Source organism: Massilia sp. 2TAF26 (genome assembly GCF_052115005.1).
Lineage (GTDB): Bacteria > Pseudomonadota > Gammaproteobacteria > Burkholderiales > Burkholderiaceae_D > Telluria.
The window spans coordinates 1-54,102 of record NZ_JBFRFV010000006.1 but is presented as its reverse complement, the minus strand read 5'-3'; the positions used below and the strand labels follow the sequence as shown (position 1 = coordinate 54,102).

Genomic DNA, 54,102 nt, shown 5'->3' with positions numbered 1-54,102 from the left:
CAACGGCGGCTACGGCGGCGACAGCGGCAACGGTGGCCGCGCTTCGGGCGGCAACGGCGGCTATGCCGGCGGCAACTCGGGCGGTAACGGCGGCTATGCCGGTGGCGCCTGGGCCGGCGACGGCGGCAACGGCGGCCGTACCGGCATGGCGACCGGCGGTTCGGGCGGCGACGGCGGTCGCGGCGCGGCAGGCGGCAATGGCGGTACCGGAGGTGGAGGTGGCAACGGCGGCTACGCAGGTGCCGGCGGCAACGCAGGCAATGCAGGCTCGTCGACTGGCGACAATAGCGCCTCGACCGGCGCAACCCGGTCGGCCGGCGGCTGGGCCAGGACCGGCGCCGGCGGCGCTGCGGGCGGCACCGACATGAATCCGGGCACCGGTGGTGCCAGCGGCAACGCCACCGGCGGCGCCAGCACCGCCAACGGCGGTACTGCGACTTCGGGCGCCAACACCTCCACTGCCGGCACCACCACTGGCGGCGCGGCCGGCACCGGCGGCGCTGGCGGCGCGGGTGCAGCCGGCGGTGCCGGCGCAGCAGGCGGCGCAGGTGCAGCAGGCGGCGCAGGCTCCTCGGCCACCAACACCGCAGGCGCCGGCGCAGCGGGCGGCAACGCTACCGCAGGCACCGGCGGCGCCGGTGCGGGCCACACCAGCACCGGCGGCGCCGGTGCCGGCAACACTGCGGGCGCTTCGGGTGCAGGCGGAGCCGGCGCAAGCGGCACCTCGACTGCCGGTGCGGGCGGCGCGGGTGCGGCAGGTGCCGCAGGTGCGGCAGGCGGCAACGGTGCAGCCAGCGGTTCGGCTTCGAACACCGCAGGTGCAGGCGGCGCAGGCGGCTCCTCGGCCTCCGGTGCGGCAACCGGCGGCGCAGCCACCAACGGCGGCTCGACCGGCGGCGCTGGCGGCGCAGGCGGTGCTGGCGGCACCAGCACCGGCGGCCGTGGCGGCGACCTGGCTGCCATCACCACCGGCTATGGCGCCAACGGTGCGGGCGGCGCGGGTGCAGGCGGCAACGGCGGCTCGAACAGCGTCAATGCCGGCACCTTCAACATGTCGAACAACATGAGCGGCGCCGGCCAGAATGCGGCGGGCATCATGGTCATCAGCCAGAACACCGGCATCTCCTCTCTGGTCCAGCAAAGCGTCAACGTCCAGAGCAACATGAAGGTCGGCGGCCAGTAATCGGGGCCTCGGCGAAGCGGCTGCCGCGCCTTCGGGCGCGGCGGTTGCCTAGCCAGGAGCAGAGCAAACGGGGGTACAGAATGCAGCAATCATTCAAGCAGGGAGTCGTCCGGCGCATGTGCAGCATCGTTGCGCTCACGCTGCTGGCGTCTCCGGCCTGGGCCGGCGAGCCCCAGGCCGGCCAGGACGGGGTAGCCCAGCCGCCGGCCAGGCAGGAGGCCAGGCCCGAAGCGGCAGCCCCGGCCCGGTCCGGCCTGAGCCTCGATTTCGGCCCGGCGGCCGACCTCGGCAAGCTCGAGCAGTCGCGCGGCGGTGCGGAAACCAAGAACGACGTGAAGCTCGATGGTGTCGTGACGGGCAACAGCGCCATCAACGTCTCGACCGGAGGCAACGTGATCGATTCCGGGGCGTTCTCGAACATGTCCGGCATCCCGGTCGTGATCCAGAACAGCGGAGCCAACGTGCTGATCCAGAGTTCCACCGTCATCAATGTGCACTTCAAATGAAGCGTAGCGCCCCGCATCTGCTAAATGCGCTGCTGTGCGCACTGATGGGCGTCACCTGCGTGAACGCGGCCGAGCTGCCGATCGCGGGTGGCGTCCGTTTTAACATTCCCGTGCACAGCCTGAAGGAACTGAAGTTCATCTCCACCACCCGCCAGCAGTACGATTTCAGCTGCGGCTCGGCCGCGCTGGCCACGCTGCTGACCCACCATTACGGCTACCCGATCAGCGAGACCACGGCCTTTCAGGCCATGTGGGAGCAAGGCGACCAGCAGAAGATCCGGCGCGAAGGCTTTTCGCTGCTCGACATGCAGCGCTACCTGGCCTCGATCGGCTTCAAGGCGGACGGCTTCCGCCAGCCGATCGACAAGCTGATCCAGGCCAAGGTGCCGGCCATCGTGCTGATCTCCGAGCGGGGCTACAACCACTTCGTCGTCGTCAAGGGCGCCGAGGATGGACGCATCCTGCTGGGTGATCCGTCCAGCGGCACCCGCGCGATCACGCGCGAGCATTTCGAATCCATCTGGCCGAGCCGGCTGCTGTTCGTGATCCACGACGCGCCGTCCCGGCCCCAATTCAATCTCACCGCCGACTGGCGTGCCGCACCACGCGCGCCGCTGAGCGACGCGGTGAACCGGACCGGCATCGATAACTTGAGTCTGCCGAAGTTCGGCCCGACCGATTTTTAAGAGGAGATACCATGCGCCTCACCGTCAAGATCTGCCTGCTGCTGGCCAGCGCCGCAAGCGCCGGCCAGGGCCTGGCGGGCGCACCGGAGCCTGCCTTCGACCCCGCGCAGGCGGTCGACCCGGCCGCTCTCGACGACCTGCGCGGCGGCTTCGAGATGCCTGGCGGCCTCATCGTCTCGCTGGGCATCGAACGCATCGTCACCATCAACGGCAACGTCGCCCAACGCAGCCAGCTCAACCTGGGCGACCTCGGCACCCTGACCAGCGGCATGTCGAGGGTCTCGGCCGAGACCGCCGGCCAGGTCAACCTGATCCAGAACGGCGTCGGCACCGCCAACCTCCAGCTCGGGAAGGACGTGCTGGGCGCAACCTTCATCCAGAACAACCTGAACAACCAGCTGATCAACAGCCAGACCATCATCAACGCCAGCGTCGACGCGCGCGGACTACTGCAAACCATGAATTTCCAGTCCACGCTCGCGAACGCCTTAAACACCGCTGTCACAGGAAGGTGACGGTACAACACGGAGAAGAAAAATATGCAAAAGCTTCCAGCGCTGTCCACTGCGATTGGGGTCAGTCTCATCCTTGCGGCCTTCCCTGCAGGCGCTCAATCGCCTGATCTATTGGAACAGCTGAAGATCATGCGGCAACAGCTGGAAGACCAACGCGCCCGGGTGGACGAGCTGGAGCGTCAACTGCGCGCGAGCGGGGTCGCTCAGCCGACCCAGCTCGACAAGCTGCGCGGCACCGGCAACCCGCAGCAGGCGCCGCAAGCCACGGTGCTGATGCCGTCGCCGCTGTCGGCGCCCGTCAACGGACAGGCGCCGGATCCGGCCGCCGCGCCGCGCACCTCGCTGGACGGCCTGCGCGGCACCGGCGCGGCCGCGGTCGCCGACACCGGCCAGCAGACAGACAACGGCGGCGCGCCGCCGCCTTCGCCGCAGCCGGTCAACGGCGGCAACGCGGTCGGCCGTCCGCCGAGCGAGGCCGCGCGCGCACCGCAGGTGGCGCCGATCTTCGAAAGCCCGGGCGTGCTGACGCCGCGCGGCAAGATGGTGTTCGAGCCCTCGGTGCAGTACGGCTATTCGTCCAGCAACCGCGTGGCCCTGGTCGGCTACACGGTGATTCCCGCGCTCCTGATCGGCCTGCTGGACGTGCGTGAAGTCAAGCGCAACACCACGACCGCGGCCGCCACCTTCCGCTACGGCTTCGACAACCGCCTCGAGCTGGAAGCCAAGATTCCCTACGTCTACCGCAGCGATGCCACCGTCAGCCGCGAACTGTTCACCGGCACCGCGGCCGAACGCGCCTTCGAAACCAGCGGCAAGGCGATCGGCGACATCGAGCTGGGCTGGCGCTACCAGCTGAACGAAGGCGGCGTCGAGAAGCCGTATTACATCGCCGGCCTGCGCTTCAAGACCCGCACCGGCCGCGATCCCTTCCAGGTCGTGACCGACTGCCAGACCCGCTGCGTGGGTGACAACGTCACCGGCACCGGCCTGCCGCTCGACCTGCCGACCGGCTCCGGCTTCTATTCGCTGCAGCCAAGCGTGACGTGGCTGATGCCGTCCGACCCGGCCATCTTTTTCGGCAGCTTCAGCTACACCCATAACTTCAGGCGCGGCAACGTCTACCGCACCGTCCAGAACGGCGCGAAGGAATTCCTGGGCGACGTGAAACCGGGCGATGTGTTCGGCTTCAACTTCGGCATGGGCCTGGCGCTCAACGAAAAGGCCTCGTTCAGCATCGGCTATGACCACAATTCCGTGGCGCGCACCCGCCAGGGTGGCCAGGTGGTGCCGGGTTCGGTGCGCATCCAGCTCGGCACGCTGCTGCTGGGCTACTCGTATCGCCTCAGCGACAAACGCACCCTCAACGTCTCGGTCGGCGCCGGCCTGACCCGCGACACGCCGGACGTTACCCTGATGGTCAGGGTTCCATTTTCGTTCTGAAGCGCTCCATGAACGGCAACGGCGCGCCGCCCTCGCGGGCTGGCGCGCCGTTTTTTATGAAGAGCAAGAATCAGATGTAGTAGATCAGCGCAGCCAGGCCGACGATCAGCAGCACCTTGGTGGCCTTGTACGCGTTCTTGTTCCAGGCCTTGTAGCGGCGGCGGTACTGGCCCATCACGTGGGAGATGCGGAACAGCTTGCTCACCAGGCCGGTCTGGTCGCCGCTTTCGTTGGGCGAGGCGGCGGCCGTCATCATGGTGCGGCCCAGCCAGCGGTTGACCGCCTGTGCCCAGCGGAAGCGCAGCGGGCGCTCGACGTCGCAGAACAGGATCACGCGGTCCTGGCCGCTGGTGTTCTCGGCCCAGTGGATGAAGGTTTCGTCGAAGATCACGCCCTGGCCGTCGCGCCAGCTGTAGCGCTGGCCGTCGACTTCGATGAAGCAGCGGTCGTCGTTCGGCGTGGCCAGGCCCAGGTGGTAGCGCATCGAGCCAGCGAAGGGGTCGCGGTGCGGGTTCAGTTTCGCGCCGGGCGGCAGTTCGGCGAACATGGCCGCCTTCACCGACGGGATCCCCTGCAGCAGCGCATAAGTCTTCGGGCACAGGCGCTGGGCCGACGGATGGCTGGCGTCGTACCACTTCAGGTAGAAGCGCTTCCAGCCCGTCTTGAAGAAGGAATTGAAGCCGGCGTCGTTGTTCTCTTCGGAGGCCTTGATCTTCTGCAGCGCCACCAGGTTCAGCGCCTCTTCGCGGATCACCTGCCAGTTCCGCTGCAGGACCTCGAGTTCGGGGAATTCGCGCACCGGAATGTAGGGCGTGCTGGGCACGCGCGAAAACAGGTGCATGAAGATATTGATCGGTGCCATGAACGACGAATGGTCGAACAGCTGGCGGCCGAACGGGAGGCGGACCTTACCGCGGAAATGAATATGCAGCACGGAAAGGATGAGAAAACCCACGACTGCCCACTTCATTACGCCTCCACTTGCACCTGTCTGAACGGAGCGCAAGGATACCATATGCGACGCGCAGCCGCCCGCCGGCCCTCCCCGTATGCGGCGGAGATGCCGGCGTCAGGCTGCGACTTGTCGTGGACCGGCTACAGGGTCAGTGCATGACTGAGGTGACAGCGTAACCTTTCTCGGCCAGCTGGCCGGAGAGGTTCTGGATATCGTAGTCGTCGATCTGCTGGGCGTCGTCGTCCACCTCGACCGCACGGGCTTCGACTTCCCAGTCTGTATTCGTGGCTTCCTCGGGGATGTTGCGGGTTTCGGGCACCGCCAGGTACGAGAACTTGCCGTCCTGTTCGGCTCTGCGGTAAATATCCAGGCGCATAGTCGTTTCCTTTCAAAGCATGGCTGATGGACTCAAGCCATCAGTATGCCCACGATAGGCGAAGGGCGGAGCACAGTCTGTTAATCGACGCACACTGGCTTTAAGACAAGAAACTTTTTGGCGCTCAACGGCCCGGCGACGCCCCCAGCACCCGCGCCGGCAGCATCACGATGGCGCGCAGCAGCTCGAACACGGCTTCCACGCCGATCCCCACCAGGCGGAAGGGCAGCAGGATCAGCCAGACCAGCGGATACAGGAACAGTGCCAGCAGGGCCACGGGCCAGCACAGGAACAGCAGCAGCAACCAGGCGAGAAATCCGAGCATTGTTCGCTCCTTCGGTGAGAAGTGACGTCGATGCTGTGACTGTAATGACAAGACGGCGCGGGGGCAATCCCGATGCGATGAAAAGCAGCCAGCGGGGATAAACGGAAGAAAAGCGGGGGTAAATGGAAAACGGCCCCAGGCGGGGCCGTTTTCCATGGTGCCGGACCGGACGCCCCGGCGGCGGCTCAGGCGTACGCTGCCGCGCCGGCCTGCTCGCGCACGCTTTCCTCTTCAAACCGCGCCACCAGCTCGGCCCGGATCGACGCTTCCAGCGACGGGATCGAGCCGCCACAGCGGTAGGCAAAGCTGACTTGCACCACGTCGCCCGCGCGCACATCCAGCGGCCGCGCCAGCGGCAGCATCATGTAATGGTTCAGCCAGTCGACCGTGGTTCCCTGCTCTTCGATGATGTACAACACGTTCTTGGTGATGAAGCGCAGCGCGTTCAGGCGACCGGCCTTTTCGACCTGGAAACGGCCTTCCCAGGCGATCAGGGAGTCGACCGGCTGCTTGAAATCGAGGATGCTGTAGACGGCCGGCTGGGCCAGCTCCACCGTGCCCGGATAGACCGCATTGGTCGCCTGGAATTGCACGATCGGCGCCTGGAAGCCTTCGAAGTCGTATTCCTGCTGCAGGGGCTGGACCGCCATGATGACGGCTTCCGGCAGGAACACCGGCAGCGGGCCGCCGAAGCGCGCCAGGTAGCGGCGCTTGAAGGATTCGATCACCTCGACCAGCTTCTCGCGCACCATGCCGACATGGATCATCTCGCAGATCACGACATCGACCGGCTCGGGCGGCAGGTACTCGGAGGCGTCGGCGTGGATCACCTCGACCTTGTGGCCGTTCTCGTTCATCGCCAGGAATTTGCGCGCCTCACGCACCATGTCCGGGTTGAACTCGACGCAGTACACCTTGCTGGCGGCCTGCGCGGCAAAAAAGGACAACACGCCGGTGCCGCCACCCAGTTCCAGGACCTTGGCGCCCGGCTTGACGGCGTGGAAAATCGCCGACTTGAAGCCGTGCATGCGATTCTGGTCCATCAGCATATTGTGGTGGTAATGGACCGGAATGAATTGTCCCAGGTAGCAGCTCTCGATTTCGCGTTCGTTCAGCATGTTGTTCCTTGTTGTCAGCTCCGCGGTCCCGCCGGCGCCATGGTTAGTCTACGGCTGAATTATCTTCAAGAAACAGTTTGTGTGATGCCTCGAGATGACGGCGGTTTCCGGTCCAGTTTGGCAGTTTGGGCGCCGCCTTCTTCATTCAAGGAGAATTGTTTTGCAGCCGCAAATGGCAGTGCTAGTATGAAGGCGTCAGCGGCCCCGGGCACAATGCCCTATCGATCATGTCCTGCACCATCGGTATGCTGTCGGCGAACGTCGCCGACCTTCTCCTCGATGTCGTCTTCCTTGTCGACGAGACCGGAAGGCTGGTTGATGTGAGCGCCGGATGCGAGCGACTGCTGGGCTACCGTCCGGACGAAATGATCGGCCGGAAGCTCTTCGATTTCCTTGCGCCGCAGGATCTCGCCCGTACCCGCGAGGAAGCGGCGCGCATACAGTCCGGAGACGAGCGGATCGGCTTCGAAAACCGCTACCGCCGCAAGGATGGCAGCCTGGTCGACATCATGTGGTCCGCACGGCGAATCGATGCGCTGAACCTGCGCATCGGCGTTGCGCGCGACATCACCGCCCGCAAGCAGGCCGAGCGCCGGCAGGCCGCGCTGTATGCGATTTCCGAGGCTGCCCATCAGGCGCCCGACCTGGCGAGCCTGTGCGGGGAGATCCACGCGGTGCTCGACAAGCTGGTTGGCGTCATCGGGATGGCAGTCGTCACCGAAGACGTCTGTGGCGGATGCAGGACGATCTACCTGAAGAACCCGGAGGGCGATCCGCCCGGCTCACATCACTTCGAGCAATGGCGCGGCATGCCGCCGCCGGGCTGGCTGGCGCTGGAGCTGCGCGGCAGGGGCGGCGCCATCGGCGGTCTGCTGTTGCGCCCCCGCGGCGAGGCCGCCTATCCGGCGCAAGACCGCGAACTGCTGGGTTTCACCGCGGGTCAGATCGGCATGGCCCTCGAGCGCAAACGCCTGCACGACGATTTGCTGCGCCACGCCTGCCATGACGAACTGACCGGCCTGCCGAACCGCTACCTGTTCTTCGACCGCATCGGCACCGCACTGGCGCGCGCACGCCGCACAGGCTCAAGGATGGGCTTGCTATACGTGGACGTCGACGACTTCAAGCAGGTCAACGACGTCCATGGTCACGCAGCCGGCGACGAGCTGTTGCGCGGTGTCGCCGCCCGCCTGGCGAATTGCGCGCGCGATTCGGATACCGTTGCGCGCATCGGTGGCGACGAATTCGTGCTGATCCTGGAAGACCTCAACGCGGCGGATGACGCCAGCCGTATCGCCCAGCAGATCGGCGCAGCGATGGAAATCCCGATCCGGATCGAGAGCGTCGAGCTGCGTGTCGGGGCCAGTATTGGCTGCGCGGTATTCCCGGACCACGGTCAAGGGATCGAGGAGCTGCTGAAACATGCCGACACCTGCATGTATCGCCAAAAAAAGGCCAGGAAGGCACATCCTGCCAAGGCCGCCTGTTGAGAGGCCGGTGCCCTGCCCTCAGCGGGCGCCGGCCGCCCGTTCCGCGAGCTGGGCCGCGGTCAAGCCTTCGCTGTTGCGGAGAGCGGGATTCGCGCCCTGTCTGGCCAGGAAGTCCACCATGTCCGGATGCCCTTCGCGCGCCGCCATCATCAGCGGGGTATAGCTGCCGCTGGCCGGCGGAGAGACGGCGTCGACCCTGGCGCCGCGCTTGATCAGCAGGCGGGCGATGTCCTCGTCGCCGCTGGCGGCCGCGTAATGCAGCGGCGTCCAGCCCGGACGGTTGATGGTGGCGCCGCGTGCGACCAGGGCCTCGGCAGCCGGCCGGTTGCGCCTGAAGGCCGCCATCATGAGGGCCGTGTTGCCGTTCAGGGCGGACGCGTCCAGCTGGATGCCGGGCTGGTCGAGCAGCGCCTGGAACACCCGCATCGAGCCTTCGCGCACCGCCAGCACCAGCGGCGGCTCGCCGCCCAGCGGATTCTGCCGGTTCGGATCGACGCCCGCGGCCAGCAGGGATTTGACGGTCTTGACGTCATCCATTTGCACGGCGCGGTAGAAGTCGGCCGTCTGGTCGGCGGTGACGGCGAAGACTGCCGTTCCGGGGAAGGCGGCCATGAAGACGGCCGCAAGAACAGTCCTGCCGGTCAGGCGAAGAAAACCGCGACGCTGCATCATGGCGCACTCCCTCCTTAATTGTTTGGAACCTTGAAGAGTTTATAGAAATTCTCGGTCGTGCGCTCCGCCACCTCCCGCAGCGGCACGTCCTTGAGCGTGGCGATGAACTCGGCCACATGCGGCACGAAGCCCGGCTCGTTCACTTTCCCACGGTAGGGCACGGGCGCCAGATAAGGCGAATCCGTTTCGATCAGGATACGGTCCAGCGGCAGCGCCTTGGCCACGGCCTGCAGGTCTTTCGCGCTCTTGAAGGTGACGATGCCGGAAAAGGAGATGTAGAAACCCATCTCGATCGCCGCCTGCGCCACTTCCAGGGTCTCGGTAAAGCAGTGCATGACGCCGGCCACGCCGCCCTTGTCCACCGCCGCGCCCTCTTCCTGCAGGATGCGGATGGTGTCGGCACTGGCCGACCGGGTATGGATGATCAGCGGCTTGCGCGTCTCGCGCGAAGCGCGGATATGGGTGCGGAAGCGCTCGCGCTGCCATTCCAGGTCGCCCTCCAGGCGGTAGTAGTCGAGGCCGGTCTCGCCGATCGCGACGATCTTCGGATGGTCGGCCAGGCGCACCAGCTCGTCGACGCTGGGCTCGGGCGTGTCCTCGTAATCGGGATGGACGCCGACCGAAGCGTAGATATGCGGATATTGCTCGGCCAGCGCGAGCACGCTCGGGAATTCCGGCAGGTTGACGGACACGCACAGCGCCTTGTCGACCTTGTTCTCGGCCATCCTGGCGAGGATCTCGGGCATGCGGGCGGCCAGTTCCGGGAAATTGATGTGGCAGTGTGAATCGATGTACATCCCGTCATTGTACGCGAGAGCCGCCGTCAGGATACATGTGAACCCAGTAAGGCACTCTCCAGACGCTGCTCCGGCAGTGTCGTTCGGACCGAATTATGTCGGCCATTTTTACATCATTCGAAACACGGAGCGTGTAACTCCTTGTTTTTCTTGCATGGCAACTGTCGGCATACTTTCTGCTTATGTATTTACGCCCGAGATATTTTCCTCCTGTTTCGAGTGCTTCAAATCGAAATAAAATTTCCGAATTCAAATGTCAATCTTAGGGGAAATTCGATGAGAATCTTACGCAATCTTATTGGCAAAATCGCAACTGTATCTGCTCTTGCTCTACTCCCTGCATCGGGAATGGCGGCAATAATTACGTTCACCCAATCGAATACGAGCGGCAACCATTGGATCAACCATTACACCGTAAAGGCGGGCGCGACAGATACTCTCATCGAGGAATTCACTCTGTATTTCGAGGATGTCCTATACAAGAATCTTGCTGTCGTCGACTCGCCAAGCGGGTGGGATTCACTGGTAATCCAACCCGATTCCGCTATCCCCGCGGATGGCTTTTTCGACTCGCTGGCAATGAACCTCGGCATTGGTCAATCCGAAGCACTGGGCAGATTTTCGGTCGCATTCGATTTTCTTGGTGTCGGCGCCCCGGGCCGTCAACGCTTCGATATTGTCGCCCCCCTTAGTTTCGCCGTCTTAAGCACGGGATTGACTTCGAAGGAAACGGATGGGCCACCGCCTGACGACGTGCCTGAACCGGACAATTTGGCACTAATCTGTGTTGGGCTCGCGATCCTCTTCACCACGCTCCGGCGTCACTTTTCGTCTCCTCAATAATAGTTGAATTCGGAAATGCATCACTACATCCATGAGGTGAAAAAATGCAAGGTATCCAGATGTGGCTGCTACTGCAGAGATGGGCGCGCGGCGCCGCCGCCCTAGTTATTTCGATTTCTCTGGCAGCGTGCGGTGCCGGGTCGCCCAATGAAGTAAGCCATCAGCAAGCCACGAGGACTCAAATAGCGGCCGTTATTTCGCCCCAAATTACGGTTATCGGGATTACAAAGATAAAGGAGACACGGGTCAACAGGACGGTGTACGACTATGAATTTGAAGTCACCATTAGAAATAGCGGCGCAACTGCTGAGACGGGAATTACCGCAACCTTAACAAATACCGGACCTGGAGCAATAATTATCGATGGGACCGTACAAATTGCTACGCTCGCCGCTGGCGCTACCGTAACCGCTCGGGACACCGTCACGCTTCGACTCGATCGAAGCCTTCCATTCGACCAGAACGCGCTGGTATGGCGAATCGATACCCAAACGGGTCCCCCTCCGTTGCCGGGCATCCTGCTGCCCGGCGCAGATTCCGCAAACGCAGTCTCGGCGATCGTCGATTACGAAGCCGTGTTATCGGAATCCGATCTCGAAATCGAGACATCCTCAGGGGAGGCCACGAACTATCGTTATCAACTATCAGGTGTCATTTCCCCTACTGCTACCGTTGGGATGGTAAACGCGGCATTGAACTCCGTCGGAGCCAGAATTGTAGGCCTAACTGCCGGCAGCCCTGTCGTTTTCCTTCAGGCTCCGCCTCCTGGAGGGATGGATGCGCTTGTTAGCGCAGGGGCGAAACTCGTCACCAGCGGCGCTTTCGAGGCAGCCGGGCCGGAAATGGTCGATGAAGCGATGTCGCTTCCGCCTGACATTGACCTTGCGACTGCGATCAAACCTTCCAGCAAAACATCGTATAGCCCGATTGTTCACCATGTGGCCGCCGGGTTCCCCCAGGCATGGAATGCAGTAAATACAAGTATTACCGGAAACGTTGACCTAATCATTGTCGACTCCTTCGGAAATGGGGCGCTACCAAACACACTGCTGTCGGGCACGGCAAACGGCATGACCACCGGCTTCAGCAACGGTTGCAAGACATCCCCTTGCTCTCATGGCTATCACGTGCTCGGAATTGCCACAGGCAGCTTCGGCGGCACAGGGGATATGGGGAAAGTGACTGGGTCGATGCCGTTAAACACAACGATTTACATCGTGGACACTGCCAAGCCGGTAGCTAAGGTGAAGAGAAAATACTACTTAGATGAAATACGGAGAATCCTGGAGTCGGCCCCCGCAGGCAAGCGCTTTGTCCTGAACTTCAGTTTCGGTTATGCCTACGAAGCCATACGCAAGGGCATTCCTGCAGCAGTGATTACCAAAGATGCCCTGTTATGGAGAAAATTCGTCGCTTCGCTTCGCGGATTCGACTACTCGACACGGGCCGTCCAAGTCTCTGCGGCCGGTAACAGTGGGCCACAGTCGCTCGCAAAGGACACAAGCATGTTTAATGCAGCGGTGCTGTTACCGACGATCGTTGAGAATGGCAAAAGCTATCCAGCTCTAAAGAATGGCCTTGTCGTTGAAAACCGCACAGTCGACTTTACCAATCCCGACCAACCTGTTCCCGGCTGTCTTGGGCCGAAAAGCACAATCGGCGGCAACATCAGTGCAATCGGTACGGATGTGCGCTCGTTCATTAGCCCGACGTCGACAGATGTGATGAGCGGAACATCGATGGCGAGTCCGCAAGTGGCGGGATTGGTCGCAATGATGCTGGCGGTCCGCAAGGATTTTGACGTATCGACGATAGCATCCTGGCTCAGCCTGACCGCCATGCTCCCCGACAGCTGCAAGAACGCCGCGCCGATGATCCACGCGGGTGACGCATTGTTGAGTCTCGACCGCACGTTAAGTGATGCGCCGATTCGGCTTGCAATGCTGCAAGCTTCCGGCGACTTGAAACTCGATTTCGACGATACTGATACCAAGCTGTTCCTGGACGCTTTGTTCCCCGAAACGCCAAATCCCAAACCCGACTTCTCGAGATTTGACCTCAACGGTGACGGCTTCACCGGCGGAGCCGGCCGCCGCCGGCCCTTCGATCTCAAGTTCGCGAGCGGACTAGGAAACTACTCCGTCGTTGAGACGATAGACCGCTACCCCTCTGGTACGCCGATAACCGCCATCAGCGAGTCCGGCTTGACGGACTTTGAAATTCTTTGCTATTACGTCAACAGTTCAATGTTTAATGCATCCCGACGAAACGCATTCGAAGCCCAGCTGGCGGCGGTTTCCCAGCGAATCAAGAGGACAGTATCCTGCTCGAGTCCCGCCGCCATCGAGCTCAGTGTAACCGGTACACCGCCAGACGGCTGGACACTGCCAAACGCGCCGATTCGTCTTGTACCTGCGAATCCTGCGGGGGCAAATCTCTACTTGGGTAGCAACCTGAATCTCACCGCATGTCAGTTCGGCGAACGCGGCGGACCGGTATGGTCTAGCAGCGTTGAGGCTAGCGCACGCTATTTCACGGTAAATTCCGCAAATAACCTTCCTTACAGCTCAAATGCGGGCGGCCCCCCCAACGCACGTGGATGTTCTTCGTTCTACGCATCGAAGAGTGCCACAGGCGGGAACAAGATCTGGGCAACTGCAAGCGCTCGAGTACAAGGTGTGTCCGGAGATGCAGCGATCGATAGGGAGTATCAAGTACGCTACTATTCTGGCGATCCCGGCAACAATAAAGCCGGCTACACCTGTAACGTCGGTTACGTTCCAAACGCTTTTGGACCTTTCGTCTTCCAATTTGGCGTGACCTGTACGCACAGCACCGTTTTTTCCATTGTTGAATAGATCGTATGAGGTAAGTCGATCTTCAGAATGAAAGGATCGGTGCAAAAGCATAGTTAGGTGAAAGACAGGACGGCTTGCCGTCCTGTCTTATAAGCTCACTCGCGAACGTACGCCACCAAAAACGCCTCTGTGCCAAACTCGCTCGCAAGAACTTTCAGCACGGAGCCCTATCATGAGCAACGAACACCAGAAGCAAAACGAGGAACCGGCCTCGCCCGGCAACCAGCAGACCGCCCAGCAGTCCGGCCAATCGCAGCAGCAAGCGCAACCCGACAAGCACCCGGACTACGACGCCCTGGCGAACAAGAAGCCAGAAGAACTGACGCCGGAAGAGCTGCGCCTGATGGCGGACACCATGCCCGGCGAGGGACCAGGCGATTGAAGCCGCGGGCAATGCTGAACAAGGTGGGGCCGGCCGCAAGCGTTGACCCCGCAGCCTGTTGCTGCCTATAATTCAGCCTCCTCAGGAGGACGACCTCCCCCGGCAACCCCGGGCATCTGATTCGGGACGACCCGCTCTATCCAAGGAGTGAGTCATGGCCTGGATTATGCTTGTGATCGCCGGCGTCCTCGAAGTTGCATGGGCCTATTCGATGAAGTTGTCGGATGGCTTTTCCCGACCTCTTCCCGCAGTTCTCACGGTCGTGTTGATGACGGCCAGCTTTGGCCTGTTGTCCTTCTCGATGCGCACCATTCCGCTCGGCACCGCCTACACCATCTGGACCGGCATCGGCGCCGTCGGCGCGTTTGTCCTCGGCATTGCCGTGCTTGGCGAACAATTTACCGTCCAGCGCGCGATCGCGGCCGCCCTCATCGTCAGCGGGCTGGTGCTGATGAAACTCTCGGCGCCGTCGTGACGCTGAACGGCAGCTCAGGCCACCCGCTTGCCGAGGATGATCAGATCGCGCTCGATCCCATCCAGATTCGCCACGCGCGGGAAATTGGCCCAGGTCTCGAAACCGTATTTGCGGAACAGGGCCAGGCTTGGCGCGTTGTGGCCGAAGATGAAGCCCAGCAGCGTATGCACCTCGATGTTCGGCGCAAAGGCCATCGCCTGCTCCAGGCAATAGCGGCCGATGCCCTTGCCGCGCCATGCCTCGGCAATATAGATCGACACCTCGGCGGTGCCGGAATACGCCGGACGGCCGTAGAAGTTCGAGTAGGAACACCAGCCGATCACTTCCGGGTTCTCCGACTTGTCGTCGGCGTCGTGGACGACCCACAGCGGACGGCGTTCCGGCGTGTGGTCGGCGAACCATTGTTCGCGCGACTGGACCGTGATCGGTTCGGTGTCGGCGGTCACTTCGCGCGAGGCGATGGTGGAATTGTAGATATCGACGATGACGGGCAGGTCTTCGATGCGGGCGAGGCGGTGTACGTACGGCGGCATAGTGGCGTTACAGGGAAACGGTGATTACAGGGTGTGCGTGGCGCGCGACGATCGCAGCGCCGCGCCGAGGAGCTCTTCGATGCGCAGCTTGGCGCGCTGGCCGGTTTCGTCGGCCGGGAAGTGGACGCCGATGCCTTGCGCCTTGTTATTGTTGGCGCCGGCCGGGGTGATCCAGGCCACCTTGCCGGCGATCGGGTATTTGTTCGGGTCGTCCATCAGCGACAGGATCAGGTAGATCTCGTCGCCGATCTTGTAGGGCTTGTTGGTCGGCACGAACATGCCGCCATTCTTCAGGAAGGGCATGTAGGCCGCGTACAGCGCGGCTTTTTCCTTGATGGCGAGCGAGAGCACGGACGGCCGCGGCGCCTGCGGAGCCGTCGGCAAGCCCGGCGGAGCATTCGGATCGGTGGGCAAGCCGTTCATCGGAATCCTTTTTCGTAATCGAGCAACATGTCCTCGACAAACAATTTCGGCGACAAGGGATGGTCCGCCACCGCGCGCCGCTCATTGGTCGCCTTGATCGCCTGCATCAGCCTGGCCGTATGCACGCGCCCGGCCAGGTTGGCAAGCTGCTGGCGGTAACGCGGATAATAGCGGATCGTGCCGGAGAGCTTGTACGAAAATACGTCATACAGCCATCGTTGCTGCCATGCGACGAGGGATGCGAGCGGCGCCTTGCTCAATTTGTCGGCCGCGCGCAACGCGGCGTCGACGCTGGGCTGGGCCAGGATTTGCAGCAGGGCATCGAGTTCCTCGCGGCTGCCGGTTTCGGCCTGGTTGAGGGCCGCCAGCGGCGCCCCGCCCTGCTCGCGCAGCCAGCCGTCGGCGTCCTGCACGCCCTGGGCTTCGAGCCAGGCCAGGGCCTGGGCGTGGTCCGGCATCGGCAGCGCGAACTTGCGGCAGCGCGACAGGATGGTCGGCAGCAGCCGGTCCAGGCCGTTCGATGCCAGCAGGAACACGGTGCCCGGCGGCGGTTCTTCGAGCGTCTTCAACAGTGCGTTCGACGCCGGCATGTTCAGGGCCTCGGCCGGGTACAGCACCACCACCCGCAAGCCCTGGCGGTGGGTCGAGATGTTCATGAAGTCGGCCAGCGCGCGCACCTGCTCGATCTTGATGTCCTTCGAGGCGGTCTTGGATTTGCCTTTCTTGTCGGCGTCGCCCGCTTCCTCGCCCTCGGCCGGCGGCGCTTCGTCTTCCAGCGCTTCCGGACGCACGCGGCGGTAGTCCGGATGGTTGCCCTGGGCGAACCAGCCGCAGGACGCGCACTCGCCGCAGGCATGGCCATCGGGGCGCACGTTTTCGCACAGCAGCGCCTGGGCAAAGGCTTCGATGAAGTCGGCCTTGCCGATGCCGGCCGGGCCGTAGAACAGGATTGCATGCGGCAGGCGCACGCGCATCTGCTGCAGCTGCGTCCAGGCCTGCTCCTGCCAGGGGTAGATCGGGGCGATGCGCGTCACAACAACTTCTCCAATGCCGCACGCAGCGCGATGCGGACTTCATCGATCGAACGGGTCGAATCGATCACCACGATGCGTCCGGGATTTTCCGTGGCGCGTCGCAGATATTCATTACGGCAGCGCTCGAAGAACGCCGCCTCCTCGGACTCGAACTTGTCGAGATTACGGGTGGCATCGAGCCGCTCGCGCGCCACTTCCAGCGGCACGTCGAACAGCAGGGTCAGGTCCGGCTGCAGGTCGGGATGGACCCAGTGCTCCAGCCGGCCCAGTTTCTCGATCGGCAGACCGCGCCCGCCGCCCTGGTAGGCAAAGCTGGCATCCGTGAAGCGATCGGACAGCACCCAGTCGCCGCGCGCCAGCGCCGGCTCGATCACCTGGGCGATGTGTTCGCGGCGGCTGGCGAACATCAGCAGGGCCTCGGTTTCGAGGTCCATCTTTTCGTGCAGCAGCAGCTCGCGCAGTTTTTCGCCGAGCTTTGTTCCGCCCGGTTCGCGGGTCGAAACCACGGACTTGCCGGCGTCCTCCAGGAGTCCGGTGACGAAGCCGATGTGGGTGGACTTGCCGGCACCGTCGATGCCTTCGAAGGTGATGAAACGGCCCCGGTTCGACGATTCGACCATTATTTCGCCCCCTGGCGCTGGTACTGGTTGACCGCCTTGTTATGCTCGTTCAGGTTGACCGAGAAGTGGCTGGTGCCGTCGCCGCGCGAGACGAAGTACAGGGCCTCGGTCCTGGCCGGCGCCAGGGCGGCGGCCAGCGACTCCACGCCCGGCAGCGCGATCGGCGTCGGCGGCAGGCCGGCGCGCGTGTAGGTGTTGTACGGGGTGTCGGTCTCGAGGTCCTTCTTGCGGATCTTGCCGTCGTACTTGTCGCCCATGCCATAGATGACGGTGGGGTCGGTCTGCAGCAGCATGCCGGTCTTGAGGCGGTTCACGAACACGCCGGCGATCATCGCGCGCTCGCTCTTCTGGCCGGTTTCCTTTTCCACCAGCGAGGCCATGATCAGGGCCTGGTAGGGGTCGGTGTAAGGCAGGTTCGGATCGCGTTTCTCCCAGGCCGCCTTGAGGCGCTTCATCATCATCTCGTGCGCCTGCTTGTAGATCTGCAGGTCGCTCGAATTCTTCGCGAACAGATAGGTGTCCGGGAAGAACAGGCCTTCCGGGGCCTTGTATTTATCTTCCGCGACCACCTTGGCCAGCAATTCCTTGTCCGACAGCCTGGCCGTCTCGTGCTTCAGGTTCGGGGCGGCGTCGACCGCCTGGCGCATCTGGCGGAAGGTCCAGCCTTCGATGATGGTCAGCGATTCCTGGGCGAACTCGCCGCGCACCAGCTGGGTGAGCAGGCGCCGCGGCGTGGTGGACGGCTTGAGCTCGTAGCTGCCGGCCTTGATCTGCCCGGCCTTGCCGCTCACCCGGGCCAGCACGCCGAACAGGAAGCCGTTGACCGGCACGCCGGCGGTGGCCATCTGCTGGGTAGCACCGGCGACGCCGCTGCCCTGGGCGATTGCGAAAGGAATGATGGGGCTGTCCGCTGCGGTAATCGGGCGTCCCGCCCACCACTGGAAGCCGCCGACGGCCGCGACTGACACGATCACGCCGGTGACGATGAGTTTTCTTATAAATGCCATATGTACTGGTTTTGCGCCGCGCCCGGCGCGATTTTGTCGACAACCCTATAATGAGGCCGTAATGATAAAGCCTAAACGAGATTTAAATCGAATTTGATACGTGGATTGTATGAATAACTGGATCGAACACCTCGCCTCGCTGGGCGCCCGCTTCCATCAGGATGAAGCCGCGCAGATCGAAGACTTCGGAAAGACCCTCTCGGCCGCCGACCTGGCGGGCGGCGTGGTGGCGCCGGTCACCGACCTCGGACTCATCGCCGTCAGCGGAGACGACGCCGCCAGTTTCCTGCACAACCAGCTCACCAACGACGTCGAACACCTCGGCACCGGTGAAGCCCGCCTGGCTGCCTATTGCACGCCGAAAGGCCGCATGCAGGCCAGCCTGCTGATGTGGCGCGGCGCCCAGGACATCTACCTGCAACTGCCGCGCACCATCCAGGCCCCGCTGCAGAAGCGCCTGACCATGTTCGTGCTGCGCGCCAAGGCCAAGCTGCGCGACGCCACCGAAGAAGCCGCGACCACCGCGGTCCTCGGCCTGGCCGGCGCCAAGGCACAGGAAGCGCTGGCCCGCCATGCGGGCCCCCTGCCGCAGGCACCGTATGCAAAAACCGAGGGCGAGGCCGGCACCGTGATCCGCCTGGCCGACGCCTTCGATGCGCCGCGCTACCTGTGGATCACGAACGCCTGCACCGCCATCGCCGCCCTGCCGCAGCTGCGCGAGACGCTGGCGCTGGGCGGCAACGTCGCCTGGCACCTGGCCGAGATCCACGCCGGCGTGCCGCAGGTGACCCAGCCGACCCAGGAACAGTTCGTGCCGCAGATGATCAACTTCGAACTGATCGGCGGCGTGAACTTCAAGAAGGGCTGCTATCCGGGCCAGGAGATCGTCGCCCGCAGCCAGTACCTCGGCAAGCTGAAACGCCGCATGGTGCTGGCCACGCTGGCCAATGCGGCCGCGCGCGCCGGCGATGAAGTGTTCGCCAGCGACGACCCCGACCAGCCTTGCGGCATGATCGTCAACGCGGCCCCGAACGGCCAGGGCGGCGCCGATGCGCTGGTCGAGATCAAGCTGGCCGCGCTGGACCAGGAAGTGCGCCACGGCGCGGCCGGCGGCACGCCGCTGTCCTTCCTGCCGCTGCCCTATGCCATCGACACCCCGGCCGACTGACGTCCCGCGCCCATGATCGACCTGTACGTCTATTACAAGGTGCGCGAGGCGGACGCCGCCGCGCTGGCGCCGCGCGTACGCGCGATGCAGGCGGCGCTGGCGGCGAGCCACGGCGTCGCCGTCCAGCTCAAGCGCCGGCCCGACAGCAAGGACGGCCTGCAGACCTGGATGGAAGTCTATCCGGGCGCCGCCGATACCTTTGCCGACACCGTCGACGGCGCCGCCGCAGGCGCCGGCCTCGGTGCCTTGATCAGCGGCCCGCGCCGCGCCGAGGTATTCGTCGACCTGACTCCGGAGCTGAACCCATGTGCCTGATCGTATTTGCCTGGCGTGTGATTCCCGGCGTGCCGGTGATCGCCTGTGCCAACCGCGACGAATTCTACGACCGTCCCGCCACCCCGGCCGGCCCCTGGCCGGAAAACCCGGACATCATCGCCGGCCGCGACCTGCAGGGCGGCGGCAGCTGGATGGGCGTGACGCGCACGGGCCCGAACGGCCCGAAGTTCGCCGCGCTGACGAACATCCGCGCTCCCGGCGAGCGGCGCAGCGACGCCCCCACGCGCGGCGCCCTGGTGGCCGACTTCCTCAAGGGCGACCTCGACGCCCCGGCCTACCTGGACCACATCGCAGCCGGCGCCGGCGAGTACAACGGCTTCAACCTGATCCTCGGCGACCGCGAAGGCCTGTACTGGTTCTCGAATCGCGCCGGCGGCGACCCGCGCAACGGCAAGGCCCTCGACCCGGGCATCTACGGCGTCTCGAACGGCCTGCTGGACGCGCCCTGGCCGAAGGTCCTGCGCACCAAGGCCAGCTTCGCCAGCCTGCTGCTGCAGGGCGCCCCCGAGGAAGCCTATTTCGAAATGCTGGCCGATACCACCCGCGCGCCCGACCTGCGCCTGCCGGACACCGGCGTGCCGATCGAAGTGGAGCGCCAGTTGTCCGCGGTCTGCATCGAGATCCCGGGCTACGGCACCCGTACCTCGACCGTGGTCAGGCTCTACCAGGACGGCGAGCCGGAACTGCACGAGCGCGTGCTGCAGCCTTGTCCGGAAGCGGAAGCTTCATAAAACCTTCACGTCGTTCCCGCGGAGGCGGGAACCCAGGTTTTGCTTGAGCAGGCGGAACGCGTGCAAACCTGGATTCCCGCCTGCACGGAGCCGACGTTTATTCGTAACGAGTCCTTGCCTTCTACGACTCCCGCCGCATGAACGGCGACTCGAACTGCTGCCGCCGCTCCACCGGCCGGGTCAACACCCGCAAGGCCACGTCCATCGCCACGCCGATCTCGGCGAGCCGGCGCGCCGCCGCCGGCATGCCGGTGGCGCTCGCCTCATGAATCACGGCTTCGATCAGCAGGGCGGTCTTGTAGTCGGTGCGTCGTTCCATCGGCCGATGCTACCACGACCGCGATTCACCCCGGACGCCGCACGACGTCGAGGTAGACGCCGGGATCCGCCGAGAGTCCGCGCTTGACGTCCTGCGACAGCTCGTCGATCAGCACTTCCTGCGCGCCTGCCTCGAGTGCCGCGTACGCGCGGGCGACCACGTCCGCCGGCGCCAGTTTCGGCAGATCGATCCCGCGCGTCAGCTCGGTGTCGACGAAGCCGACGTGCAGGCCCAGCACCTGGGTACCCTGCTCCTTCAGCGCGATCCGCAAGCCGTTGTTCACGCTCCAGGCGGCCGACTTGGTGGCGGCGTAGGCGGCCAGGCCCGGCGTGCTGATCCAGCTCGCCACCGACAGCACGTTCAGGAAGGCGCCGCCATGGTGCTTCGCCAGCACCGGCGCGAAGGCCTGGCTGACGCGCAGCATGCCGTAGACGTTGGTCTCCATCATGCGCTGCAAGGCGGCGACGCTGTCGTCGTCGAGCAGGCTGCCGGGACTGGCGATGCCGGCATTGTTGACGACCAGCGTGACGTCGCCGCAGGCCGCGGCCGCTTCCTTCACCTGGGCCGGATCGTTGACGTCCAGCCGTACCGGCACCACGCCCGGCAGGCGGACCGCGCCGGGATCGCGCGCGGCCGCGTAGACCTTGCGCGCGCCGAGGGCAAGGGCCTGGCGGGCGAACTCCTCGCCCAGACCGCGGTTGGCGCCGGTAACGAAGACGATGGCGTTATCGAGTTTCATGGCATTCCTTTATATGACAGCCGTCATATTCAAGTTTCAAAAAAAGCCGAACCCATCGGCACGGCATCCTCCACCTCAGACGATCGAGTCCTGGCGGACGTACTGCAACAGCACTGTCTCGCGGCAGGCCTGCAAGACCTCGTTTCCTCCACCATCGGGCCCCAGCACCCGGGCCAGCTGGATCGCGCCCACCAGGGTCGCGGCAAGCGCCCAGGCACTGCCGGGTGGCGCATCGCCTGGCAGCGTATCGGCAACCAGGGCGGCCAGGCCACGGACCCGGCTTTGTGCGACCCCACGCAGTGCTTCATGGGCGCGCTGCATGTCCGAGCCCACGGCCGCGACCGGGCAGCCGAGTTCCAGCGCCTCCATGTGCGCGCCGGACAGGTATTCGTTCACCAGGGCCGAGAGCGGACTTTCGCCGGCGTCCGTGCGAGTGCGCATGCGTTCACGGACCCGGGCGTTGCTCTGCCTGCCTGCGTGCTCCAGCGCTTCGGCCAGCAGCGCATCGCGCGATGCGAAATGGGCATAAAAGCCGCCGTGGGTCAGGCCAGCCTCCTTCATCACCTCCGCGACACCGACCCCGGCGACCCCGGCGCGGCGTACGGCGCGCGCAGCGGCGTCGAGGATGCGCTCGTGCGACTGCTGATGGCGGGAGGATCGGGTGCTGGACATGGCGGCGACTCCAATATGATGCATATCATATTAGGTCGCGGGAGGCGCCTGGTCAAGGAAGAAGTAAAAATACCGCGGACGGCGCCGCGGTATGCTTGACGGCCGTTCAGGTAGCCGCCTCAGCGGTCGGGGTCGTTGCCGGTCGTCCCGGGGGCCGAGGTGCCGCCCGAGCCGCCCAGCCTGCCCTCGTCCGGGGTACCGGCTGCCGAGTCGCCGCCTCCGGGCCGGCCGGGCTTGTCGGCCTGCGCATGCCCTGCCGGGAAGACGTTCGCTTCCGGAGAGCTGTGCAGGAAACCGCTTTGCTGGCTGCCGTCGGCGCCGCCCTGTGCGTTCTGTCCGCCGCCCTGGGCGGGCAGGTCTTGTTTGCCTTGCCGGGCCTTGTCTTTGTTGTTCGCCATCATGTCCTCCTGGTGCGATTACCGATGAAACTATCCTAGCGCCCCCGGGCGCCGGGCGAATAGGATGACTTCCCGGACCATTGTAGGACGATCACTAGCACGCATCCCAGGCCGAGCAGGACAGCAGCCAGGCCGAAGCAGGACCGGAAACCGGCCACGACCGCCGCCTGACCACCGTCCGCCGCCGTGTTCATGAAGACGGCGCTCATGCCGGCGGCGCCGCCGATCAGGCCGAGATTGCGCGACAGGCTCAGCAGTCCGGAAACCAGTCCGCGCTGCTCCTCCGCGGCAGCCGACATCACCGCCGTATTGTTCGCGGCCTGGAACAGCGCGTAGCCGGCGGTGAGCACGGCAATCGACGCCACATAGGCGGCCGCGGTCGACGGCGGCAGGAGCCACAACAGGCAGGCGCCGGTGAGCATCCCGGCCAGGCCGGCCAGTGCGCTCCAGCGCGCACCCAGCCGGTCCACGGCACGCCCGGCCGGCAGACCCGCAAGCGCCGCGGCGACCGGCCCGGCCGCCATCACGAGCCCCATCCGCCCGGCTTCCAGGCCCAGGACGCCGGTCAGATAGAAGGGGCCCACTACCAGCGTGGCCATCACCACCGCCGTCGCCAGCATGCTCGTGAGGACGCCGGCGGCAAGCACGGGGTCGCGGAACAGGGCCGGTTCCACCAGGGGCGCGGCGCTATGCCGCTCGGCGTGGACGAACAGGATCGCAGCGCCGGCGGCAAGCGCCACAAGCGGGCCGCGCGGCGCGGCAGCGACCGTCGTTGCCAGGGCAAAGGCGGTCAATGCGAGCGCGAGCAGCAGCGTGCCCACATGATCGAAGCGCGGCCTGGCGCGCGGGGAGAGATCGGCGGGCAGGAAGCGCGCCGCGCAGGCGAACGCCGCCAGGCCGCAAGCACCCTGCAGCAGGAACACGGCCGGCCAGCCAAAGCCGGCGACCAGCATGCCGCCGAGCGAAGGCCCGAGGGCGGTGCCGGCCGCCGATACCGTGCCCAGCATCCCCATCGCGCGCCCGGTCTCCGCCGCGGGCAGCGTATCCTTGACCGCCGCCACGGTCAGCGCCATCATCGCCGCCGCGCCGGCGCCCTGCAGCAGGCGCGCAGCGACCAGCAGCGCCAGCGACGGCGCCGCGGCGCACAGCCCGGCCCCAAGGCTGAACATGGCGATGCCTGCCAAGAGCAGCCGTTTTCTCCCGACCAGGTCGCCGAGCCGGCCGGCCACCACCACCAGCCCCGATACACCGAGCAGATAGGCGAGCACGACCCATTGCACGGCGGGCAGCGGCGCCTGGAAAGCCCGTGCCAGCGCTGGGAGGGCCACGTTGGCGATGCTGGTCCCGAGCGAGGACAGCAGCGCGCTCAGCGAGAGGCTGGCGAGGATGGCGGAATGCGTTTTCATGTCCATGGCTCCCTTCAAGGTCGATACCGGGAGCCTAGTCGCAGCGCATGCATGGCGGAAGACGCAGCATTTGCACTCGATCAGTGCATGGAACGCCATATCCCGAGCCAGCGTGCTATCTTGGCGCGATGTCGACGCCCGATCTGAATCTCCTCGTCACCCTCGACGTCCTGCTCGCCGAGGGCAATGTCGCGCGGGCCGCCCGCCGGCTGGGCCTGAGCGCGTCCGCCATGAGCCGCGCGCTGGCACGCCTGCGCGAGACCACCGGCGATCCGCTGCTGGTCCGCGCCGGCCGCGGCCTGGTGCCGACGCCGCGGGCGCTCGAGCTGCGCAACCGTATCGGTCCGCTGGTCGAAGAAGCGAAGGCCGCGCTGCGCCCCGCCGTGCCGCTCGACCTGGGCCGGCTCGATCGCAGCTTCACGCTGCGCACCAGCGACGGCTTCGTCGAGAACTTCGGGCCGCTGCTCGTCGCGCGCGCCGCCGCCTCGGCGCCTGGCGTGCACCTGCGCTTCGTGCAGAAGACGGACAAGGACAGCGCCCCGCTCCGCGACGGCAGCGTCGACCTGGAAACCGGCGTGGTGGGCGGCGCCGCCAGCCCCGAACTGCGCACCCGCATCCTGTTCGAGGACCGCTTCGTCGGCGTGGTGCGTGAGGATCATCCGCTGGCCGGCACGGCGATCACGCCGGCGGCCTATGCGGCGGCCAGGCATGTGCTGGTGAGCAGGCGCGGACGCGAACGGAGCAGCGTCGACGATGCCCTCGATGCACTCGGCCTGCAGCGCCGCATCGCCGCCTCGGTCGGCGGCTTCGCGGCCGCGCTCGCGCTCGCGCGCGGATCGGACCTGGTGGCCACCGTCCCCGAGCGTCATACCAGTCGGCTGCGCGAAGGCATGGCCAGCTTCGCGCTTCCTTTCGTCGTGCCCGGAATATCGGTCTCGATGCTGTGGCATCCACGCATGGACGCCGACCAGGCCCACCGCTGGCTGCGTGGCTTGCTGCTCGAGACCAGTGCCCCGGCAGCTAGCGCTTCAGCTGCGACTGCAGCATCTGGGTGAGCTGGGGCGTCGCCGCATAGGCGTCCGCCGGCGGCTTGCCGTGGACGATGGCATCCATGCGTTCAGCCACCGCGCCCAGCGCCTGCGGATGCGAATAGATATAGAACCGCCCTTCGCGGATCGCGTCGAAGGTGATGGCCGCGACGTCAGCCGCCGTCACCTTGCCGGCCTCCACCGCCTTGTTGATCAGGGCCAGGGCCGCCTGCTGGCTGGCCGTCGGCGCGGCATCGTTCTGCAGCCCGTGCGGACGGTGGGCTTCCGAATGTCCGATCCCGGTCGGCACGAAGTATGGGCACAGGACCGAGGCCTGGACCGGGGCATCGACCAGGCGCAGGTCGTGGTAAAGGGTTTCGCTCAGCGACACCACGGCGTGCTTGGAGACGTTGTAGACGCCCATCGCCGGCGGATTCAGCAGTCCGGCCATCGAGGCCGTGTTGACGATGTGCCCTTCGTAAGCGGGATCGCGGCGGGCGCATTCCAGCATGATCGGCGTGAACACGCGCACGCCGTGGATCACGCCCCACAGGTTCACGCCCAGCACCCATTCCCAGTCGGCCTGGCTGTTTTCCCAGATGAGGCCGCCCGCGCCGACCCCGGCATTGTTGAACACCAGGTGCACGCCGTGGAAGCGGATCATCGCGGCATCCGCCAGCTCCTCGACATGCTCACCCTTGCCGACGTCGACCACCATGGAGAGCAGCTCGGCGCCGCCGGCCTGCAACTCGTCGGTGGCACGCTCCAGCGCTTCCTTGTCGATGTCGGCCAGCACCAGTTTCATGCCCAGCCCCGCCGCCGTGTTGGCGAATTCACGGCCCAGGCCGCTACCCGCGCCGGTGATGACGGCTACCCGTCCTGCGAACTGCTTCATTGCTTTTCTCCCTGCGCCGCGCGGATCAGACCGCAGACACGCCGCCGTCGACGGCCAGCACCTGCCCCGTGATGTGCTTGCCCGCATCGGACGCGAACAGGACCACCGCGCCCTTCAGGTCTTCGTCGTCGCCGAGCCGGCCCAGCGGTGCCTGCTGCGCCAGCCTGTCGGCACCCACCGCCGCCAGTATGCCCCGGGTCATCTTCGAGGGGAAGAAGCCCGGCGCGATCGCGTTCACCGTGATGCCGTAGCGGCCCCATTCGCCGGCCAGGGTGCGGGTGAAGTTGATCACCGCCGCCTTCGAGCTGTTGTAGGCGATCGTCTGCATGGTGCCCGGCGGATTGCCGCCCAATCCGGCGATCGAGGCGATGTTGACGATGCGTCCCCGGCCGCGCGGAATCATCGACAGCCGCCCGAAGGCCTGGCACAGCAGGAAGACGCTGCGCACGTTCAGGTTCATGACCTTGTCCCAGGCCTCGACCGGAAACTCCTCGGCCGGGGCGCCCCAGGTCGCGCCCGCATTGTTGACCAGGATGTCGACCTGGCCCAGGCGCCGCAGTGCCTCCTCGGCAAAGCCGCCGATCGCCGCTTCGTCGGACAGGTCGGCGGCGATGCTGCACGCCTCGATGCCGCGTGCCGCCAGGTGGGCGCAGGCTTCGTCGAGCTCGGCCTGCTTGCGCGCCGCGACCAGCACGCGCGCGCCCTGCTCGCCCAGCGCTTCGGCCATCTGCAGGCCCAGGCCGCGCGAGCCGCCAGTCACCACGGCGGTCTTGCCTTCCAGCGAAAACAGTTCCCTTACGGTGCGCATGGCGGCCTCCCGCTCAGACTTCGTAGTCCATGCACTGGCGCGCTTCGCGGATCGCGCCGATGAAGGGCACCAGGGCCTGGTGAGTCGGGTGCTTGGCATAGGCTTCGAGCGCGCCCTTGTCCGCGAACTCCGAGTACAGCACCACGTCATAGGTCGCTTCCAGGCCCGGCTGGGCCAGGGTCACTTCGAACTTGTGGATGCCGGGGACGATATCGGCGCACTCGTCCAGGCGGCGCTTCATTTCGCGGGCATTGGCCGCGCGGTCGGCGCCTTCGGCGTGTTCTTTCAGTTTCCACATGACGATGTGCTTCAGCATGAGTTTTCTTCCTTGTTTCAAATGTGATTGAGCGGATAGCGAGAAGCATAACGCTTGGGCGCCTGGATGGCGAGCGCAGTGGATTTGCCTGCCCTGTCGTGCTGGTGGCTGGGTTTTGGCTTGTTGTGATCCGCCTGTCGGTTAGTTGCAAAAAGACTTGACCGGCCGCTCCCGCTGCCACCGCCGCGTGCGCACGCCTTCCATTTGCATACGCTCTCGGTTAGTTGCAGAATACGGCATGGACCACCTCGCCGCCTGGGATGCCGATCCCGTCAAACGCTTCGCCGCCTTCGTCGCTTCGCCCGACTTCGTGCTGACCTCGAGCCGCCAGCGCGAGGACAATCCGAAGCCGGTGTCGCCGGAGTCCGCCGCCATCTATAAATTCATGTTCGGGAAGTTCGCCGCCTGGATGCTGGAGGAGCGCCTGAAGATCTCGACCGTGACGGCGCGCGACCTCCACCGCTTCGTGCAACTGGCCCACGACGGCCACCGCGACCTGAACAGCAAGATCGCCTACCGCTACCTGCGCCTGCTGGAGCGCTGCTACGAATACCTGCAGAGTGCGCCGAACCCGGCGCGCGAAGCCATCGTCGGCATCGACCGCGCCCAGATCACCCGCGACGCCCCGATGAGCGCCCTCAACGCGGACGAGCTGGAGCGCTTCCTGGCCGCCCTGCCCGGCCACCGTGCCGACGACCAGGGCAAGGCCTCGGGCTGGAAGCGGCGCCGCGACCGCGCGATGCAGGTGACGATGGCGCTGGCCGGCCTGCGGGTCGCCGAGGCGATCGGTTTGCTGGTGGACGAGATCGGCCGCCAGCCCGACGTCGAAGGCGGCCTGCGGCTCGACATCACGCCCGCGCACAAGCACCGCACCAGCTATGAGCACGCCACCACCTTGCCGAAGGAAGGCGTCGCCGAACTGCTGGCCTGGCTGGACGAGCGGCAGGCGCTCGAGATTCCGGGCGAACTGGTGTTTCCCGCCAACCTGGAGGGCGAAGCGCTGCACAAGGCCACCGTCTACCGCCAGGTCAAGGCGAGCTTCGAACGCGCGGGATTGGCCGTCCCGCGCGCCGGCGGCCGCACCCTGCGCAATACCTTCGCCTCGCTGCAATTGCGCCAGGGCACGCCCCAAAGCGAGCTGACCACCGCGCTGGGCCTCGCGCTCGAACGATCCGCGGAGGCTTATAAGTACGCCAAAGTTAATCCGGAAACCCAGGCGCCGGAACCCGGTCCAAAGGACAAGGACGCCTGATTCCATCCAGTGCGCATGAGGAGGCAGCCGAACGGCTCATCTGTAAGTTTCGTGTAAGTTTGGAGCAAGCATCGCGTAAGTTTCGCGGCGCAGAGTCGCTGCCGTAGCTGGCGTAAATATCGGCTACCCATTGACAATACAACTCATTACGGAGACTACAATGGCTATCACCCCCGGCATGACAGCCGGCGGAAAGGCAGCGCCTTCCGCCGGCGGACTCACCCGGGAAGAACGCAAGGTCATCTTTGCGTCTTCCCTCGGCACGGTTTTCGAATGGTATGACTTCTACCTCTACGGCTCTCTCGCCGCAGTGATCGCCAAGCAGTTCTTCGTCGGCGACCCCACCACCACCTTCATCTTCGCCCTGCTGGCCTTCGCCGCGGGCTTCATCGTGCGCCCCTTCGGCGCGCTGGTGTTCGGACGCCTCGGCGACATGATCGGCCGCAAGTACACCTTCCTGGTCACCATCCTCATCATGGGCGGCTCGACCTTCATCGTCGGCCTGCTGCCCGGCTACGCCTCGATCGGCATCGCCGCGCCCATCATCCTGGTCTCGCTGCGCATCCTGCAGGGCCTGGCCCTGGGCGGAGAGTATGGCGGCGCCGCCACCTATGTGGCCGAGCATGCGCCGGAAGGCCGTCGCGGCTACTTCACCTCCTGGATCCAGACCACCGCCACGCTCGGCCTCTTCCTGTCGCTGCTGGTGATCCTGGGCGTGCGCACCTCGATGGACACCAAGGCCTTCGACGCCTGGGGCTGGCGCATTCCCTTCCTGGTGTCGGTGCTGCTGCTGGGCATTTCGGTATGGATCCGGATGTCGATGAGCGAGTCGCCTGCCTTCGCCAAGATGAAAGCCGAGGGCAAGACTTCGAAGGCGCCGCTGTCCGAAGCCTTCCTCACCTGGGGTAACGCCAAGATCGCCCTGCTGGCCCTGGTGGGCGTGGTGATGGGCCAGGCCGTGGTCTGGTACACCGGCCAGTTCTATGCGCTGTTCTTCCTGACCCAGACCCTGAAGATCGAACCCGCCGCCGCCAACATCATGATCGCGGTCGCACTGGCGCTGGCCACGCCTTTCTTCGTGATCTTCGGCTCGCTGTCCGACCGCATCGGCCGCAAGCCCATCATCATGGCCGGCTGCCTGATCGCGGCCCTGACCTACTTCCCGATCTTCAAGGGCCTGACCAGCTACGGCAACCCGGCCCTGGCCACCGCCCTGCAGAACTCGCCGGTGGTGGTGGTGGCCGACCCGGCCGACTGCCACTTCCAGTTCAAGGCGACCGGCAAGGAAATCTACTCCTCGTCCTGCGACATCGCGACCGCCCAGCTGACCGCCGCCTCGGTCAGCTACACCCGCCAGGATGCGCCGGCCGGCACCGTCGCCAGCGTCCACATCGGCGACAAGGTCTACCCGTCCTTCGCCGCCGCCAAGACGCCGGACGGGCTCGACCTCGACAAGGCCAGCAAGGCCCGCGAAGCCGCACTGAAATCCGACCTGGGCGCCTCCCTGAAGGCCGCCGGTTACCCGTCCAAGGCCGATCCGGCCACGATCAACAAGCCGATGGTAGTGGGGCTGCTGTTCGTGCTGGTGCTGTACGTGACCATGGTCTACGGCCCGGTGGCGGCGATGCTGGTCGAGATGTTCCCGACCCGAATCCGCTACACCTCGATGTCCCTCCCCTACCACATCGGTAACGGCTGGTTCGGCGGCCTGCTGCCGACCTTCGCCTTCGCGATGGTGGCGGCGAAAGGCGACATCTACTATGGCCTGTGGTATCCGATCGTCATCGCGGCGATCACCTTCGTGATCGGCATGCTGTTCGTGCGCGAGACGAAGAACAACAATATCTACGCGGCCGATTAACACCGCGTTCTGGTGGGCACCCTCGTGCCCACCTTTCTTGTGCGCGCCAACGAGGGCGCGTGACGATGTCTACTAGCGGCATCTCCACCATTCTTCCACTGGAACCCGAGCACGTATCCCAATCTCGGCCGTCCCACACCTTTGATTCACATCAAACTTCACTCGCTCCGTATACCTACGCTTGCACAGGCGGGTACCTTGCCTCGCCACTGGCGTTTCTCTCGCCTGACTTCCTATTCCAATTAGTTGCGTACCCGTTGTCCTGACTCACTCGATCATCGATCTATCCTGTTCTGAAGGGGGAAATGGAAATGCCGCAACAACTCAATCCAAGGATTTCAAAAAGAACTCCATTGCCTAGGCGAATTCCCGACACTCTCAACCAAGTGGTCATGCACGATGGGGGAGTCAATGCGTGGATGGATGACCCTGAAAATGGAACCCCGATCCAGCGTCCGGCACCGTCGCTGGACAATGGCAAACTGTCTTACCAAATCCAGGACGACGCGGTTCCTCTCGGGTTCTACTCCGTAGGTACCCCCAGTTTCCGCTATTGGAACGCCGCGGAATCCTTGCGGCGCGGAGCCGATTTCTGGCAGGCGCGGATCCCTGAGCTGACGTGGTTTGAAGACATCGGTCCAGAGATGCAAATCTTCCTTGACGAAGGGGAAGACTTCAATGCGTTCTACGATCGGACCGGGCTGAAATTCTTCCACGGCAATATCCCCGGAGGTGGCACGGTGTTTTCTGGCGAAAGCCCCGACATCCTCTGTCACGAGATGGGCCACGCCATCCTGGATGCGATCAGGCCGGATTTGTGGAATATCGCCGCCATGGAGGTGGGCGCCTTCCATGAATCGTTCGGGGACATGAGCTCGATCCTGTCGGCATTGCAGTTGCCCCTGATGCGTACTGCCGTCATGTCGGAAACCGGCGGCTACCTCAACCGGAGTTCGCGGCTGTCACGGCTGGCGGAACAACTCGGCCACGCCATACGCGAAATCTCCCCTAACGCTGTAGACCCGGACTGCCTGCGCAATGCGTCGAACCGCTTCATGTACGTGCCTCCGCTATCCCTCCCGTCGTCCGGCCCGGCATCGGCCCTTTCGGCGGAGCCGCACTCCTTCTCGCGCGTCTTCACGGGCGCCTTCCTGGATGCCTTGGCCGGCATGCTGCTGGCGGCTGCCCGTGATCCGGCGGCTCCGACGGAAGACGAGCTACTGAAAGTCAGTGAGCAGATGGGCGACATCCTGGTCGCCGGTGTGCGCAGCGCCGCTGCCGCTTCCGATTTCTACAGCCAAGTGGCCGGCGGCATGGTGCAGGCAGGGGGCCAGATCGATCCCGCATTCTCACGTCCGCTGAAGGCGGCGTTCGTCAAGCGCGGCATCCTGTCCGTGACCTCGGCGGCTTCTGTCCGGACTCTGGTCGAGGCGGCAAAGACCCTGTCGCGCCGGGCGGCGGGAGCAGCGGCGCCGGTTTCCCATGCCCCTACGCATCTCGCCCTCGACGGTAAGCAATACGGACTCGGCGACCAGGCGCTGCTCGTGGAAGCGCCTTCGCAACCGCGCCAATTCGCAGCCCACGCATCCCTCACCGACGTCGTCCCGGTCCAGGTGCCTAGTTCCGAAGTTGCGGCGCGCGGCTTCGTGGAGCAACTATTCAAGCAAGGGCGAGTCGATCTCAGCGGGGCGGTCGGCGACGCCGACCGTATCGATCCCTTGTCGGGATTGAAGACCCACAGGCTGGTGAAAGCCAACGGCGCCTTGCAGCTCAAGCGCGTGTTGTGCGATTGCGGCCTGAAACACGACTGACGGAGGCGCTGACGGAAATGAACGAGCGAGAGCGAAACCCGGGTAACAGCATCGTCCCCGACACCGTGGAGTCGCAGGCCTATGTCCGCGGCATCGTGGAGCGTGGCGAGGCTGCGCTGCCGGACAAGGATGGCAAGCTGCCGCGTGGCGTGACGCACGAGATTATCGGGCGCCACGACGCCAGCGGCTTGCCGATTCTGGTGCGCAGAAAGATGTACTAGCAAGTAGCCCGCGCCGGTGCATGGCCGGCTGGTGCGGGGCGCGGGGCGCGGCGACGCGGCTATTGGAGCGCCGGCGCCCTGCTCCACGCCCTCATCCGCATTGCGGCCCAGGCCGTCAGCATCGCCCCCGCCACCAGTACCAGCCGCGTATCGAACAGCGTCAGCACCGCACCGGCCGCCGCCATCAGGATGTTCGCCAGGCAGAAGGTCGTCGACAGCAGGCCCATCACGGCGCCCTGGCCGTGGCCGCCGAAACGGTCCGCCGCCCACACCTGGATCACCGCGTTGTAGCAGGCATGCGGCAGGCCGAACAGCATGATGCCGGCCAGGCCGATCCACAGCTGGCCGGTGCCCAGCGAGGCGATCGCCAGTGCCACCGCCACCGCCAGGAAGGCGGCGCGGCGCAGGGGATCGTCACGATTTTGCCGTCCGGCAAAAACAGCCGTGAAACTCATCAGCGCGCACATGCCGACGTTCACCAGCGAGATTGCACGGGTATCGTAGCGGCCGACCTCGACCAGCCACAGCGGATAGAACTCGTAGAAGGCGGTCACGCCGCAGGTGTAGGCCAGCTGGACCACGAACAGCATGCGCAGGCCGTCGTGGCGCAGCAGGTTGAAGGCATGCTTTTCACGCGCCACCGCCCACCAGCCGGGACCGTGGGCGCTCGGTTCGCGCTTGAGGCTGATCGCCACCAGCGCCGTCCCCAGCAGCAGCGCGCCGGCGGCGATATAGAAAGGCACGGTGATGCCGAAGGCTATCGTCAGCCCGGCCAGCAAGGGGCCGAACAGCCAGCCCAGGGTGAACGAGCCGTTCAGCCAGGACAGCGCATGGTTGCGCACCGGGCCCTCCAGCCGGTCGGCCAGCATGGCGCGGACGATGGCGCCTTGCCCTTCCAGCAGGCCGGTGCCGAAGCGCGCCAGCAGGAACAGCGGATAGGAACCCATCGCCAGCGCCCAGGCGGTCAGCACATGGCCGACGGCCGCGCCGGCCGCGGTCCACAGCAGCAGCGGACGGCGGCCGAAACGGTCGGACAGCGAGCCCAGCACGGCGGTGCCGATCAGCAGCCCGATCGGATTGACCATCAGGGCGATGGCGAACAGCAGCTTGGGCGGCAGGTTGAGGAAGCTGGTCAGACCGTTGGCGGCGCCCGCAGTTTCCACACCCGCGAAGAGCGGCGGCAGGATCGGGTAAGGCAGCGAAGCGCCGGTCGTCGACAGCAGGCCGAGCAGGCAGGCGGTCGCGATCAGGAGGGCATTTTTCACATCGGGCTCGAGTACGGTAAGGATATCGAGCCTAACATGAGCGAGGCCATGGGCGCATCAGGGGCATCTTTGTTACCGTCGTACCGCGCGCATGCGGGGCCACGAATCAGCTATTGAATCCCCGCCCCTCGGCCGCCAGCCGCTGCAGCAAGGAAGCCGGCTTCCAGGCCTCCCCATGATAAGCCCGCCCATATTTCTCGATCGCGGCAAGCACATTGGCCAAGCCCACGGTATCGGCATGGAACATCGGGCCGCCACGGTAGAGCGGGAAGCCGTAGCCGGTCAGGTAGACCATGTCGATGTCGGAGGCGCGCAGGGCAATACCCTCTTCCAGGATCTTCGCGCCCTCGTTGACCAGGGCGTAGACCAGGCGCTCGACGATTTCCTGGTCGGCGATCTCGCGGCGCTGGATGCCCAGGTCCTTCGAGTGCTGGACGATCATTTCGTCGACCCATTGCGAAGGATGCGGCGTGCGGTCGCCGGCCTGGTAGTCGTACCAGCCGCCGCCCGTCTTCTGGCCGAAGCGGCCCGCTTCGCACAGCAGGTCGGCGGTCTTCGAGTAGGCCACCTCCGGCATCTCGAGCGCGCGGCGCTTGCGGATGGCCCAGCCGATGTCGTTGCCGGCCAGGTCGCCCATGCGGAAAGGGCCCATGGCGAAGCCGAAGCCTTCGATCGCGCGGTCGACCTGTTGCGGCAGCGCGCCCTCGTCGAGCAGGAAGCCGGCCTGGCGGATGTACTGCTCGACCATGCGGTTGCCGATGAAACCGTCGCAGACGCCGCTCACCACGCCGATCTTCTTCAGCTTCTTCGACAGCGCCAGGGCGGTGGCCAGCACATCCTTGCCGGTCTGCGCGCCGCGCACGATCTCGAGCAGCTTCATCACGTTGGCCGGGCTGAAGAAGTGCAGGCCGATCACGTCCTGCGGGCGGGAGGTGAAGGAAGCGATCTTGTTCAGGTCCAGGGTCGAGGTGTTCGACGCCAGGATGGCGCCCGGGCGCATCACCTGGTCGAGCCGGCGGAACACGCTCTCCTTGACGCCCATGTCTTCGAACACCGCTTCGATCACGATGTCGGCCTGGGCGATGTCGGCGTAGTCGAGGCTGCCCTTCACCAGGCCCATCCTCTGCTCGAATTTTTCCGGTGCCAGCTTGCCCTTTTTGACCGTGTTCTCGTAATTCTTGCGGATCGTGGCCAGGCCCTTGTCCAGCGCCTCCTGCTTCGTCTCGAGGATGGTGACGGGGATGCCGGCGTTCGCGAAGTTCATCGCGATGCCGCCGCCCATGGTGCCGGCGCCGATCACGGCGGCCGAGCCGATCTCGCGCACCGGCGTATCGGACGGCACGTCCGGGACCTTGCCGGCAGCGCGCTCGGCAAAGAAGGCGTGGCGCAGGGCCTTCGATTCGACGGTCTGGGTCAGGTGGATGAAGCGCGAGCGCTCGAACTTGCAGCCCTCTTCGAAGGGCATATTCACCGAGGCGGCGATGGTCTCGACACATTCCAGCGGCGCCGGGAAGGCCCCGGCAGCGGCCTTCACCCTGGCGCGGGCGGCATCGAGGAAGCCCTGGGCGTCGGCATGTTCGACCTTGCGCTCGCGGACCTTCGGCAGCGGAGGTGCGCCTGGGCGACGGACCTCAGCCATCTTGTTGGCGAAATCGACGGCGGCGGCCACCAGGTCGGTCCCGGCCGGGAATACCTCGTCGAACAGACTGCCGGCCAGCTTCTCGGACGATACCGGATTGCCGGATACGATCATGTCCAGCGCGGCCTCCAGGCCGATCACACGCGGCAGGCGCTGGGTGCCGCCGGCGCCCGGCAGCAGGCCGAGCTTCACTTCCGGCAGCGCGATCTGGGCGCCCGGCAGGGCCACGCGATAGTTGCAGCCCAGCGCCAGCTCCAGGCCGCCGCCCATGCAGACGCTGTGGATGGCAGCGACCACCGGCTTGCTTGAACCTTCCGCGGTGCGGATCAGGGTGTGCAGGGTCGGTTCGGTCAGGGCCTTGGGCGAATTGAATTCGCGGATGTCGGCGCCGCCCGAGAAGGCCTTGCCGGCGCCGGTGATCACGATCGCCTTGACCATGGGATCGGCTTCCGCGAGCTGCAGCGCCTCCACGGCGGCGGTGCGCGTCGCCAGCCCAAGACCGTTGACCGGCGGGTTGTTCAGCGTAATGACGGCGACGTTGTTCTGGACCTGGTAATCGGCGCTCATGGGGTCTCCCTTGGGTGGATTTTCGTATGTTGAAACTGCAACAGGCACTATAAGCGATAAAAGTACGGTCGTGTTATTCCGCAGCTGCGGTCGCGTACAGCCTGTACGCCACGCCGTGGCCTGCCAGCTCCAGCGGGCGTTCGTAGACCAGTCCCAGCTTTTCCAGCACGCGGCCGGACGCCGCATTCTCCGGATGCACCATGCCGACGATGCGCTTGACGCCGTGCTCGCGAACGCCCTGCACCATCAGCACGCGCGCGCTCTCGGTCGCGTAGCCCTTGCCCCAGCAATCCGGCAGGAAGCGGTAGCCGACGTCGACTTCATCGAGATCTTCCAGGTATTTCAGGCCGCTGAAGCCGACCAGGCGTGCGCTGCTCTTTTCGACCACCGCCATGCGGCCGTAGCCGTGCACCGCATAGTCGCGCAGCGGCCGGGTGCGCAGGATCTCGCGCGCTTCGTCGACCGTGGAGACCGGGGTGTCGCCGGTGTAGCGGATGATCTCCGGCAGCGTGATCAGGGGCAGCCAGGCTTCGGCATCGTCGAGGGTGAAGGGGCGCAGTATTAGGCGTTCGGTTTCCATCGGTTCTTTCCGGTTCTCAGTTAGTGGACGAATGCTGGCTTGCTGCTTCGTTCTGGGCCATCTGGTGCGCGGTCAGGGCACGGATGATGGCGCCCGGCGCTTCAAGGTCCTGGCTGACCAGGCCGCGCATTTCCTCGGTGGCCAGGCCGGCCAACGCGGCATCGACCAGCGCCCGGGCCTCGGCGTCGCGGCCGCGGCCATGCAGGATCGCGGCGCGCAGCCGCAGGTCTTTCGCAAAGTTGAACAGCTCCGCGATGAGCCTCGGCGCAGCGTGCGTAGGCGTGAACAAGCGCTGGCCGCCGACCGTTTCGTTCAAGTAGGGCAGGAAACCCATCGGATCCGGCAGGAAGCGCTCGCCGAGGACAAAATCACCCGCCTCCACCACCGCCGGCAAGGCCATGAACGCCTCCCGCCGCGCATGCTCGGGCATCAGCGCATCGAACTGTACGAACAGTTCGTAGGTCTCGCGCGAATCCTCGAGGATGTCGCCGATCTGCGCGACCAGCCCGAAGCGCGTAGGCTGCGGCGAGTACTCGGCATGGCGGACACCGTAGAAGACGTCGCCGGCGAGCAGGCGGCGGCCCTGCTCGTCGCGCAGCCGGCTCAAGGCATCGCGCGCCGGCGGGTAGACCTCGATCAGGAATATCCACTCGAGCAGGTCGAGATGACCCACGTACTCGTCCTGCCCGTCCGCCATCACCAGCGCGTAAACGTCGAGCAGGTAGCGCAAGGCATCCTCGTACCTGCCATCTTCCCGCGCCAGCATCGCTTCATGATGCGCTCCCTGGACCTTGCCGTCCTTATCCGTTCGGATCACGATAATTCACTCCTCGGCGATATGGATCTTTGCCTTCACATGCTTCAGGCTGGCCACGATGGTAAAGGTCATGATCACCAGCAGCGACCACGAACTCCATTTGCTGATGTGGACCACCGACCAGGCGCCCAGCTGGTTCGGATAGCGCCACACGCCCCAGAAGGTGCCGATGTTCTCGGCCATCCAGATGAAGAAGCCGGTCAGCACGAAGCCCAGCATCAGCGGCATGCGGCGGTCGCGGTCGAGGGGCCGGAACACCACCGTGGTGCGCGAATACAGGCCGAGGGCGCAGGCGGCCAGGTACCATCGGTAGTCGCCGATATAGTGGTGGGTGAAGAAGTTCACATAGATCAGGATCGCAATCGTGGTCGCCATCCAGTAAGGCGGATGGTGGCGGATGCGCAGGTCGAGCAGGCGCCAGGCCTGCACGATATAGCTGCCGACCGCCGCGTACATGAAGCCCGAGAACAGCGGCACGCCGAAGATCTTGGTATAGCCGAAGTCCGGATAGCTCCAGGACTGGACGCTGCCCGACACCTTGAAGGCTTCCAGCGCGAAGCCGACCACGTGGAACAGGCAGACCGCCTTCAGCTCGTCCCAGGTCTCCAGCCTGACCTTCACCATCCACAGCTGAATCGCGATCGCCACCACCAATAGCAGGTCGTAGCGCGGGACTCCCCAAAGGCCGGCGCGCGGCATCAGGAAGATCGCGGCGAAGAACAGGCCGACGAACAGGCAGGCGCGCGCCTCCTTGACGCCGAAGTACAGGAACTCCACGAGGCCGCGGCGCAGGCCGGCCAGCGGCCGCGGGCGGTCGTCCATCAGGAAGCTGTCGATGGCGGATAGCATGCCGGTTCGATCAGGATGGCCGGGCGCTGTCGCGCTCGCGTTTCAGGTAGTGCGATGGCGGCTGGCCGACCAGCTTGCGGAAATCCGAGCTGAAATGGGCCTGGTCGAAGTAGCCGAGTTCCTGGGCCAGGGCGGCCAGGTCGGTCTCGCCGCCGGCCAGCCGGTCGGCCGCTTCGTGCAGGCGGAAGCGCCGGATGGTCCACTTCGGGCTCACGCCCACGTAGTCGCTGAACAGCTGCTGCAGGCTGCGCACGCTCGATCCGGCGGCCTCGGCCAGCTGCTCGACCTGGGTCAGGCCGGGCGTGGTCTCGGCCACCCGCAGGATGGCGGCGATGCGCTCGACCTGGGGATCGGGCGCCGGCAGCAGCGGGGCCAGCAAGCGGGCGCAGGCGGCGACCATGCCGGCGTCGTCCGGGCAGTCCAGCACGGCGTCCCGGGTGCCGGCTTCATCCCAGGGGAAGACCGCGGACAGGGCCAGCACCTGGTCGGTAATGGTATGCAGGGGCTGGCCGAGCAGTGCGCGGAAGGCGCCGGGCCGGAAGCGCAGGCCGCAAACCTTGCCCGCGCCTTTCAGCTCGTAGTCGAAGGCGCCGGTCGGCACGCCCCAGATACCGCTGCGGACGCGGTCGAACACCAGGTGCACGCAGGGATACGGGAGGGTGCGCTGGACGTAAGGCGGCTGGTCGCCGAGGTCCCATTCGACGATCCAGAAATGGTCGAGAAACGGCGCCAGCCCGGGCGCGGGCAGATAGCGCTCCATGCGGAACATCTTGCGCGCCTGGGCGGGCGCGACCACGCCTTTCGGGCGGTCCTGGACGGTTGCGAGCGGTGTCATCGGGTGCCATTCATGGGATCGTCTGCCGGGATTCTAGCATTCGCGTTTTTACAAGACGGCAATTCTATGCGAGCCTATCCTGAGCGTCCTTACTCACCACGAGGACGCCATGAACCGCAGCATCACCCTGTTCCACGCCCCGCATTCGCGCTCCGGCGCCGTCCGCATCCTGCTCGAGGAGCTGGGCGCACCCTACACGCTGGAAACCGTGAACCTGAAGACCAACGAGACCCACACGCCGCGCTACCTGGCCATCAACCCGATGGGCAAGGTGCCGGCCCTGCGCGTCGCGCAGGGACAGGACGAAGTGCAGGTGACCGAGCAGGCCGCCATCATGATCTACCTGGCGGACCTGTTCCCGCAGGCCGGCCTGGCGCCGGCCGTCGACGAACTGCAGCGCGGCGCCTGGCTGCGCTGGATGGCCTTCTACGGCTCCTGTTTCGAACCCGCGGTGGTCGACCGCGCGATGAAGCGCGAACCGGTGCCGTCCTCGACCTGCCCTTACGGCGACTACGACACCATGCTGTCCACGCTCACCCGACAGCTGCGCGCCGGCCCCTGGCTGCTGGGCGAGCGCTTCTCGGCGGCCGACATCCTGTGGGGCTATGCCCTGGCCTGGACCTCGGCCTTCCAGCTGGTGCCGGCGCTGCCCGAGATCGTCGACTACGTCGCCCGCTTCAATGCGCGGCCCTGCGCGCAGCGGGTCATCGACATGGATGCCGGGCTGGCGGCGGCGCAGGCCGCCTGAGTCTCAGGCCGCCGCCGGCGCCGCCGCTTCCTTGCTGCGAGCCGGCGCCTGGCGCGCGGCGCGCGGCTGCAGCACCATCAGCGACAGCAGCGCCGGAAGGCCCAGCAGCAGGCAGGCCAGGCACCAGGCCAGGCGGGGCCGAGGTCCGAGCGCGGCGCGGCGCGTCCACCAGAGGGCGCCCAGGGCGGACAGCAGCGCCAGCACGCCGGCCGCCGTCCAGGCCACGGCCGGCCGCTCGAGCAGCAGCGGCGCGAAGCGGCTGGCGCCGTAGTCCGGCACCGCACCCTTGTCGATCAGCAGGTCCGGCAGGCTCACCACCGCCTGCAGCAGCGGCGAGATCCACCAGTCCTTGTGCTCGAACAGTGCCGGGAAGTCATGGGCCAGCTCGCGCCGCGCGACTTCCGTTACCCGGCCGCCCGCATCCACCAGATAGGTGACCTGGGGAGCGGCGTCGACGCCATGGTTGCGCCGCTCGCCGGCGATGACGCTGACCAGGGTGCCGTCCGCCACCGGGGCCGCGTCGACCCGCTCGATGTCGCCGAAGGGCACAGGCAGCGGGACGACCGCGACCGGGGCCGGCTGGCCGCCGCTGTCCTGCAACAGCAGCACGCGGCGGTTGGTCAGCACGGCGGTGCGTCGGCCCAGCACGGCGACGCCGGCGCCCAGTTGCTCGGCGCCTTCGACGTGCATCCGGTGCCGCAGGCCCAGCGTGCCCTTGCGGATTTCATACAGATCGTGAGCATTGACCAGGTAGCCGTTGCGCTGGTTGTCCCCGATCAGCACCGGCTGCGAATCGAAAGGGGTGACGTCGCCGATGCCGCCGGCGCCATACGAGCCGGCAGGCGTACCGAGGCGCAGGTGGTGGCCGCGGTAGATCATGCGGTCGTGGCTGAAGGTCCAGGCATGCTGGCGATCGTCGCGGAATTCCGGCCGGCCGCGGTTCGAGACGAGATTTCGCGCCGCATACTCGCGCACCTCCGGGCCGACCCTGGCGGCCTCGCCCGCGGCCAGGCCTGCCCGCCAGCCGGCCGCGCGCGGGTCGGCCGCGCCTGCCAGCCCCGCCTGCACGGCCTCGCGCGGCGTAAAGCGCTGCGCCTCCACCAGGCCGCCGGCCAGCGCCTGCCCGCCCGACAATGGATGCACGCCCGCCATCATCTGGCCGACCTGGAACAGCATCGAACCGCCCCACAGCAGGGCAATATAGAAGCTCAGCTGCAGCGGCACCGCCGAAGCGACGGTGGCGACCGCATCGTCGCCGGTATAGCGGTTCGGCCGGAACACGGTATAGACCAGGAACAGCAGCACCGCATCGCAGGCCAGCGCCAGCGCCAGGACGGTCGCGTAGCCGGCCAGGTGCACGGTGAGCAGGATGGGCAGCACCAGGATCACGAAGGCCCAGCGGCTGCGGTGCAGCATGATGTAGGCGCCGGCCAGCCAGGCGGATACCGTCGACAGGACCAGGTAGATCACGCCGGCATAATGGCGGACGTCGACCACCCGCTGGGTAAGCCGTTCCTGCAGACCCAGCACGATGAAGAGGGGCAGCGCCACCGCCAGCGCGATCAGCAGCACGGAGGCGAGTGCGATGCCCGCCAGGATGCGGCCGCGGTGCAGCGGCCGGTGCTGCAGCCAGATCCAGCGGCTCGGCTGGCGGTAGCTGCCGAACTGGTAGAGGCCGAAGCCCAGTCCGGACAGCGCATACAGCAGGAGCACCATGGCATGCAGCTCTTTCATGCCGTTGGCGATGTCGACGGGCTGGTTCAGCACCGTGACCAGCACCAGGCTGGCGGCAAAGTAGATGGCGGCGGCATTCCGGAAGCGCCGCAGCTCGGACAAGAACAGTTCGATCATTTGCTGTATTCCTTAACCTTAAGCGGCGCGGCGGGCGCCGGCATGTCCATGGGAGAGGAAGGCGTTGACGGCGCGGTCCAGGCCCAGCGCCATGGCCTGCACGCGGCGCGCGCCCAGCAGCTTGAGGCGGGCCTCGAAAGCGGCGCCGTCCTGCTGGTCGAAAGTGACGATGTGGGTCAGGCCGTCGAGCTGCTGCACCTGCAGCACGCCCGGCATCTCGCGCACCTCGGGCGCCTTGAAGGGGAACTCCGCCACCCACAGCTGCACCCGTTCGCAGAAGTCGTCCGGCCCGCTCATGGTGCGCAGGCTGCCGCGTTCGAGGATCACCAGGTTGTCGGCCACGCGTTCGATCTCGTCCATCTGGTGCGAGCAGTAGACGATGGTCGAGCCGTCGTCGATGCTGGTCTGGAGCATCGCGTCCAGGAAGGCGCGCTTGGCGACCACGTCCAGGCCCAGGGTCGGCTCGTCGAGGATCAGCAGTTCCGGGCCCTGGGCCAGCGCCAGCGCCAGGTTCAGGCCGGCGCGTTCGCCGCGCGAGAGTTCGCCGACCCGCTGCGCGGGCAGCACATTGAAGTGGGACAGCACCTCGTCGAAGCGCGCGCCGTTCCAGCGCTGCCGCCCGTCCTGTTCGTAGTGGCGCTGCTGCATGCGCATCAGGTCGCGCACCCGCATCCAGCCGGGCAGCGTGTGCTCTTCGTTAACGAAGCCGATGCGGCCGCGCAGTTCCGGCGTGAGCCGGCCGCAGTCGTGGCCCAGCACGCGCGCCGAACCGGAAGTCAGGGGTTCGAAGCCCAGCAGCACGCGGAACAGCGAGGATTTGCCGGCCCCGTTGGCGCCGACGAAGGCATGGATGCCGCCGCGCGGCAGGCGCAGGCTGAGCCGGTCCAGCGCCAGCTTGCCCCTGTATTGCAGGCACAGGTCTTCGGTGTCGATGACGAATTCGCTTGGATGGTCGTTCATGCCGATTTCTTGTTTTCGTATTGAGAAAGCTCGCCCGCCACGCGGTCGAGGATGGTGTCGGCCGGATAGTCGAGGCCGATGACGTCGCCGACGAAACGGTCGACCGCCTCGTCGAGGCGGCGTGCACGCTCGGCGTCCGACAGGCGCTGGCGCTGCTCGGCCACGTAAAGCCCCAGGCCGGCGCGCGACAGCAGCCAGCCCTCGGCCGTCAGCTCGGCATAGGCCTTGGCCACCGTGTTCGGGTTGATGGAGAGCTGCTGGGCCAGGCCGCGCACGCTGGGCAGGGCGTCGCCGGGAAGCAGCTCGCCGCCGGCCACCAGGCGTTTGATGCCGTCGGTGATCTGGCGGATGATGGGCCGCGGATCGCCGGTGACGATCTGCAGCATCAGGGGAGCACGCCGATTCATAGGAGCCTCACTGTACTAGGACAGATAGTACAGTAGCACCGGCTCAAGCTGTGGTCAAGCAGGAAAGAATGGAGGACAATGCGGCGTCCCGAATGCCTTACCGAAGCCCAACGATGTTCAAACAGCTGAAACAACTCTTCGCACCGCGCCAGGCCGCCGCCATCCAGGACGAGCTGCTGGTCAATGCCTACTGCACCCTGAACGAGGTGCCGCCGCCTCCCTTCCCGCACCGCCTGCACGGACGACGCGACAGCGGCGATCCGGAGCTGCGCAGCGAACTCGGCGGCTTCCTGCACTACCTGCAGTCGCTGGGCGGCGGCAAGATGAGCAGCATCCGCTACCACGTCATGCGCCATATCCAGCGCACCCGCCACCAGCTCAGCTTCGGCGTCGTGCGCACCGATGCCGCCGCCATCGCCGCCCTCGCCGACTGGGCGCTGGCCGCCAACGCGCTGCTGCAACTGCCGGACGGCCAGCCGCGCGACCCGCATCTGAAGGTGCTGGTGTCGAGCAAGGACGGCGCCGCCGAAGCGGATGCCCTCGTGCCCTACCCGGCCGCCGCAGCGCGGCGCAAGGCCGCCACCGAAGCCCTGCTGTCCGCCCGCGGCCTGCAGCCCTCGCCCCACCTGCCGCCGCTGGTCGCCGAACCGGAATTGCGCCTGCGCGGGATACCGGAAGCCGGACGCCGCGCCGTCGCCCTGCTGGCGGTGGCGCTCAGGGCGGAATCGCTGGCGAGCGGGAATCCGCTGCCGGCGGAGGAACTGGAGCGCAAGCTGCCGGGCCTGAGCCAGGTTCTCAGCCCCGACGAAGCCGCCTTCATGGCCGTCGAACAGCCGGATGCCGCCGATCTGGCCCGGTTCTCATGGCGCTACGAGAGCCTGAAGACCCTGGAATGGGCGCTGGGCCTGGGCGACCTGCCCTGGCCGGACCAGCCCTGCGACGCCGCGCTGACCGCGCGCACCCTGCTGGAACGCCTCGAGGACGTCGCCGGCGACAAGCTCACGCTGCGCCCGCCGGCCGGGATCCTGGATGCCCTCGACCTGCACTACCGCCTGCACTGGCTGGTGCGCCAGGCCAGGAAGGAAGGCAAGCCGCTGCCGGAAGGCGTCGATCCGGGCGTGGTCTCGGAACGCCACCACAGCCTCAACTGGCTCACCTGCTTCGAAGACGCCGGCTGGGACGACACCGATACGCCCACCTGAATCCCGGTTGGTTCAGGTCCCGGGCAGGCGGTGGTCCCGGTACAGCTCGCGCAGGCGGTTCTTCTGGATCTTGCCGGTGCCGCCCAGCGGCAGGCTGTCGGTGAACACCACGTCGTCCGGCATCCAGAACTTCGCGATCTTCCCCTCGAAGAAGCCGAGCAGCTCTTCCCGCGTCAGCTCCGCGCCGGGCCGGCGCACCACCACCAGCAGCGGCCGCTCGTCCCACTTCGGATGATGGACCCCGATGCAGGCCGCCTGCATCACGGCCGGATGGGCCATCGCGATGTTCTCCAGGTCGATCGACCCGATCCACTCGCCGCCGGACTTGATCACGTCCTTGCTGCGGTCGGTGATCTGCATGAAGCCGTCCGGGTCGATAGTGGCGACGTCGCCGGTCGGGAACCAACCGTCCTGCAGCACGTCGCCGCCTTCGTCGCGGAAGTAGCTGGCGACGATCCACGGCCCCTTCACCAGCAGGTGGCCGAAGCGCACGCCATCCCAGGGCAGCTCGACGCCGTCGTCGTCGACAATCTTCATGTCGACGCCATAGATCGCGTGACCCTGCTTCTGCAGGATTTTGCGCTGTTCCTCCTTCGGCAGCGCGAGGTGCTTGACCAGCAGTCCGCCGGTGGTGCCGAGCGGGGACATCTCCGTCATGCCCCAGCCGTGGATGACCTGCACGTCGAAGCGGTCGATCAGGGTATTCATCATCGCCGGCGGGCAGGCCGAGCCGCCGATCACGGTGCGGCGGAAGGTCGAGAACCGCAGCCCGTTCTGCAGCGCGTAGTTGATCAGGCCCAGCCACACGGTCGGCACGCCGGCCGAGAAGGTCACGCCCTCCCGCTCGAACAGGTCGTACAGCGACTTGCCGTCCAGCTGGGCGCCGGGGAAGACCAACTTCGCGCCCGACAGCAGCACCGAGTATGGCAAGCCCCAGGCGTTCACATGGAACATCGGCACCACCGGCAGCACGGTGTCGCGGGCCGATACGTTCAGCACGTTCGGCATCGCCGATGCGTAGGCATGCAGCACGGTCGAGCGGTGCGAGTACAGCGCGCCCTTCGGATTGCCGGTCGTGCCCGAGGTGTAGCACAGGGCGGCGGCGGCGTTTTCGTCGAACAGGGGCCAGCTGTAGTCGCTTGACGCGGCCTCGATCAGTTCCTCGTAGCAGAGCAGGTTCGGGATGCGCGTTTCAAGCGGCATGTGGGCGCGATCGCTCATCAGCACGAAGGCTTTCACGCTCGCGCAGTGCGGCGCGATCGCCTCGACCAGCGGCAGGAAAGTCAGGTCGAAGAACAGCAGCTGGTCTTCCGCATGGTTGACGATATACGCGATCTGCTCCGGATGCAGGCGCGGATTGATGGTGTGCAGGACCGCGCCGGTACCCGACACCGCGTAATAGAGTTCGAGGTGGCGGTAGCCGTTCCAGGCCAGGGTGCCGACCCGCTCGCCCATCGCGATGCCGCGCTCCACCAGCGCCCGCGCCAGGCGGCGGGCCCGCAGTTCGCAGTCGCGGTAGCTGTAGCGGTGCAGGTCCGTGAGGTCGGGCTCGACGCGCCGCGAGACGATTTCGCTGCCGCCGTAGTGCCGCGCGGCGAACTGGATGATGCTGGAAATCGAGAGCGGCTGGCTCATCATCTGCCCCGTGACGGGGCTCTGTGGATAGGACTGCATCGGGCCTCCTGTGGTCGTTGCGGCCGAGTGTGGGACGGCCTTGCGGAAAGCGTCAACGGTTTTCGATGCTGCGACGCATCAGAGCGGCTGGGTCGACCCCTTACTGAATGTAAGGCGGGTGGGCTGCACACAAGCGTGCCCTGTCATCCCGCCGTCTGGGTTAGAATCCCGGCAACACGACCTGAACGCCCGACCAAGAAGGAAACGCCATTACCGCTGACGACCTGCCATTTGACAATTCCTTTGCTGAATTGCCGCCCGCGTTCTACACGCGGCTGATGCCGACGCCCCTGCCTGCGCCCTATTTCGTTGCGGCCAGCAGCAGGGCCGCGGCGCTGGCCGGGCTCGACCCGGCGCTTCTCGCCCAGGAAGATTTCGTCGCGGTCTTCAGCGGCAACCACGTACCGCCGCGTTCCCAGCCGCTGTCCGCCGTCTACTCCGGCCACCAGTTCGGCCACTGGGCCGGGCAACTGGGCGACGGCCGCGCCATCCTGCTGGGCCAGCTTAACGGCCCCGCAGGTCCGATGGAACTGCAACTGAAGGGTGCCGGCCTGACGCCCTACTCGCGCATGGGCGACGGCCGCGCCGTGCTGCGTTCCTCGATCCGCGAATTCCTCTGCTCGGAAGCCATGGCCGCCCTCGGCATCCCGACCACGCGCGCCCTGATGCTGACCGGTTCGCACCAGCAGGTGGTGCGCGAAACCATCGAGACCGCCGCCGTCGCCACCCGCATGGCGCCGAGCTTCGTGCGTTTCGGCTCCTTCGAGCACTGGCACTACCGCGGCAAGCAGGAAGAGCTGCGCATCCTGGCCGACTACGTGATCCGCGACTTCTATCCGGAACTGCAGAACACGGAGAACCCCTATCTGGAATTGCTGGCCGAAGTCACGCGCCGCACCGCGCGCATGATCGCGCACTGGCAGGCGGTCGGCTTCATGCATGGGGTCATGAACACGGACAATATGTCCATCCTCGGCATCACCCTGGATTACGGCCCCTTCGGCTTCATGGAAGCCTTCGACGTCGACCACATCTGCAACCACACCGACCAGGGCGGCCGCTATTCCTACTCGAACCAGGTGCCGGTCGGCCACTGGAACTGCTATGCACTGGCGAATGCCCTGCTGCCGCTGATCCAGGACAAGGAGGCCGCCGAGGCCGCGCTGGACGTCTATGTCGACGCCTATGGCGACAAGTTCGACGAACTGGTGCACGCGAAACTGGGCCTGGTCACGACGCAGGAAAATGACATGCGGGTAGCCGACCGCGCCCTGGCCGATGCGATGTTCAAGCTGATGCACGAGAACCGCGTCGACTTCACCTTGTTCTTCCGCCGCCTGGGCGAGCTGCGTGTCGACGTGCTCGACGGCGACCGCGCCGAGGCTGATGCGCCGCTGCGCGACCTCTTCCTCGACCGTCCCGGCTTCGATGCCTGGGCGGTGGACTACCGCGCCCGCCTGCGCCAGGAAGCCAGCGTCGATGCCGTGCGCCGCGAGGCCATGCAGCGCGTCAATCCCAAATACATCCTGCGCAACTATCTGGCCCAGACCGCGATCGAAAAGGCGCAGAATGGCGATTTTTCCGAAGTCCGCAAGCTGCTCGCCGTGCTGGAACATCCCTTCGACGAGCAGCCGGAGAGCGAACACTATGCGGCCCTGCCGCCGGACTGGGCATCCCACCTCGAGGTGAGCTGCTCCTCCTGACCCAATCATCAAGCATCAAGCATCAAGACAATCATCATGACCGAAAAACTGACCAAGACCGACGCCGAGTGGCGCGCCCAGCTCGACCCGATGGAATACCAGGTGACCCGCCACGCGGCCACCGAGCGCGCCTTCACCGGCAAATACTGGGACCACCACGAACACGGCATCTACCACTGCGTCTGCTGCAATACCCCGCTGTTCGAGTCCGACGCCAAGTTCGAGTCCGGCTGCGGCTGGCCCAGCTACTTCCGCGCCATCGACCCGGACAAGGTGATCGAGAAGGTCGACCGCAGCCATGGCATGGTGCGCACGGAGATCATCTGCGCCGTCTGCGACGCCCACCTGGGCCACGTGTTCGAAGACGGTCCGCCGCCGACCGGCCTGCGCTACTGCATCAATTCGGCCGCACTGCGCTTCGAAGCGGCATAATCACGGTTTTCACACTAGGTACGCGCACACGCATGAAATTCCTGTTCGACCTGTTCCCGGTCATTCTCTTCTTCGTCGTCTTCAAGTTCGCCGACGGCCACCAGGAGGCGGCCCACGCCCTGGCGGTCCAGTACATGGGCGGCCTGATCGCCGGCGGCAACGTCACCCCGGCGCAGTCGCCGATCATGCTGGCCACCGCGGTCGGCATCGTCGCCACCGTGCTGCAGATCCTGTATCTGCTGGCGCGCGGCCGCAAGGTCGACGGCATGCTGTGGCTGTCGCTGGGCGTGATCGCCGTGACCGGCGGCGCCACCATCTACTTCCACGACGAGAACTTCATCAAGTGGAAGCCGACAATACTGTACTGGGTGTTCGCCCTGGCCCTGTTCGTGGCCCAGGTCGGGTTCCGCAACAACCTGGTGCGCAAGGTGATGGAAGCGCAAATCAAGCTGCCCGAACCCGTGTGGGCCAAGGTCGGCTATGCCTGGATGACCTTCTTCGCACTGGTGGGCGTGCTGAACCTGGTCATGGCCTTCATCGTCTTCAAGGACAATACCGGCGCCTGGGTCAGCTTCAAGCTGTTCGGCGTGACCGGCATCTTCTTCGCCTTCATCGTCATCCAGACCCTGATGCTGTCGAAGCACATTCAGGAACAGGAGGACGCATGAACATTCCAAGCGCAAGCAACGAGCGCGTCGAGCGCATCCGCTCCCTGCTGCAGGCCGCCCTGCAGCCTTCCCAGCTCGAGGTCGGCGACGATTCGCACCTGCACGCCGGCCATGCCGGCGCGGCCTCCGGCGGGGGCCATTACAGCGTCCGAATCGTTTCCGATCGCTTCGAGGGCCAGAGGCTCGTCATGCGCCATCGGCTGGTGTATGATGCCGTGCAAGGCATGATGCATACCGACATTCACGCACTGGCGATCACCGCCCTTGCACCATCGGAATTGTCGATAGCCTGAGCCTTCAGGAAGTCTTAAGTAATCTGTTCGAAAATCTGCTACGTATTACAAGAACTAATCCAATCTCGTCCAAGCAACCCCCTCACAGGAACCACCATGACTTTTAAGCCAGCACGGCTGCTGTTAGCCCTGATCGCTATCGCCGCATCGTTTGCCACCTCGCCCTCGTTCGCCCAGAACCTCGCCGTCGTCAACGGCAAGGCGATCCCGTCCTCGCGCGCCGACCAGATGGTCAAGCAGGTCGTCGCCCAGGGCCAGGCAACCGATTCGCCGCAACTGCGTGAAGCGATCAAGAAGGACCTGATCGCCCGCGAGGTGATGATGCAGGAAGCGATCAAGCAGGGCTACGACAAGAACGCAGATGTGAAGCAGGCGCTGGAGAACGCCCGCCAGACCATCGTGATCACCGCCCTGGCACGCGACTACATCGCCAAGCATCCGGTTACCGACGCCGAGATCAAGGCAGAGTACGACCGCTTCACCAAACAGACCGGCGACAAGGAATACCACGTGCGCCACATCCTGGTGGACAACGAAGCCGACGCCAACGCCATCATCGCCAAGCTGAAGAGCGGCGCCAAGTTCGAAGACCTGGCCAAGCAGTCGAAAGACACCGGCACCGCCAACAACGGCGGCGACCTGGATTGGGCCAGCCCGTCCTCCTTCCCGCCTGAATTCGCCGCCGGCTTCACCGGCCTGAGCAAAGGCCAGATCACCGAGAAGCCGGTCAAGACCCAGGTCGGCTACCACGTGATCAAGCTGGACGACGTCCGCCCGGCCAAGCTGCCGAGCCTGGATGAAGTCAAGCCGCAGATCGCCGACGCCCTGACCCAGCAGAAGCTGGCCTCGTACCAAGAGGAAATGGTCAAAAAGGCAAAGGTGCAGTAAGATGTAGCATCACCGGCGGCCCCCGTGCCGCCGGTTTTCGTCGCCTCGCGACTTTTCGTATTTGAATAGGATCGAATAAATGATTGTCAAGCCAGCCCGCCTGTTGTTAGCCATGACCGCGATGGTAGTCCTGCCGTCGTTCGCACAAAACGTCGCGACCGTCAATGGCAAGCCCATCCCCGCGGCCAAGGTCGACCAGGTCGTCAAGCAAGTTGTTGCCCAGGGCAAGGCCACCGATTCGCCGCAACTGCGCGAGGCGATCAAGCGCGACCTGATCGGCCGCGAAGTCCTGATCCAGGAAGCCGACAAGCAAGGCATCGGCACCCGTCCGGAAGTCAAGAACCAGATCGAGAATGCCCGCCAGAGCATCATCATCAATGCGATGCTGGCCGACTACATCAAGAAGCATCCGGTCACCGACGCCGAAATCAAGGCGGAGTACGACAAGTTCAAGGGCCAGGTCGGCGACAAGGAATACCACGCCCGCCACATCCTGGTCGGCACCGAAGACGAAGCCAAGGCCATCATCGCCAAGCTGAAGGGCGGCGCCAAGTTCGAAGACCTGGCCAAGCAGTCGAAGGATCCGGGTTCGGCACAGAACGGCGGCGACCTGGACTGGGCAAGCCCGGCCAACTTCGTGCCTGAGTTCTCGAAGGCCATGACCTCGCTGGGCAAGGGCCAGATCACCGAAACCCCGGTCAAGACCCAGTTCGGCTACCACGTCATCAAGCTGGAAGACACCCGCGCGGCCAAGATCCCGCCGCTGGAAGAAGTCAAGCAGCAGGTCGGAGAACAGCTGCAGCAGCGTAAGCTGGCAGCCTTCCGCGAAGAGCTGATGAAGAAAGCCAAGATCCAGTAATCGGGTCTTGCGACCGAAAAAGCGCTCCGGACCGGAGCGCTTTTTTTTGACCGAAGCTTTTTCCCACCGCCTAACCCTCGGGCCACCATGCACGCTCACCGCGGCCGCTCGCTGCCGCTCCGCCACCTGCTGATCCTCCTGACCGCGATCGGGCTGCTGCCCCTCGCGCTGCTCGGCATCTGGAGCATCCACGTGGCCAGCGAATACCGCCAGCGCGAGCAGGAGCGTGCGATGCTGGACCTGTCCCGCGCCCTGTCCAGCGCCGTCGACGCCGAACTCGATTCGACCGTCGCCTCGCTGTCGACCCTGGCCCGCGTCCCGGCCCTGATGGAGGGCGACCTGCGCGGCTTCTATGAGGTGGCGCGCGCGTATGCCCAGTCCCAGCCGGAGTGGCTGGGTGTCTTCCTGGCCGACGACACGGGCCAAACCATATTCCGTACCACCATGCCCTTCGGCTCGCCGGCCGGCGAAGCCGCCGATCCGCGCAGCCTGCGCCTGGCACTCAGCCTACACCGCCCCGTGGTCGGCGGCATCGTGCGCGGCAAGGGCGGCCGCGCCGCCGTCCCGGTGCGGATCCCCGTCAGCGACAACCGCGGCCACGGCTATGTGCTGAGCGCCGTGATCCGCCCGGACCGCATCGTGCACGTGTTCGAGCGCCAGCGCGCGCCCTCGGATTCCGTGATCGGCGCGATCGACGCCTACGGCCGCATCGTGGCCCGCTCCAGGAACCAGGACCTGTTCGTCACCCAGCAGATCACGCCCGGCCTGCAGGACCTGATGCGCCGGCAGGGCCCGGAAGGCGCCGGCGCCACCCACACCAAGGAAGGCGACCCCGTCACCACCGCCTACAGCAGCCTGTCGCGCTACGGCTGGACCGTGGTGGTCAACAGCCCGGCCGCCGGCCCGCGTACCGCCTTCCTGCAAGGCATGGGCACCTACGCGGCCGGCGTCGGCATCTCACTGGCGATCTGCATCGCCCTCGCCTATTGGCTGTCATGGCGCATCGTCGCCGCTTTCAATCATTTGCGCCGGGCCGCGGCTGCGGTCGGCGCCGGACGTCCCTTCAGCGTACCGCATTCGCGCATCCGCGAACTGGGCCGCATGGGCCGCGCTCTCGAAGCCGCAGGACACCAGCGCGCCCGCCACGAACTCGAGCGCTCGCGCCTGCTGGCCTCGCTCGAAGACGCGCTCGAGCAGGCGCGCCGCGCCGGCCAGGCCAAGGACGAATTCCTGGCCGTGCTGGGCCACGAGCTGCGCAATCCGCTCAGCCCCATCGTCGCCTCGCTCGACCTGATGGACATGCGCGACGAACCCGGTGCGCGGCGCGAGCGCGCCATCATGCGGCGCCAGCTCACTCATCTGAAGCGCCTGGTCGACGATCTGCTCGACGTCTCGCGCATCGCTTCCGGCAAGCTGAACCTGCACCTGCGCCCGCTCGACCTGGCCGATACCGTGCGCCACACGGTCGCCGCCCTGCCCGGCCTCGCCATCACCCTCGAGGCGCCGGACACGCTCTGGATCGAAGGCGACGACAGCCGCCTGGTGCAGGTCCTGAACAACCTGCTGTCCAACGCGGCCCGCTTCGGCAGCACCGCCACCCAGGTCAGCCTGGTGGCCGACCACGACGCCGGCCACGCCCGCCTTCGAGTCGAGGACAACGGCATCGGCATGGACGCCAGCCTGCTGTCGCGCGTCTTCGAGCCCTTCTACCAGGCGCCCCAGCCGCTGGCGCGCCATACCGGTGGTCTCGGCCTGGGACTGGCCATCGTGCGCAAGATCGTCGAGCTGCACGGCGGCAGCGTCAGCGCCGCCAGCGCCGGCCCGGACCAGGGCAGCCGCTTCGAGGTGCTGCTGCCGCTCGCCGCTGCCCCGGCCAGGCTCGCAACGGACGCCCCGGTCATCGCCCAGGAATCCTGGCGCATCCTGCTGGTCGACGACAACGAAGACGCCGCCGCCGGCACCGGCACCCTGCTGCGGCAGCTGGGGCACGCCGTCGACATCGCACACAAGGCCATGCAGGCGCTCGCCGCCGCGCGCGCCCGGCCGCCCGAAATCGCGATTCTCGACATCGGCCTGCCCGACATGGACGGCTACCAGCTCGCCGCCGCCCTGCGCCAGGAGCACGGCAAGGCGCTGCGCCTGGTGGCCTTGTCCGGGTATGGCCAGCAGGCCGACATCGAACGCGCCCGCGACGCCGGCTTCGACCTCCACCTGACCAAGCCGGCCTCGCTGGAGGACCTGGTCTGCGCACTGCAGCCGGCTAGCCCTGCGCCAGTGACTTGAGGGCCCGCTCCAGCGCGCGGACCTTCGCGCGCATTGCGGGCAGATTGCGCAGCAGGGCCGCGCTGCGCTCCCACTCGGCATTCGGCGCGATCGGGTAGAAGCCGGTGTAGCGGCCAGGCTCGGAAATCGAATTCGCCACCAGGGTGCCGGCCGTGATGTGGACATGGTCCGCAATCTCGATATGACCGTTGACCATGGCCGCGCCGCCGAAGGTGCAATGCCTGCCGATGTGCGCGCTGCCGGCGACGCCGACACAGCCCGCCATCGCCGTGTGGGCGCCGATGCGGCAGTTGTGGCCGATCTGGATCTGGTTGTCGAGCTTGACGCCATCCTCGATGATGGTGTCGTCGAGGGCGCCGCGGTCGACGCTGGTGTTACAGCCGATGTCGACGTCGTCCCCGATCACCACCCGCCCGATCTGCGGGATCTTGATGTAGACCCCGTCCTCCATGGCGAAGCCAAAACCGTCGCCGCCGATCACGGCGCCGGAATGCAGGATGCCGCGCGCGCCGATGACGCAGCGGGCGTGGAAGGTGACGTTGGCGAAGAAATGGGTGTATTCGCCGACCACCGCCTCGGGGCCGATATAGCAGCCGGCATCGATGACCGCACCGGCCTTGACCACCGCATTCGCCTCTACCGTGACGTGGGCGCCGACATGGGCCGCTGGGTCGATGCGCGCGCTTCCGTGCACGGCCGCCGTCGGATGGATGCCCGGCCCGGGCACGGCGCGCGGCAGCAGGTACTGCGCGGCGCGCGCGAAAAAGGCGTACGGATTGGCCGTGACGATGCGGGCGCCTTCGAAGGTGGCCGCCACCCCCGGCACGTCCGCCGGCGAGAGGATCAGCGCCGCGGCCCTGCTGTGAGCCGCGAGCGGGCGCATCCTGCTGTTGCCAAGGAAGCTGATCTCGCCAGGGCCGGCGCGCTCCAGCGGAGCGATCGTCGACACTTCGACGCCGGGATCGCCTTCGAGCTGTCCACCGAAGCGCTCGACCAGCTCGCCTACCCGTATAGCCATGCGCTGCCCTCCCCGGTTGTCGATAACGGATTGGACAGCGCTGCTGGGTCAGCAGTTCCGTCGGCCACGATCGATTGGTATCAGACAGGGGAAAGCAAGTTCAATACCAGCTATCGATACATTTTTATTTTCAATGACTTGGCGACGCAGTCGCTCCACAAGCCTGACCAACTGTCAATCCTCTCGACAGTGCATGCCCGTACGCAAGCACAAAAAGGCTGTGTGCGCGTTAATTATGTGAACTGAAACGGGTTGCGCAGGTCATACGCATTGTCGAGTTAACTCATGTGGAGTGACGATGCCGGGCCCGACCTTCGATCAACTGTTCGGCTTGTTAACGGCGGCAAGCCTGGCTACCCCGGACG

The 54,102-nt window shown here is 65.8% G+C and carries 57 protein-coding genes (1 of these 57 only partly in view); 27 read left to right on the top strand and 30 right to left on the bottom strand.

What is annotated here, in order from left to right:
* The 5 genes from AB4Z32_RS08190 to AB4Z32_RS08170 all read left to right on the top strand — a co-directional run.
* Positions 1-1,183, top strand: the 3' portion of a protein-coding gene (locus tag AB4Z32_RS08190) for a hypothetical protein (protein WP_442121345.1). 1,061 nt of this gene lie to the left of the window's left edge; only the last 1,183 of its 2,244 coding nucleotides appear in the window; its start codon lies off the left edge, out of view; its stop codon occupies positions 1,181-1,183.
* A gap of 116 nt (positions 1,184-1,299) precedes the next feature.
* Positions 1,300-1,689: a hypothetical protein gene (locus AB4Z32_RS08185; RefSeq protein WP_442121344.1), complete on the top strand. Its 390-nt coding sequence runs from the start codon at positions 1,300-1,302 to the stop codon at positions 1,687-1,689.
* A complete protein-coding gene (locus tag AB4Z32_RS08180) occupies positions 1,686-2,375 on the top strand; it encodes a C39 family peptidase (protein ID WP_442121343.1) in 690 nt (229 codons plus the stop codon). The genes AB4Z32_RS08185 and AB4Z32_RS08180 overlap by 4 nt, the downstream gene beginning before the upstream one ends.
* Positions 2,376-2,386: 11 nt before the next feature.
* Complete coding sequence (locus tag AB4Z32_RS08175) at positions 2,387-2,890, top strand: hypothetical protein (RefSeq protein WP_442121342.1); 504 nt, start codon at positions 2,387-2,389, stop codon at positions 2,888-2,890.
* Between the two features lie 129 nt (positions 2,891-3,019).
* Entirely contained in the window at positions 3,020-4,330 is a 1,311-nt protein-coding gene (locus tag AB4Z32_RS08170; RefSeq protein WP_442121341.1) for an acetate kinase, read from the top strand.
* A 70-nt stretch (positions 4,331-4,400) separates the two neighbouring features.
* Here AB4Z32_RS08170 and lpxO read toward each other — a convergent pair whose 3' ends face one another.
* The 4 genes from lpxO to AB4Z32_RS08150 form a co-directional block, all read right to left on the bottom strand.
* On the bottom strand, positions 4,401-5,300 hold the full coding sequence (gene lpxO / locus AB4Z32_RS08165) for a lipid A hydroxylase LpxO (RefSeq protein WP_442121340.1): 900 nt from the start codon (positions 5,298-5,300) through the stop codon (positions 4,401-4,403).
* 133 nt (positions 5,301-5,433) lie between these two features.
* Positions 5,434-5,661 carry a DUF6139 family protein gene (locus tag AB4Z32_RS08160; RefSeq protein ID WP_442121339.1) on the bottom strand — a complete coding sequence of 76 codons (228 nt, stop codon included), beginning with the start codon at positions 5,659-5,661 and terminating at the stop codon, positions 5,434-5,436.
* A 124-nt stretch (positions 5,662-5,785) separates the two neighbouring features.
* On the bottom strand, positions 5,786-5,986 hold the full coding sequence (locus tag AB4Z32_RS08155; RefSeq protein WP_442121338.1) for a hypothetical protein: 201 nt from the start codon (positions 5,984-5,986) through the stop codon (positions 5,786-5,788).
* A gap of 185 nt (positions 5,987-6,171) precedes the next feature.
* A complete protein-coding gene (locus tag AB4Z32_RS08150; protein ID WP_442121337.1) occupies positions 6,172-7,104 on the bottom strand; it encodes a methyltransferase domain-containing protein in 933 nt (310 codons plus the stop codon).
* Between the two features lie 227 nt (positions 7,105-7,331).
* On the opposite strand from AB4Z32_RS08150, the gene AB4Z32_RS08145 reads away from it, so the two are divergent.
* Complete coding sequence (locus AB4Z32_RS08145) at positions 7,332-8,594, top strand: diguanylate cyclase domain-containing protein (protein ID WP_442121336.1); 1,263 nt, start codon at positions 7,332-7,334, stop codon at positions 8,592-8,594.
* A gap of 18 nt (positions 8,595-8,612) precedes the next feature.
* On the opposite strand, the gene AB4Z32_RS08140 is transcribed toward AB4Z32_RS08145, so the two are convergent.
* Together AB4Z32_RS08140 and AB4Z32_RS08135 are read right to left on the bottom strand one after the other, a co-directional pair.
* Positions 8,613-9,266, bottom strand: coding sequence for an ankyrin repeat domain-containing protein (locus tag AB4Z32_RS08140; protein ID WP_442121335.1), 654 nt, complete (start codon positions 9,264-9,266; stop codon positions 8,613-8,615).
* 14 nt (positions 9,267-9,280) lie between these two features.
* Positions 9,281-10,063 (bottom strand): TatD family hydrolase, encoded by a 783-nt coding sequence (locus tag AB4Z32_RS08135; protein WP_442121334.1) that lies wholly within the window; start codon positions 10,061-10,063, stop codon positions 9,281-9,283.
* A 276-nt stretch (positions 10,064-10,339) separates the two neighbouring features.
* Here AB4Z32_RS08135 and AB4Z32_RS08130 point away from each other — a divergent pair, with 276 nt between their 5' ends.
* From AB4Z32_RS08130 to AB4Z32_RS08115, 4 genes are all read left to right on the top strand, one after another.
* Positions 10,340-10,906 (top strand): hypothetical protein, encoded by a 567-nt coding sequence (locus AB4Z32_RS08130; protein WP_442121333.1) that lies wholly within the window; start codon positions 10,340-10,342, stop codon positions 10,904-10,906.
* A gap of 44 nt (positions 10,907-10,950) precedes the next feature.
* On the top strand, positions 10,951-13,764 hold the full coding sequence (locus tag AB4Z32_RS08125) for a S8 family serine peptidase (RefSeq protein ID WP_442121332.1): 2,814 nt from the start codon (positions 10,951-10,953) through the stop codon (positions 13,762-13,764).
* Positions 13,765-13,936: 172 nt separating this feature from the next.
* Positions 13,937-14,146, top strand: coding sequence for a hypothetical protein (locus AB4Z32_RS08120; RefSeq protein WP_442121331.1), 210 nt, complete (start codon positions 13,937-13,939; stop codon positions 14,144-14,146).
* A 154-nt stretch (positions 14,147-14,300) separates the two neighbouring features.
* Positions 14,301-14,621, top strand: a complete 321-nt coding sequence (locus AB4Z32_RS08115; protein WP_442121330.1) for a DMT family transporter — start codon at positions 14,301-14,303, stop codon at positions 14,619-14,621.
* 14 nt (positions 14,622-14,635) lie between these two features.
* Here AB4Z32_RS08115 and AB4Z32_RS08110 read toward each other — a convergent pair whose 3' ends face one another.
* Genes AB4Z32_RS08110 through mltG form a run of 5 tightly spaced genes read right to left on the bottom strand, consistent with a single transcriptional unit; the run spans position 14,636 to position 18,238 of the window.
* Positions 14,636-15,154, bottom strand: coding sequence for a GNAT family N-acetyltransferase (locus AB4Z32_RS08110; protein ID WP_442121329.1), 519 nt, complete (start codon positions 15,152-15,154; stop codon positions 14,636-14,638).
* A gap of 24 nt (positions 15,155-15,178) precedes the next feature.
* Complete coding sequence (locus tag AB4Z32_RS08105; RefSeq protein WP_442121328.1) at positions 15,179-15,577, bottom strand: PilZ domain-containing protein; 399 nt, start codon at positions 15,575-15,577, stop codon at positions 15,179-15,181.
* On the bottom strand, positions 15,574-16,602 hold the full coding sequence (locus AB4Z32_RS08100) for a DNA polymerase III subunit delta' (RefSeq protein ID WP_442121534.1): 1,029 nt from the start codon (positions 16,600-16,602) through the stop codon (positions 15,574-15,576). The genes AB4Z32_RS08105 and AB4Z32_RS08100 overlap by 4 nt, the downstream gene beginning before the upstream one ends.
* A gap of 5 nt (positions 16,603-16,607) precedes the next feature.
* A complete protein-coding gene (gene tmk, locus AB4Z32_RS08095; protein WP_442121327.1) occupies positions 16,608-17,231 on the bottom strand; it encodes a dTMP kinase in 624 nt (207 codons plus the stop codon).
* Positions 17,231-18,238, bottom strand: coding sequence for an endolytic transglycosylase MltG (gene mltG, locus AB4Z32_RS08090; protein WP_442121326.1), 1,008 nt, complete (start codon positions 18,236-18,238; stop codon positions 17,231-17,233). The genes tmk and mltG overlap by 1 nt, the downstream gene beginning before the upstream one ends.
* 109 nt (positions 18,239-18,347) lie before the next feature.
* Here mltG and ygfZ point away from each other — a divergent pair, with 109 nt between their 5' ends.
* The 3 genes from ygfZ to AB4Z32_RS08075 are packed head-to-tail and all read left to right on the top strand — an operon-like array spanning position 18,348 to position 20,473.
* Entirely contained in the window at positions 18,348-19,406 is a 1,059-nt protein-coding gene (gene ygfZ, locus AB4Z32_RS08085; protein ID WP_442121325.1) for a CAF17-like 4Fe-4S cluster assembly/insertion protein YgfZ, read from the top strand.
* 12 nt (positions 19,407-19,418) lie between these two features.
* Entirely contained in the window at positions 19,419-19,721 is a 303-nt protein-coding gene (locus tag AB4Z32_RS08080) for a DUF4936 family protein (protein WP_442121324.1), read from the top strand.
* Positions 19,712-20,473, top strand: coding sequence for an NRDE family protein (locus AB4Z32_RS08075; RefSeq protein ID WP_442121323.1), 762 nt, complete (start codon positions 19,712-19,714; stop codon positions 20,471-20,473). Before AB4Z32_RS08080 ends, AB4Z32_RS08075 begins: the two co-directional genes overlap by 10 nt.
* Before the next feature lie 121 nt (positions 20,474-20,594).
* On the opposite strand, the gene AB4Z32_RS08070 is transcribed toward AB4Z32_RS08075, so the two are convergent.
* From AB4Z32_RS08070 to AB4Z32_RS08050, 5 genes are all read right to left on the bottom strand, one after another.
* Positions 20,595-20,792, bottom strand: a complete 198-nt coding sequence (locus AB4Z32_RS08070; protein ID WP_442121322.1) for a hypothetical protein — start codon at positions 20,790-20,792, stop codon at positions 20,595-20,597.
* 25 nt (positions 20,793-20,817) lie between these two features.
* Positions 20,818-21,531, bottom strand: coding sequence for an SDR family oxidoreductase (locus tag AB4Z32_RS08065; RefSeq protein WP_442121321.1), 714 nt, complete (start codon positions 21,529-21,531; stop codon positions 20,818-20,820).
* Between the two features lie 75 nt (positions 21,532-21,606).
* Complete coding sequence (locus AB4Z32_RS08060) at positions 21,607-22,203, bottom strand: TetR/AcrR family transcriptional regulator (RefSeq protein WP_442121320.1); 597 nt, start codon at positions 22,201-22,203, stop codon at positions 21,607-21,609.
* Positions 22,204-22,322: 119 nt separating this feature from the next.
* Entirely contained in the window at positions 22,323-22,601 is a 279-nt protein-coding gene (locus AB4Z32_RS08055) for a hypothetical protein (protein ID WP_442121319.1), read from the bottom strand.
* Positions 22,602-22,636: 35 nt separating this feature from the next.
* Entirely contained in the window at positions 22,637-24,013 is a 1,377-nt protein-coding gene (locus tag AB4Z32_RS08050; protein WP_442121318.1) for an MFS transporter, read from the bottom strand.
* Between the two features lie 122 nt (positions 24,014-24,135).
* Here AB4Z32_RS08050 and AB4Z32_RS08045 point away from each other — a divergent pair, with 122 nt between their 5' ends.
* Complete coding sequence (locus AB4Z32_RS08045) at positions 24,136-25,062, top strand: LysR family transcriptional regulator (RefSeq protein ID WP_442121317.1); 927 nt, start codon at positions 24,136-24,138, stop codon at positions 25,060-25,062.
* Here AB4Z32_RS08045 and AB4Z32_RS08040 read toward each other — a convergent pair.
* The 3 genes from AB4Z32_RS08040 to AB4Z32_RS08030 are packed head-to-tail and all read right to left on the bottom strand — an operon-like array spanning position 25,028 to position 27,054.
* Positions 25,028-25,930 (bottom strand): SDR family oxidoreductase, encoded by a 903-nt coding sequence (locus AB4Z32_RS08040; protein WP_442121316.1) that lies wholly within the window; start codon positions 25,928-25,930, stop codon positions 25,028-25,030. The genes AB4Z32_RS08045 and AB4Z32_RS08040 overlap by 35 nt on opposite strands.
* 25 nt (positions 25,931-25,955) lie before the next feature.
* Complete coding sequence (locus AB4Z32_RS08035) at positions 25,956-26,738, bottom strand: SDR family oxidoreductase (RefSeq protein WP_442121315.1); 783 nt, start codon at positions 26,736-26,738, stop codon at positions 25,956-25,958.
* 13 nt (positions 26,739-26,751) lie between these two features.
* Positions 26,752-27,054: a Dabb family protein gene (locus AB4Z32_RS08030; RefSeq protein WP_442121314.1), complete on the bottom strand. Its 303-nt coding sequence runs from the start codon at positions 27,052-27,054 to the stop codon at positions 26,752-26,754.
* Positions 27,055-27,292: 238 nt separating this feature from the next.
* On the opposite strand from AB4Z32_RS08030, the gene AB4Z32_RS08025 reads away from it, so the two are divergent.
* From AB4Z32_RS08025 to AB4Z32_RS08010, 4 genes are all read left to right on the top strand, one after another.
* Positions 27,293-28,306: a tyrosine-type recombinase/integrase gene (locus AB4Z32_RS08025; protein ID WP_442121313.1), complete on the top strand. Its 1,014-nt coding sequence runs from the start codon at positions 27,293-27,295 to the stop codon at positions 28,304-28,306.
* Between the two features lie 160 nt (positions 28,307-28,466).
* The gene (locus AB4Z32_RS08020; RefSeq protein ID WP_442121312.1) at positions 28,467-30,167 is read left to right on the top strand and encodes an MFS transporter; all 1,701 of its coding nucleotides are present in this window, start codon (positions 28,467-28,469) and stop codon (positions 30,165-30,167) included.
* Positions 30,168-30,586: 419 nt separating this feature from the next.
* Positions 30,587-31,978 (top strand): hypothetical protein, encoded by a 1,392-nt coding sequence (locus tag AB4Z32_RS08015; RefSeq protein ID WP_442121311.1) that lies wholly within the window; start codon positions 30,587-30,589, stop codon positions 31,976-31,978.
* A gap of 17 nt (positions 31,979-31,995) precedes the next feature.
* A complete protein-coding gene (locus tag AB4Z32_RS08010) occupies positions 31,996-32,199 on the top strand; it encodes a hypothetical protein (protein ID WP_442121310.1) in 204 nt (67 codons plus the stop codon).
* A 59-nt stretch (positions 32,200-32,258) separates the two neighbouring features.
* Here AB4Z32_RS08010 and AB4Z32_RS08005 read toward each other — a convergent pair whose 3' ends face one another.
* The 6 genes from AB4Z32_RS08005 to AB4Z32_RS07980 all read right to left on the bottom strand — a co-directional run bounded on the left by AB4Z32_RS08005 (position 32,259) and on the right by AB4Z32_RS07980 (position 38,751).
* Positions 32,259-33,464 (bottom strand): MFS transporter, encoded by a 1,206-nt coding sequence (locus AB4Z32_RS08005; protein WP_442121309.1) that lies wholly within the window; start codon positions 33,462-33,464, stop codon positions 32,259-32,261.
* A 106-nt stretch (positions 33,465-33,570) separates the two neighbouring features.
* Entirely contained in the window at positions 33,571-35,670 is a 2,100-nt protein-coding gene (locus AB4Z32_RS08000) for a 3-hydroxyacyl-CoA dehydrogenase NAD-binding domain-containing protein (protein WP_442121308.1), read from the bottom strand.
* A 73-nt stretch (positions 35,671-35,743) separates the two neighbouring features.
* A complete protein-coding gene (locus AB4Z32_RS07995; RefSeq protein ID WP_442121307.1) occupies positions 35,744-36,250 on the bottom strand; it encodes a GNAT family N-acetyltransferase in 507 nt (168 codons plus the stop codon).
* A 16-nt stretch (positions 36,251-36,266) separates the two neighbouring features.
* The gene (locus AB4Z32_RS07990; protein WP_442121306.1) at positions 36,267-37,067 is read right to left on the bottom strand and encodes a hypothetical protein; all 801 of its coding nucleotides are present in this window, start codon (positions 37,065-37,067) and stop codon (positions 36,267-36,269) included.
* A gap of 6 nt (positions 37,068-37,073) precedes the next feature.
* The gene (locus AB4Z32_RS07985; protein WP_442121533.1) at positions 37,074-37,889 is read right to left on the bottom strand and encodes a DUF817 domain-containing protein; all 816 of its coding nucleotides are present in this window, start codon (positions 37,887-37,889) and stop codon (positions 37,074-37,076) included.
* A 37-nt stretch (positions 37,890-37,926) separates the two neighbouring features.
* Positions 37,927-38,751 carry a DUF6597 domain-containing transcriptional factor gene (locus AB4Z32_RS07980; RefSeq protein WP_442121305.1) on the bottom strand — a complete coding sequence of 275 codons (825 nt, stop codon included), beginning with the start codon at positions 38,749-38,751 and terminating at the stop codon, positions 37,927-37,929.
* 109 nt (positions 38,752-38,860) lie between these two features.
* Between AB4Z32_RS07980 and AB4Z32_RS07975 the strand changes: the two genes are divergently transcribed.
* Positions 38,861-39,499, top strand: a complete 639-nt coding sequence (locus AB4Z32_RS07975; protein ID WP_442121304.1) for a glutathione S-transferase family protein — start codon at positions 38,861-38,863, stop codon at positions 39,497-39,499.
* Positions 39,500-39,502: 3 nt separating this feature from the next.
* On the opposite strand, the gene AB4Z32_RS07970 is transcribed toward AB4Z32_RS07975, so the two are convergent.
* The 3 genes from AB4Z32_RS07970 to AB4Z32_RS07960 are packed head-to-tail and all read right to left on the bottom strand — an operon-like array spanning position 39,503 to position 42,717.
* Complete coding sequence (locus AB4Z32_RS07970; protein ID WP_442121303.1) at positions 39,503-41,350, bottom strand: hypothetical protein; 1,848 nt, start codon at positions 41,348-41,350, stop codon at positions 39,503-39,505.
* An 18-nt stretch (positions 41,351-41,368) separates the two neighbouring features.
* Complete coding sequence (locus tag AB4Z32_RS07965; protein ID WP_442121302.1) at positions 41,369-42,310, bottom strand: ABC transporter ATP-binding protein; 942 nt, start codon at positions 42,308-42,310, stop codon at positions 41,369-41,371.
* Positions 42,307-42,717 (bottom strand): GntR family transcriptional regulator, encoded by a 411-nt coding sequence (locus tag AB4Z32_RS07960; RefSeq protein ID WP_442121301.1) that lies wholly within the window; start codon positions 42,715-42,717, stop codon positions 42,307-42,309. Before AB4Z32_RS07960 ends, AB4Z32_RS07965 begins: the two co-directional genes overlap by 4 nt.
* 113 nt (positions 42,718-42,830) lie before the next feature.
* Here AB4Z32_RS07960 and AB4Z32_RS07955 point away from each other — a divergent pair, with 113 nt between their 5' ends.
* Positions 42,831-43,919: a DUF4272 domain-containing protein gene (locus tag AB4Z32_RS07955; protein WP_442121300.1), complete on the top strand. Its 1,089-nt coding sequence runs from the start codon at positions 42,831-42,833 to the stop codon at positions 43,917-43,919.
* Between the two features lie 12 nt (positions 43,920-43,931).
* Here the strand turns inward: AB4Z32_RS07955 and AB4Z32_RS07950 are convergent, their stop codons facing one another.
* Positions 43,932-45,593 carry a 3-(methylthio)propionyl-CoA ligase gene (locus AB4Z32_RS07950; protein ID WP_442121299.1) on the bottom strand — a complete coding sequence of 554 codons (1,662 nt, stop codon included), beginning with the start codon at positions 45,591-45,593 and terminating at the stop codon, positions 43,932-43,934.
* 209 nt (positions 45,594-45,802) lie between these two features.
* Here AB4Z32_RS07950 and AB4Z32_RS07945 point away from each other — a divergent pair, with 209 nt between their 5' ends.
* The 7 genes from AB4Z32_RS07945 to AB4Z32_RS07915 all read left to right on the top strand — a co-directional run bounded on the left by AB4Z32_RS07945 (position 45,803) and on the right by AB4Z32_RS07915 (position 52,719).
* Positions 45,803-47,296 (top strand): protein adenylyltransferase SelO, encoded by a 1,494-nt coding sequence (locus tag AB4Z32_RS07945; protein ID WP_442121532.1) that lies wholly within the window; start codon positions 45,803-45,805, stop codon positions 47,294-47,296.
* 36 nt (positions 47,297-47,332) lie between these two features.
* Positions 47,333-47,728, top strand: a complete 396-nt coding sequence (gene msrB, locus AB4Z32_RS07940; protein WP_442121298.1) for a peptide-methionine (R)-S-oxide reductase MsrB — start codon at positions 47,333-47,335, stop codon at positions 47,726-47,728.
* Between the two features lie 32 nt (positions 47,729-47,760).
* A complete protein-coding gene (locus tag AB4Z32_RS07935; RefSeq protein WP_442121297.1) occupies positions 47,761-48,396 on the top strand; it encodes a septation protein A in 636 nt (211 codons plus the stop codon).
* Complete coding sequence (locus tag AB4Z32_RS07930; protein WP_442121296.1) at positions 48,393-48,689, top strand: BolA family protein; 297 nt, start codon at positions 48,393-48,395, stop codon at positions 48,687-48,689. The genes AB4Z32_RS07935 and AB4Z32_RS07930 overlap by 4 nt, the downstream gene beginning before the upstream one ends.
* A 96-nt stretch (positions 48,690-48,785) precedes the next feature.
* Positions 48,786-49,577 carry a peptidylprolyl isomerase gene (locus AB4Z32_RS07925; RefSeq protein ID WP_442121295.1) on the top strand — a complete coding sequence of 264 codons (792 nt, stop codon included), beginning with the start codon at positions 48,786-48,788 and terminating at the stop codon, positions 49,575-49,577.
* Between the two features lie 79 nt (positions 49,578-49,656).
* Entirely contained in the window at positions 49,657-50,436 is a 780-nt protein-coding gene (locus tag AB4Z32_RS07920) for a peptidylprolyl isomerase (protein WP_442121294.1), read from the top strand.
* An 87-nt stretch (positions 50,437-50,523) separates the two neighbouring features.
* Positions 50,524-52,719 (top strand): hybrid sensor histidine kinase/response regulator, encoded by a 2,196-nt coding sequence (locus AB4Z32_RS07915; protein ID WP_442121293.1) that lies wholly within the window; start codon positions 50,524-50,526, stop codon positions 52,717-52,719.
* Here the strand turns inward: AB4Z32_RS07915 and lpxD are convergent.
* The gene (gene lpxD / locus AB4Z32_RS07910) at positions 52,697-53,737 is read right to left on the bottom strand and encodes a UDP-3-O-(3-hydroxymyristoyl)glucosamine N-acyltransferase (protein ID WP_442121292.1); all 1,041 of its coding nucleotides are present in this window, start codon (positions 53,735-53,737) and stop codon (positions 52,697-52,699) included. The two genes, AB4Z32_RS07915 and lpxD, sit on opposite strands and share 23 nt — an antisense overlap.
* Positions 53,738-54,102 lie beyond the last annotated feature (365 nt).

What these genes read in the sequence shown, in the direction of transcription:
- AB4Z32_RS08185 (WP_442121344.1), top strand. Translation starts at nt 1,300, where the DNA reads ATGTGCAGCATCGTTGCGCTCACGCTGCTGGCGTCTCCGGCCTGGGCC.
- AB4Z32_RS08180 (WP_442121343.1), top strand. Translation starts at nt 1,686, where the DNA reads ATGAAGCGTAGCGCCCCGCATCTGCTAAATGCGCTGCTGTGCGCACTG.
- AB4Z32_RS08175 (WP_442121342.1), top strand. Translation starts at nt 2,387, where the DNA reads ATGCGCCTCACCGTCAAGATCTGCCTGCTGCTGGCCAGCGCCGCAAGC.
- AB4Z32_RS08170 (WP_442121341.1), top strand. Translation starts at nt 3,020, where the DNA reads ATGCGGCAACAGCTGGAAGACCAACGCGCCCGGGTGGACGAGCTGGAG.
- lpxO (WP_442121340.1), bottom strand. Translation starts at nt 5,300, where the DNA reads ATGAAGTGGGCAGTCGTGGGTTTTCTCATCCTTTCCGTGCTGCATATT.
- AB4Z32_RS08160 (WP_442121339.1), bottom strand. Translation starts at nt 5,661, where the DNA reads ATGCGCCTGGATATTTACCGCAGAGCCGAACAGGACGGCAAGTTCTCG.
- AB4Z32_RS08155 (WP_442121338.1), bottom strand. Translation starts at nt 5,986, where the DNA reads ATGCTCGGATTTCTCGCCTGGTTGCTGCTGCTGTTCCTGTGCTGGCCC.
- AB4Z32_RS08150 (WP_442121337.1), bottom strand. Translation starts at nt 7,104, where the DNA reads ATGCTGAACGAACGCGAAATCGAGAGCTGCTACCTGGGACAATTCATT.
- AB4Z32_RS08145 (WP_442121336.1), top strand. Translation starts at nt 7,332, where the DNA reads ATGTCCTGCACCATCGGTATGCTGTCGGCGAACGTCGCCGACCTTCTC.
- AB4Z32_RS08140 (WP_442121335.1), bottom strand. Translation starts at nt 9,266, where the DNA reads ATGATGCAGCGTCGCGGTTTTCTTCGCCTGACCGGCAGGACTGTTCTT.
- AB4Z32_RS08135 (WP_442121334.1), bottom strand. Translation starts at nt 10,063, where the DNA reads ATGTACATCGATTCACACTGCCACATCAATTTCCCGGAACTGGCCGCC.
- AB4Z32_RS08130 (WP_442121333.1), top strand. Translation starts at nt 10,340, where the DNA reads ATGAGAATCTTACGCAATCTTATTGGCAAAATCGCAACTGTATCTGCT.
- AB4Z32_RS08125 (WP_442121332.1), top strand. Translation starts at nt 10,951, where the DNA reads ATGCAAGGTATCCAGATGTGGCTGCTACTGCAGAGATGGGCGCGCGGC.
- AB4Z32_RS08120 (WP_442121331.1), top strand. Translation starts at nt 13,937, where the DNA reads ATGAGCAACGAACACCAGAAGCAAAACGAGGAACCGGCCTCGCCCGGC.
- AB4Z32_RS08115 (WP_442121330.1), top strand. Translation starts at nt 14,301, where the DNA reads ATGGCCTGGATTATGCTTGTGATCGCCGGCGTCCTCGAAGTTGCATGG.
- AB4Z32_RS08110 (WP_442121329.1), bottom strand. Translation starts at nt 15,154, where the DNA reads ATGCCGCCGTACGTACACCGCCTCGCCCGCATCGAAGACCTGCCCGTC.
- AB4Z32_RS08105 (WP_442121328.1), bottom strand. Translation starts at nt 15,577, where the DNA reads ATGAACGGCTTGCCCACCGATCCGAATGCTCCGCCGGGCTTGCCGACG.
- tmk (WP_442121327.1), bottom strand. Translation starts at nt 17,231, where the DNA reads ATGGTCGAATCGTCGAACCGGGGCCGTTTCATCACCTTCGAAGGCATC.
- mltG (WP_442121326.1), bottom strand. Translation starts at nt 18,238, where the DNA reads ATGGCATTTATAAGAAAACTCATCGTCACCGGCGTGATCGTGTCAGTC.
- ygfZ (WP_442121325.1), top strand. Translation starts at nt 18,348, where the DNA reads ATGAATAACTGGATCGAACACCTCGCCTCGCTGGGCGCCCGCTTCCAT.
- AB4Z32_RS08080 (WP_442121324.1), top strand. Translation starts at nt 19,419, where the DNA reads ATGATCGACCTGTACGTCTATTACAAGGTGCGCGAGGCGGACGCCGCC.
- AB4Z32_RS08075 (WP_442121323.1), top strand. Translation starts at nt 19,712, where the DNA reads ATGTGCCTGATCGTATTTGCCTGGCGTGTGATTCCCGGCGTGCCGGTG.
- AB4Z32_RS08070 (WP_442121322.1), bottom strand. Translation starts at nt 20,792, where the DNA reads ATGGAACGACGCACCGACTACAAGACCGCCCTGCTGATCGAAGCCGTG.
- AB4Z32_RS08065 (WP_442121321.1), bottom strand. Translation starts at nt 21,531, where the DNA reads ATGAAACTCGATAACGCCATCGTCTTCGTTACCGGCGCCAACCGCGGT.
- AB4Z32_RS08060 (WP_442121320.1), bottom strand. Translation starts at nt 22,203, where the DNA reads ATGTCCAGCACCCGATCCTCCCGCCATCAGCAGTCGCACGAGCGCATC.
- AB4Z32_RS08055 (WP_442121319.1), bottom strand. Translation starts at nt 22,601, where the DNA reads ATGGCGAACAACAAAGACAAGGCCCGGCAAGGCAAACAAGACCTGCCC.
- AB4Z32_RS08050 (WP_442121318.1), bottom strand. Translation starts at nt 24,013, where the DNA reads ATGGACATGAAAACGCATTCCGCCATCCTCGCCAGCCTCTCGCTGAGC.
- AB4Z32_RS08045 (WP_442121317.1), top strand. Translation starts at nt 24,136, where the DNA reads ATGTCGACGCCCGATCTGAATCTCCTCGTCACCCTCGACGTCCTGCTC.
- AB4Z32_RS08040 (WP_442121316.1), bottom strand. Translation starts at nt 25,930, where the DNA reads ATGAAGCAGTTCGCAGGACGGGTAGCCGTCATCACCGGCGCGGGTAGC.
- AB4Z32_RS08035 (WP_442121315.1), bottom strand. Translation starts at nt 26,738, where the DNA reads ATGCGCACCGTAAGGGAACTGTTTTCGCTGGAAGGCAAGACCGCCGTG.
- AB4Z32_RS08030 (WP_442121314.1), bottom strand. Translation starts at nt 27,054, where the DNA reads ATGCTGAAGCACATCGTCATGTGGAAACTGAAAGAACACGCCGAAGGC.
- AB4Z32_RS08025 (WP_442121313.1), top strand. Translation starts at nt 27,293, where the DNA reads ATGGACCACCTCGCCGCCTGGGATGCCGATCCCGTCAAACGCTTCGCC.
- AB4Z32_RS08020 (WP_442121312.1), top strand. Translation starts at nt 28,467, where the DNA reads ATGGCTATCACCCCCGGCATGACAGCCGGCGGAAAGGCAGCGCCTTCC.
- AB4Z32_RS08015 (WP_442121311.1), top strand. Translation starts at nt 30,587, where the DNA reads ATGGATGACCCTGAAAATGGAACCCCGATCCAGCGTCCGGCACCGTCG.
- AB4Z32_RS08010 (WP_442121310.1), top strand. Translation starts at nt 31,996, where the DNA reads ATGAACGAGCGAGAGCGAAACCCGGGTAACAGCATCGTCCCCGACACC.
- AB4Z32_RS08000 (WP_442121308.1), bottom strand. Translation starts at nt 35,670, where the DNA reads ATGAGCGCCGATTACCAGGTCCAGAACAACGTCGCCGTCATTACGCTG.
- AB4Z32_RS07995 (WP_442121307.1), bottom strand. Translation starts at nt 36,250, where the DNA reads ATGGAAACCGAACGCCTAATACTGCGCCCCTTCACCCTCGACGATGCC.
- AB4Z32_RS07985 (WP_442121533.1), bottom strand. Translation starts at nt 37,889, where the DNA reads ATGGACGACCGCCCGCGGCCGCTGGCCGGCCTGCGCCGCGGCCTCGTG.
- AB4Z32_RS07980 (WP_442121305.1), bottom strand. Translation starts at nt 38,751, where the DNA reads ATGACACCGCTCGCAACCGTCCAGGACCGCCCGAAAGGCGTGGTCGCG.
- AB4Z32_RS07975 (WP_442121304.1), top strand. Translation starts at nt 38,861, where the DNA reads ATGAACCGCAGCATCACCCTGTTCCACGCCCCGCATTCGCGCTCCGGC.
- AB4Z32_RS07970 (WP_442121303.1), bottom strand. Translation starts at nt 41,350, where the DNA reads ATGATCGAACTGTTCTTGTCCGAGCTGCGGCGCTTCCGGAATGCCGCC.
- AB4Z32_RS07965 (WP_442121302.1), bottom strand. Translation starts at nt 42,310, where the DNA reads ATGAACGACCATCCAAGCGAATTCGTCATCGACACCGAAGACCTGTGC.
- AB4Z32_RS07960 (WP_442121301.1), bottom strand. Translation starts at nt 42,717, where the DNA reads ATGAATCGGCGTGCTCCCCTGATGCTGCAGATCGTCACCGGCGATCCG.
- AB4Z32_RS07955 (WP_442121300.1), top strand. Translation starts at nt 42,831, where the DNA reads ATGTTCAAACAGCTGAAACAACTCTTCGCACCGCGCCAGGCCGCCGCC.
- AB4Z32_RS07950 (WP_442121299.1), bottom strand. Translation starts at nt 45,593, where the DNA reads ATGCAGTCCTATCCACAGAGCCCCGTCACGGGGCAGATGATGAGCCAG.
- msrB (WP_442121298.1), top strand. Translation starts at nt 47,333, where the DNA reads ATGACCGAAAAACTGACCAAGACCGACGCCGAGTGGCGCGCCCAGCTC.
- AB4Z32_RS07935 (WP_442121297.1), top strand. Translation starts at nt 47,761, where the DNA reads ATGAAATTCCTGTTCGACCTGTTCCCGGTCATTCTCTTCTTCGTCGTC.
- AB4Z32_RS07930 (WP_442121296.1), top strand. Translation starts at nt 48,393, where the DNA reads ATGAACATTCCAAGCGCAAGCAACGAGCGCGTCGAGCGCATCCGCTCC.
- AB4Z32_RS07925 (WP_442121295.1), top strand. Translation starts at nt 48,786, where the DNA reads ATGACTTTTAAGCCAGCACGGCTGCTGTTAGCCCTGATCGCTATCGCC.
- AB4Z32_RS07920 (WP_442121294.1), top strand. Translation starts at nt 49,657, where the DNA reads ATGATTGTCAAGCCAGCCCGCCTGTTGTTAGCCATGACCGCGATGGTA.
- AB4Z32_RS07915 (WP_442121293.1), top strand. Translation starts at nt 50,524, where the DNA reads ATGCACGCTCACCGCGGCCGCTCGCTGCCGCTCCGCCACCTGCTGATC.
- lpxD (WP_442121292.1), bottom strand. Translation starts at nt 53,737, where the DNA reads ATGGCTATACGGGTAGGCGAGCTGGTCGAGCGCTTCGGTGGACAGCTC.